The following is a 57,671-nucleotide window of genomic DNA, read 5'->3' as shown; positions in this document are numbered from 1 at the left end:
GCGGCTGCTGTTGCTGGACGAGCCGACGAACAACCTCGACCTGCCGAGTCTCGCCCACCTCACGCAGGCGCTCCGCAGCTACCGCGGCGCGCTGATCGTGGTCAGCCACGACCGGCAGTTCCTCCACGACATCGGCGTCACCCGGTGGCTGGAACTGACCGACGAGGCCCTTCGGGCTTGTGCGCCTTTTCGGTAGCCCCGGCTACCAGAAAGGCGCACGGGCGGAGCCTAAAGCGTGATCGCGTCGAGGCGGGTCTTGATGAAATCCGCCGACGTGACGGGCCCGAGCCCGGCGACGGTTCCGATCGGCGGTTCCAGAGGTGTCACCTGCGCGTCGTGGTTGAGTTCGTAGAAGTAGATGAGCGACACCAGGTCTTCTTCGGGGGCGTCGGCCTGCGGCGGCAGCACGCGGTGCCGGCCCGACGGCCAGCGCTTGCCGCTCCAGTACTCGAGGAGGTCGCCGATGTTGACGGTGACAGCGTCGGGGTCGTAGGGCGCGTCCTCCCAGCCGCCTTCGTCGGTGTACACCTGGAGTCCGCCTGCGCCGGGTTCCCGGTCCAGGACGGTGACGGTGCCGAAGTCGGTGTGCGGCCCGATGCGGAACTGGCCCGGCTCAGGCTCCCCCACCGACGACATCGGCGGGTAGTGGTTGATGTTGCACGTCCACGTCGGGCGGTCCGCCAGCCCGTCGAAGGGGTTGACGGGCAGCGCGAGTGCCGCCGAGAACAGGGCGAGGAGGTCGTCCGAGAGCCGGCGCATCGCCTCGGTGTAGGTGGTGAGAAGGGCGCGCAGTTCCACCACTTCGGCGGGCCACACGTTGGGCTTGAACCACACGTCGTCGACGAGGGGATCCCCGGTGCACGTCTCGGCCCCGACGGCGAACGTCTCCTTGAGGTCCGGGGGCGTCTCGGTGCCCTCGGCATAGCCGTTGGCCTCCATCCCGGGCCCGATCCAGCCGCGTTCGCCCACGATCGCCGAGTACCGCGCCTTCACCTCTTCGGGAAGTGCGAAGAACCGGCGCGCGGCAGTCCGTACGTCCGCGGCCAGTTCGCGCGTCACCCCGTGGCCGCGGACGAGGAGGAAACCGGCGCGCTGCAGTCCCTCGTCGACGTCCCGGGCGACGGCCGCGGCGGAGGGTCCGCCCGCCCGCCAGAGTGCGATGTCGACGGTGGCGATCGGGGTCATTCGGCTACTCCAATGTCTTCGTTCCAGAGTTCGGGCTGGTTCTCGATGAATTCGGTCATGAGGTCGATGCAGTGTTGATCGCGCAGGACGGTCACGTCCACGCCGTTCTCGCGGAGCCATTCGTGGCCGCCGGTGAACGTGACGCTCTCCCCCACGACGATCGCGCCGATGTTGAACTGCCGGACCAGACCGCTGCAGTACCAGCACGGTGACAGGGTCGTCACCATGATCGTCGAGCGGTAGTCGCGCTGGCGCCCGGCGGCCCGGAACGCGTCCGTCTCACCGTGGACGGACGGATCGGCGTGCTGGACCCGTCGGTTGCGGCCGCTGCCCAGCAGGGTTCCGTCGCCGGCGAAGAGCGCGGCCCCTATCGGTATCCCGCCCTCGCGTTTGCCGAGTTCGGCTTCGGCGATCGCCACGGTCAGCAGTTCCTCGGGGTCGAGGGCCATCCGCGCAGAGTTCACAGAGATCGACATGCCTCTACCTTGCGTCTCGGACGGCGCGACCACAACGGACACACTGTGGTAACGAACGGGCCTTAACCTGTACAGACTGTCCGCCTCCCGAGGAGGGTTCGACGATGTCGTTGACCGTGCGCGAGTTGCTCCGGAACCAGTTCTTCAGCGCGAACCCGCAGGTTCTGGCCGGGAAGTCGCAGCTCGGCCGCACGGTGCGCTGGGTACATTCCAGTGAAATCTACGAGATCAGCCCGCTGCTGTCCGGGGACGAGTTGCTGCTGACCACCGGGCTGGGTCTGTCCGGTGTGGATCCCGGCACCCGCAGGCACTATCTCCGCGAGGTCGGGGAACGCAATGTGGCGGCCGTGGCGATCGAGTTGGGCCGGACGTTCGACGCCGTTCCGGGCGACATGATCGAGGAGGCGGCCGCCCTGGACCTGCCGCTGATCGCGCTACGGACAGTGGTCCCGTTCATCGAACTCTGCCAGAACGCCAATACGGAGATCATCTCCCGGGAGGTGTCGGCCCTGCGGACCCAGAACGAACTGTCCCGCGTCCTGGAGGCCGAACTGATGGCAGGCAACGGGGTGGCCCGGTTGCTCGAGCGCGTCAGCGAGGCGAGCGGCTGCCCACTGATCGTCACCAGCGGCAGCGGGGCGCTGGTCGCGGCGCACGGCGTCGACGACGACCGCGCGGCCTGGGCAGCAGCCGACGCCGGAACCGTCACGGCTACCATCCATTCGCGGGACGGCGCGTGGGGGACGTTGACGGCCGGGCCGGGTTCCACGATGAACTCGCCCGTGTTGCGTGCGCTACTCGAACGGTCGACGGCGTCGCTCGGGCTTGCACTCACCTACTCGGGCAGCCTCGCGGGACGTCCGCAGCGCGCCGCAGCCGCGCTGGTGTCGGATTTGCTGGACCGCAACGACGTTCGGCAGATCGACCTCACCGTGCGGTCCGCCGCGGCGGGGTTCCATCCCGCGCCGGGCAACCGGGTGGTCGCGGTCGCCATCGATTCGCCGGGTTCGCGCATCGCGACCCGGTTGCTGGATTCGGCCGCCAAACTGCTCGGGCAGCCGTGCCTGCGTGCGGAGGTGCACGCGAGCACGTTCGGCCTGATCGCGGTCCCCGCACCCGTGGTCGACCCGGTGGGGACTGCCGTCGACTGCTTTCAGGAATCTTTGGCGTCCAACATCACCGACGGGGTGACGGTGGTGGTCGGCGATCCGTGCGACTTCGCTCCCGGAGACGTCGGCACCGCGCTGCACACCGCCCGCTCGGGACTGCGCCTCGCGATGTCTGCCCGGCGGTCGTGGCTGTCGGGCCAGGTAGTGACGACGACGCGGGAACTCGCCCCGGAACTCGCGCTCGATCGGCTGCCTCCCGACGTCAGGGAGCGGATGGTCGCGACAACCATTGCGCCGCTGGTGGAGTGGGATCGATCCCATTCGAGCGACCTGGTCCGTACCCTGGAGGTGCACCTTCGGCACGGGTGCAGCGCCACCAGTTCGGCGTCGGCGCTGCATCTCGGCCGGCAATCGCTGTACCAGCGACTCGAGCGTATCCGGACCCTCCTCGGATACGACCCGGGTTCGCCGTCGATGTACGGTTCGCTGCTACTTGCCCTGTGCGCCAACAGGTTGGCCACGTGAGATCTTCGCACCGTTGATCGCGAGGTACAGCGCTCCGGCCAGCACGAAGCCGACGAAGAACGTGATGTCGCCGAGTTCGGGTACCGCGCGCACCACGTAGCCGACGAACTTCTCCTGATTGGAGAACAACAGAACAGAGCCGACGAGGGCGATCACGAACGCGGTCAGACCACCCCAGTTGCTGTACTCGCGGTTGTACAGGAGGTTGTCGATCCGCTGTCCGCGGCGCAGATACTGGTCGGCGAACATGATGCCCAGCCACGGTCCGATCCAGTAGGCGACGATGAGCAGGAAGGCCTCGTAGCTCGCGGCGGCGTCGGCGAGCGCCCACCACGCCACGAGGAATCCGACGACTCCGAACATCATGGTGACCACCGCCCGCTGCGTCTTCAGCGGCAACCTCAGCCCGATGGTCACGAAGGCCATCGACCCGGAATACACGTTGAGGGCATTGGCGGCGACCGCCCCGAGTGCAATGGCGAGCAACGTCAGATTCGCCAGTGCCGAGGGCAGATTCGCGGTGAACGCGTCGGTCGGGTTGTCGGAGGACGGTGCGCCGATCGTCACGGAGGCGGCGCCGACGACCGACAGTGCGACACACGAGACGAACAGCCCGGCCGAGGCGAACAGCCCGGTGCGGACCCTCGACACGGTGGCCGGCAGATACCGGGTGTAGTCGGCGGCGTACGGCGTCCACCCGGCCGCGTAGCCGAACGCCGTTCCGACGGTGAGGAGGAACCCGCCCATTCCGCCGACACCACCCTCGACCGCGGGCGCGCCCGGGTTCGACTTCGCGAGTATTACCACCGCGGTGATCGCGAAGATCACGGCCAGCACAGGGAACGCGTAACGCTCGAACGCCTGGACCAGGTTGTGCCCGAAGAACGCGAACACGGTCTGGACGACGACGATCACGAGCAGTGAGGGCAGGGGCGCCAGACCGGTCAGCGTGTTGAGTGCGAACGCGCCGCTGACGCTGTTGGTGGCGAACCAGCCGACGCCGCACATGATCGACATGAACGCCGACGGAAGGGCGTTGCCCCAATACCCGAAGCCGAGGCGTCCGAGCACCATCTGCGGAACGCCGTGCAGGGGACCGCGCGCGGACAGAACGTAATGCGCGGCAGCCCCGAGACCCGTCCCGAGGACGAGCCCGAGCGTCGCCTGCCAGAACGTCATCCCGAACACCGACACGGACAGGACGCCGATGAAGATCGTGGCGAACTCGAGGTTCGGCGACATCCACGTCCAGAAGAGTTGGCGTGGAGTTCCGTGGCGGACCTCGTGCGGAATGAACTCGTTTCCGCCCGGTTCGACGGCCAGGACGCGGTCGCCGTACTCGCGTTCGGCAGCGGTCGCATCGCTGGTGGTGCCCTCGGTAATTGCCATAGAAGCACTGTGTTCGCCCAGGCCGGCGCCGACAACCGACAATGTGTCCGTCAAACGTGCGCTCGGGGCGGACAGATCGACGGGACGCAGTCGCCCCGGGTCTTGCGTTGGAGTGCACTCCAGGTCGTACTGTTCAGTCATGGCCACCCAGTTGGAGCAGTCGCCCGGAGCGTTCGCGAGCATCTCGGAGGTCTCGGCCATCACTGGCCTCACGCAGGACACCCTTCGCTGGTATGAGCGCGAGGGGATGATTCCCAGGATCGCGCGGGGTTCGGACCGTCGTCGCCGCTACAGCGAGCGGGACGTGCGGCTCATCGAACTGCTGGTGAAACTGCGGACCACGGGCATGCCGACCAGTGACATGCAGCGTTTCGCGGTGCTGCTGACCGGGGGCGCCGAGACCCACGAGCGGCGGTTGGCGCTGCTGCTCGCGCATCGCGAACGCATCCTCGCCCAGCAGGCGAGGCTCGACGACGCCCTGGCGGCACTCGACACCAAGGTGGATCACTACCGTGCCCTCATCGCAGGGACCGACGAAGACCCTGCCCGACAACGACGAGGAGAAGCATGACCGACATCGGTACGACAACCCTGGGTGACGCGCTCACCGTCTCCGACATGGGTTTCGGAGGAATGGCTCTCACACCCGTCTACGGCGGGGTGGAACCGGGGAAGGCGCTCTCGACACTGCATCACGCGGTGGATCTCGGAGTGAGTTTCCTCGACACCGCCGACGTGTACGGGGCCGGCGACAACGAGCGGTTGATCGCGCAGTTACTGAGGGACCGGCGCGAGGAAGTCACGCTGGCAACCAAGTTCGGGATTGTGGGGGATCCGAGGAAGCGGAGCGAGGGCGGCGCCTCGACCCGCGGCGACCGCGCCTACGTCCACGAGGCGGTGGACGCCAGCCTGCGCCGACTCGGCATCGGCACGATCGACCTCTACTACCTGCACCGCCCCGACCCGTCGGTTCCGATCGAGGACACCGTCGGTGCGATGGCCGAACTGGTGGCGGCGGGCAAGGTGCGACACCTCGGACTGTCGGAGGTGACGGCCGGGGAGCTGGCGTCCGCGCACGCGGTGCATCCCATCACGGCAGTCCAGTCGGAGTGGAGCATCTGGAGCCGCGACGTCGAGGCGCGGGTCGTGCCGGCGGCGGCCGCACTGGGTGTCGGGTTCGTCCCCTACTCGCCGCTCGGCCGGGGGTTCCTCACCGGGACCGTCACCGGCGTCGACACCTTGGCGCCCAACGACTTCCGCCGGACCCTCCCCCGGTTCGCGGCGGGCACGCTGCAGCGGAATCTCGGCGTGGTGGACGCGGTGAATTCGGTCGCAGGCGACCTGGGTGCCACGCCCGCACAGGTTGCGCTGGCGTGGCTCTACGCGCAAGGCCGCGCGTTCGGACTTCCGGTCGTACCCATCCCCGGAACCCGCAGTGCGGAACGGGTGACGGAGAACGCCGGTGCTCTCGGTATCGAACTCGATGCGGCGCAGCTGGCGGTGCTGAACTCGGCCGGGGAGCATGTGGAGGGTGCGCGTTCGGAGGATCTGCAGTGGGTGTCGGAGGGCCGCGACTTCTGAGTGATGCAGACTGGGCGGGTGCAGCACGCTACCAATCCCGTCGACGGTGTCCGGATCGCGCACAAGACCGTCGGCGACGGTGAGCCGCTCGTTCTCCTTCACGGCACGGCGCTCTCCCACGCGATCTGGCGCGGATTCGGCTACGTCGCCGCGCTGCGTGACCGGTACCGGCTGATCCTGGTCGATCTGCGGGGCCACGGGCGCAGCGACAAGCCGCACGACGAGGACGCGTACGCGATGGATCTGGTCAGCGGCGACGTCCTGGCGGTCCTCGACCACCTGGACCTTCCCAGCGCACATGTTCTCGGGTACTCGCTCGGCGGCCGGGTCGCGCTGGCGTTGGCGGTCGGGGCGCCCGAACGACTGGAGAGCCTGATCGTCGGCGGCGGCAGCAGCCGACCGCAGGCCGGCGCGTTCGACCGCCTGTTCTTCCCGGGCTGCATCGACGTCCTCGAGCGGGACGGCATGGACGCGTTCCTGGGGCAGTGGAATGCCCGGCGCGCGTGGCCGATCGACGCCGGCACCCGGGCGGCGTTCATAGCGAACGACGCGAAGGCACTCGCCGCGTACATGCGGCGTTCCGGTGTGGAGCCGGGTGTGGACGACGACGTCCTGCGCGGGATCGCCGTCCCCACCCTGCTGTTCGTCGGTTCGAACGACTCCGAGCGGATCGGCGACACCCAGCGGGTGGCGGCACTGATTCCCGGTGCGTCGCTGACGGTCCTGCCCGGGTTCGACCACTCGACGACGGTGGCCGCGAGCACCGAGGTGCTCGCGGCCGTCGAGCCGTTCCTCGCCTCGGTGTGACCCCTACATCCATTCGACCAGCTGGATGATCACCCCGTTGGGGTCGCTCATCTGGAAGTAGCGTTCGCCCCAGGGCTCGGTTTCGATGGGCGTCACGATCGGGACGCCCTCCGCCTGCAGTCGCTCGTATTCACCGTCGATACCGTCGACGACGAGCGCGATCAGCAACCCCTGGCCGGCGTCACCGGCGATCCGCGCTGGCTTGAACGTCTCCAGTCCGGTCTTCAGGAAGACCAGATTGAAGCCGACGTCCGCGCGCTTCAGTGACACGAAGCCCTCTGCGGCCATCTCCTCGACGAAGCCCAGGTGGGACTTGGCGAACTCGGCCGACGCACTGGGGTCTGCGACGTTCAGCGACAGTGCGCTCGCGGTGACCTTCACGGTGGTGTCCTTTCGTTGACGACACCCCACTAACGTACACCGTACGACATTTGTTCCCGAGGGCACGTCATCACATCGCCAGCAGACCCTTCGCGATGTGCGTCACCTGGATCTCGTTGCTGCCTGCGTAGATCATCAGCGACTTCGCGTCGCGCGCGAGTTGCTCGACCCGGTACTCGGCCATGTAGCCGTTGCCGCCGAACAACTGCACCGCCTCCATCGCCACCTCCGTAGCCGCCCGCGAGGAGTAGAGCTTCATCGCCGACGCCTCCGCGAGGCTCACCTGATCGCCCGCCGCGGTGCGCTCGATGGCGTTGAAGACCATGTTCTGCACGTTGATGCGGGCGATTTCCATCTCCGCGAGCTTGAGCTGGATGAGCTGGAACTGGGCGATCTCCTTACCCCACAACTTTCGGGACTTGGCGTAGTCGACGCACAGCCGGTGACACTCGTTGATGATGCCCAGCGACAGCGACGCGATGCCGATCCGTTCGGCCGCGAAACTCTCCTTCGCGCTCGACTTGCCGTCGGACTTGCCGCCGTCCTCGGTCTCGCCGAGCAGACGGTCGCGGGTGAGGCGCACGTTGTCGAAGAACAGTTCCCCGGTGGGTGAGGAGTTCATGCCCATCTTCTTGAACGGCGCACCCTGGGTGAGCCCCTCCATGCCCGCGTCGAGGACGAACGCGAGAACCTTCCGGTCCCGGCGGTCGACGGACGAGTCTCCCTCGTCGAGCTTCGCGTAGACGATGATGACGTCGGCGTAGGGGCCGTTGGTGATGAACGTCTTCTGCCCGTTGAGGATGTAGTCGTCGCCGTCGCGGCGCACGTACGACTTCATGCCGCCGAACGCGTCCGAGCCGGAGTCGGGCTCGGTGATGGCCCAGGCTCCGACCTTCTCGAACGTGACCAGTCCGGGTAGCCAGCGCTCCTTCTGCGCCAGCGTCCCGCGACTGCGGATGGTGCCCGCCGCCAGCCCGAGGCTGACCCCGAGCGAGGCGACGAGTCCGAGGCTGACGCCGGCCAGTTCGGCGTTCATGATGACGCCCATGCTGCCCGCACCGCCGAGGCCGCCGGACTTCTCCTCCTTCGCGCCGGACGCGGCGTCCCGACTTCGCTCGCGGTCCAGCGACTTCGTCAGCGCGTCACGAGCCATCTCGTCCAGGCCGAAGGTGGCGAAGAGTTTGCGGATGATGTCGAACGGAGGCAGCTCGCCGGTCTCCAACTTGTCGACGTGCGGTCGAATCTCCTTGTCGATGAAGCCGCGGATCGCGTCGCGGAACATCAGGTCGGTATCTGACCACTCATACATGCCGGGCACTCCAGTCACTGAGAGACAAACGGTTGCCGCAAATATAGAACACGTTCCTATTCTTGGACAGGTGTGCCGGACGGCGCACCCGTTCGGAACGGCACCGGAGCCCCTTCGGCCAGCACCACGTACGCGCGACGCCACGGGTCCGTCCCGACGAGCGTCCACTCGTGCCCGCTCCCGGCGGTGTCCTCGGCCAGCAGGACGTCGCCCTCACGGAGGCGGAACTGCTCACCGTTGCGGGTCCGGAAGTCGAGGGTGCCGCTGAGGGTCAGCACGAGTTGCCGCACCGGCGCGGTGTGCCAGTCGAAGGATCCGCCCGAAGTCGTCTCCTCGAAGCTGACGTGGGTCACGTCCACACCCGCGGTGCAGAGATCGCCGTTCCGCCCCGGGTCCATGGCGAGGAAACCCAACTCGACGTGGGATGCATCGTCCGCCCCGGTCCACAGCCGCACACATCGAATCATGCCGAGCCACCTTTCGTTTCACCGATCCCGAGCCACTTCGACCTCAGCCGGTCGAGGGTGCCGTCCGCGGCCAGGGTGCGCTGCGCCGACTCGATGCCTTCGCGCAGCGCGTGATCACCCGTGCGGACGGCGACGGCGATCTCCTCGCGGGAGATTCCCCGTTCGACCACTTCCACGTGCGGGCGGTCCCGGACGAGCCAGGTGAGGACCGGCGCGAGTTTCATGACGGCATCGCACCCGCCCGAGGACAGGTCGTCGAGGGCTTGGCCGATCCGGTCGTAGGCGTACACCCGGATCGCACCCGCGCGGCCCTCCGCGACCAGCCTCTCCACGATCGGCTGACTGGTGTTGCCGTGCTGGACACCGACGGTCAGACCACCCAGATCGTCCACCCCGCGCACTCCGGGATGCCGCGACGTGTCGACGGCGAGGGACTGACCCGACACGAGGTACGGAGCGCAGAAATCCGCGCGCCCCCGCCGCTCCGGCGTCACGGTGGTTCCCGAGGCGATGCAGTCGAATTCACCGTCCGTCAGCGCGTCGAAAATGCCGTTGAAGTCGGTGCCCCGGTACGGGACGAGCGACCATTCGACGCCGAGCACCTGCGCGACCGCCCGCGTGAACTCGACATCGAAACCCGCCGGAGCCCCACCGTCCCGGAATTCGAACGGCGGGTCGGGCAACGCCGAACCCACCCGCAGTACCCGCGCTGCCGCCGTCATGCCATCCCTCTCCGCCGTGACGAGTACCTACGAGCCGATCAGCCCCAACCGCTGTGCCAGCCAAGGCAATTCCTTCTCCAGTCCCGCAGACCACACCGCGAAGCTGTGCCCGCCCGGCACTTCCACGTACTGCACGTCCATGCCCGCGTCCTTCGCGGCCTGATAGACCTTCTGGGCACCCGGCTTGTATGCGTCGTCGTCACTGCCGATCACGAAGACCCCGGCCGAATCCGGGTACTGCTTCGACGCCATCAGATCGAGCGGGTTGACCCGCTTGAACGCCGCCTCGTCACCGCCGAATCCGTCGTCGAGGGTGCGCTGGTGATCGCCGAGCGTGGGTTCTTCCTGACCCGAGATGTCGAGGAACGTCGGGTACACGTCGGGATAGTTGGTGGCCATCTGGAGCGAACAGGTGCCGCCGTAGGAGAGGCCGCCGATCGCCCACGCCTTGGGGTCCGGGTTGACCTGCAGGTTCGACTTCACCCAGGACGGAACGTCCTTCGCCAGATACGTGGCCACGTTGCCCAGCTTCGAATCGACACACAGGGGGTTCGCGATCTGCGAGCCGGTGCCGTCCGCCACCACCACGATCGGGGCCAGTCCCCCGTGCTTCGCGGCGAACTCGTTCATCGTGGTGGCGAGCTTGCCTCCGGCGAACCAGTCCTCCGGCGAACCGGGCTGACCGGCCAGCATCACGAGCACCGGCAACAGGGGGCGTGGGTTGGCGAAGTAGGCGGGCGGGAGGTAGATCTCGGCGTCGCGGGCGGCGAAACCCGACGCCGTCCCGGGAACGCCCGCCGTCAGGACCCGCCCCTCGCTCGGCATTCCGGGCGGGGCGGTCCACGACGCGTCGAGAGGCGTTCCCGTCACCACGGTCTCGGTGGTGCTGCCGAGGTCGTTCATCTGAACCCGGTCGAACGGCTCCGCCCCGAATGCCGTGCCCACCGTGGGATAGGCATCGAACACCAGGTTGATCTGCGTCGCGGACGCGAGAAGGACGGCGAATACCGCGAGAACCGACACGACGGCGGCTTTCACCGTCCGGCCGGCGCGGATCCTCGGCACGAGCAGGACGATCGCGAAGAGCCCCAGACCGATCCACACGTAGATGGAAATCTCGATGGGATCTGGGAACGGCCGGAGCACCTTCTCGACCATCACGTACAGGACGACGGTGACCACCACCGACACGGCCAGGCAGATCGGAATCGCTTTCCTGGGGTACCAGGGTGCGCGGGCGGCGAGCAGCCACACGCCGCCGAGCACACCGATCACCGTGAGGATCCAGGGCAGAGGCCCTGAGATCACGCTGAGGTCGCTGAGCCATTCCACGTCACGAAGCCTAGAGCGCGAACCCGCACTACGTCGGCGACTCGGAACGACCGGTAAAATTGCGCGGGTGACATTCATCAAGGTGTGCGGTCTGCGAGACGTGGCCTCCGTCGATCTGGCCGTGCGACTCGGCGTCGACGCCGTGGGGTTCGTGTTCGCCGACAGCGTCCGCCGGATCTCCCCCGAGGACGCCGCGCCGCTGGTCCGCCGGGTCACCGGTCACACCGTCGCGGTGGGCGTGTTCAAGGGGAGTCCCGTGTCGGAGGTGATCGAGGTCGCCGCCACCGCAGGTCTCGGAACCGTTCAGATGCACGACCTGAAGTCCGCCGACGACGTGGCCCGGTTGCGGGAGGCGGGGCTCGGCGTGATCCGTGCCGTGGTCGCCGGTGACACGTCGGGCGATTTCGGCGCCGACCGCATCCTGGTCGACGGAGCGACCGCCGGGGCAGGCGTGCCCTGGGACTGGGCGAACCAGAGCCGACCCGACGGCGAGTGGATCCTGGCCGGCGGACTTCATCCGGGCAACGTGCGGGCTGCCGTCGACGCGACCGGCGCGTGGGGTGTCGACGTGTCGAGCGGTGTCGAATCCTCGCGTGGTGTGAAGGATGCGGCGCTGATCGAGCAGTTCGTCGCCGCCGTCCGATCCGGCGACTGAGTCAGCCCGGCATCCCGGCCACTGAATCTTCGACGTCCCACGACGCGAGCACCGTCCGGATACCCACGACCAGCGCGAGCGGCTGGTCGATCATCACGTGGTGTCCGGCGTCGGGGATCTCGACCACCACCGCAGTGGGCCCGAACCGGCGGCGCATGCCGTCCATCATGGTGTCGGTGACGATGCCGTTCTCGGCGCGGAAGTAGGCGATCCGGCAGCGTGGGTCGGATCCGCCCAGGTGATCGCTGCCGTGACGCGCGAAGAACGCGGAGTCGAACTTCCACGCCCAGCCGCCGTCCACCTCCTCCATCGAGTTCTCGGCGACGTGCCGCAGGACCGCGGGCACCGCGGTGTCCTGCGGCGGGACGAACCGGAACCGCTCGAGCGCCTCGGCCCTGGACGGGTAGACCTTCTTCGGACCGAAGGCACGCTGCTTCCGCGCTTCTTCCTCCTCCGGTGTGCGGGCGAGGACGGGCGAATCGATCAGCGCGACACCCGCCAGATCCTCGCCGAACAGCTGCGCGGCCACGTAGGACACCATGCCGCCCATGCTGTGCCCGACGAACACCGGCGCCCCCGAGATACCCGCCGGCTTCGCCACCGCCAGGGCTTCTTCCGCCCACTGCTCCAGGCCGTACTCCGCGCGCCGGTCGCTGTCGCCGTGCCCGGTGAGGTCGAGGGCGACGACGCGACGGTCCGTGGCCAGCATGGGTGCCACATGGTCCCACCACCGGCTGTGGGCGGCGCCGCCGTGAACGAGCACGATTCCCGGTGATCCCGACGGCCCCCACGCACGGTAGTGAACCTGTGCACCGGCGACGTCGACCCGGCCGGTGTCGACCGGCGACGCCAACGCCGTGGTGAACCAGCGGGGCGCGTCCGTCTGCACGTTGCTCATTCACCGAACATACCGACCACGTGTGGCCGTCCCCGACCGCCCTACAGAAGGTCGAGCATGGCTGTGACCGCGCGTTCGACCACCGGGAACCGGTCCGGGGCCAGATCGTGGCGGGCTCCCTCGAGTTCGACGAGCGTCGTCGGTGCGGGGATCAGTTCGACCGCCGACCGCATCTCGTCGGTGCTCGCGAACGGGTCCTTCGAACCGTGCACCACCACGGACGGGGTGCGGAGACCGGGCAGGTGCTCGGTGCGGAGCTTCTCCGGCTTGGCCGGCGGATGCAGCGGGTACGACAGCAACAACAGGGCGTCGACGAGACCCGGTCGCTCCGAAGCGAACATGGACGCCTGCCGCCCGCCGTACGAGTGCCCGCCGGCCCACACCGGCGCCGTCACCAGCTCCCGCATCACGGCCACCGCGGCCGCGATGCCGTCCCGGTCCTCCGCCGCCTTCGACGGATGCGGCGGACCCGACGCGCGGCGCTGACGGAACGGGAGATCGAACCGCAGCACGACGACCCCCCGCTCCACGAACCCGTCGGTCACGGCGCGCAACAGCTTTGTGTCGCAGTCACTTCCCGCTCCATGCGTCAGGACCAGCCCCGCCACCCCGTCACCCTCGGGGTGATGGAGATGTCCGCGCACACCGTCACGTTCCAGCAACTCGCTCATGCGGTTCACGGTAGTGGAATGTCGGCCTGCTCCGGCGCGTGCAACTCCGCCAGTTCTTCGCACGGCTGGTCCGCGAGTTCGTTGGCGCGTGGCACGACGCCCGTGCTCCAGTACCCGTGCAGCATGCCCGGGGAGATCCGGAGTCGAACCGGCACGCCGGCGGCCTCCAGCACAGCGGCGTACGCGGGGGCGTGATCTCGGAGGGGATCACATCGGCCCCGCACACGATGGCGGGTGCCACTGCCGTCAGGTCGCCCTCGATCGGTGAGACGCGGGGGTCGAGAGACAGGCTGCGGTCTGGGAGGTAGCCGGCCCCCATGTCCTCATTCGCCCGCACCCTCTGTCGTGCCGAAATCCGACGGTTGATTGCGATTGGCTCTCGGTCTGTTTGCCGGGTTTCGGTGCGGGGTACCTTAACAACACGACTGCTGGGAGTAGCCAATGGACACCATGACCATCATCTGGATCATCGTCGCGATCGTCGTCGTGCTCGCCGTCATCGCGCTGCTCGTTGCGGCATCACGCAAGCGCAACGAGCGCCGCCACCAGGAGGCCGACAGCATCCGCGCGAGGGCACAGGAGCAGACATCCGTCGTCGAGAAGCGTGAGGCGATCGCGGAGGAGACTGCGGCCGACGCCAGAAGGGCTCAAGCGGAAGCAGAGGCCAAGGCGGCCGAGGCCAAGAGACTGCAGGTCGACGCGCAAACGCACCAGAACACGGCGACCACGTCTCGGGACGACCTGAAGCACGAGTGGCAGCGGGCCGACGAGCTCGATCCCGACGTCAAGACGACGGACACTCCGCCGAACGACGCCAGAGCCACCGACGCTCGGACCACTGGAACGGGGCCGACGAACGCTCGCGCCACCGATGCCCGAACCACGGGTGCAAAGCCTGCCAACGGTCGGCCCACCGGCACGGACTCCACGAATACCCATGGAGCACACGCGAAGCCGACCGACACGTCGTCGACATAGCGTTCGAGGACATAGCGTTCGAGTACGACACGTGCATCGGCCTTGCGCCGGTGCCCACACGGGAGGTCGGAAATGCGTATCGGACGGCTCGTGACGCTCATCGTGATCATTTGGCTGATCATCGGCGCCGTTGCCGTGTGGCAGCGCGGTTACTTCAAGGACACGACGGCCGATTGCGCCAGCGCCGGAACGATCGCGGTCACCGTGATCGCCGGACCACTCAACTACGCGGGTGTGAACCCGAAGATCGATTGTGAAGTGCCGCAACCGAGTCAGTAGTTCCAGACCGTCAACCGAAAGAGGGAAGACCGTGATCGTTCTCGGGATCATCCTGCTCGTCATCGGCCTCGTCGCGGGGATTTCCATCCTCACGACGATTGGAATCATCCTTCTCGTCATCGGCCTCGTGCTGCTACTGCTGGGCACGACGGGCCGCGCGGTCGGCGGGCGGAAGTACTGGTATTGACGTCGGCGCTCATCCGTTCGACATAATCAATCATTGACATTATCAATGATTGATAGTTAGGTTCCTTTCGAGTATGCATGCGTGCGCCGCACGCGTGCCGTCGAAAGGAACCTCGCATGTCTTCGGTTGCACTGGAACGGACCATTTTCGACGCCGATCACGATGCGTTTCGGGAAACGGTGCGCCGGTTCGCCGAACGTGACGTCGCCCCGCATCTTCGCGACTGGGCCGACGCGGGACAGGTCGACCGGGACGTCTTCCGCCAGGCCGGCAAGCTCGGGCTCCTCGGGATCAATGTCGAGGAGCGATTCGCCGGCGGCGGAATCGACGACTTCCGTTTCAACGCCATCGTCATCGAAGAACTCTGCCGCGTCGGGGCCCCTGCCGTGGTGATGGGCCTGGCGGGCATCAACGACCTCGTCACCCCTTACCTCGTCTCGCTGGCGAACGAGGAGCAGAAGCATCGGTTCCTGACGCCCTTGTGCACCGGCGAGAAGATCGGTGCCATCGCCATGACGGAGCCCGGTGCGGGCAGCGACCTGGCCGCGATCTCCACGACCGCCCTCCCCGACGGGAACGATCTGGTCCTCAACGGCACCAAGATCTTCATCAGCAACGGAATGCTCGCCGACTTCGTGATAGTCGTAGCCAAGACGGATCCGGCAGCGGGCAAGAAGGGCGTGAGCCTGCTGGTGGTCGAGGACGGGACGGCCGGCTTCACCCGCAACGGGCCGCTGCACAAGGTCGGCCTGACCGCCCAGGACACCGCCGAGCTCGTATTCGACGACGTCCGCATCCCCCGCGAGAACGTCCTGGGTGAACTGAACGACGGCTTCGGCTACCTGGGAGACAATCTGCCCCAGGAGCGCCTCAGCGTGGCCGTCACGTCCATGGCGTCGATGCGACGCACGTTCGACCAGGCCCTGACGTACAGCTGCGATCGGACCGCGTTCGGCCAGAGGGTGGCCGACTTCCAGGCCAACCGCTTCTACCTCGCGGAACTCGCCACCGAGATCGAGATCGCGCAGTGCTTCACCGACCGCTGCATCCTCGACGCCGCACACGGCACCCTCGACGAGGTGACCGCGGCGATGGCCAAATGGTGGATCACCGAGCTGCAGCAGCGGGTCGTCCAGCGCGCGGTTCAACTGCACGGCGGCTACGGATACATGCGCGAGTACGACGTCGCCCAGGACTACCTCGACTGCCGCGGCGGGCCGATCTACGCCGGCACCACCGAGATCATGAAGGAAATCATCGGGCGCAAGCTCACGCGTGCCTGACGGGTCCGATTCAGCCGAAGCGTTGGCGATCTCTTCCATTGACAACTTCAATGATTAATGTTTAATTGTGATCCGCGCTACACGCGCGATCCGCTCTGTTGTCCCACGCTCGGCCAAGGAGTATCGATGACGGTCACCGCCACCGCCGGCACCATGTCGGCCACCCAACGCAAGAAGGAAGTTCGCAGGGTGATCCTGTCGAGCTACCTGGGCAGCACCATCGAGTTTTACGACTTCCTGCTCTACGCCACCGCAGCGTCCCTCGTCTTCGGTCCGGTGTTCTTCGCCGATCTGGACCCTCTGGCCGCGAGCATCGCATCGATGGGAACGTTCGCCGCCGGCTACGTCGCGCGCCCCCTGGGCGGAATCGTCTTCGGTCACTTCGGGGACACCGTCGGCCGCAAGGCCATGCTGCTGATCTCGATGACCGTCATGGGCATCGCGTCGTTCGCGATCGGGCTCATTCCGCCGCCGGAGATGATCGGGTCTTGGGCCGCGGTGATCCTCGTACTGCTCCGCGTCTGCCAGGGACTCGCCGTCGGCGGCGAATGGGGTGGCGCAGCGCTGATGTCGCTCGAGCACGCCGAATCCGGCAAGCGCGGATTCGCAGCGGCGTTCACCAACGCGGGCGCCCCCACCGGCGCGCTGCTCGGCACGCTCGCGCTGGCGGCCGTGTCGCTTCTCCCCGACGAGCAGTTCCTGACGTGGGGCTGGCGCATCCCGTTCCTGATCTCGGCATTCATGCTGGCTCTCGGCCTGTTCATCCGGTCCAAGGTGTCGGAGAGCCCGCTGTTCACGGCGGCACTGAAGGAATCCGCGAAGAAGGAGACCACCCCACCCATCGTCACCATCCTGAAGCGGCCCCGCGCGGTCGTCGTGGCGTCGATGAGCTGCATCGCGAGCTTCGGAATGCAGACTGCATTCACCACGTTCGCCATCACCTACGCCGTGTCGAGCGGCGCCCCGCGGTCCGACGCGCTGCTGGCGTTCTCCTTCTGCCAGTTCTGTGCGATCTTCCTGGTCCTCGGATCTGCGCGACTGTCCGACCGGATCGGCCGCCGCCCGGTCATGCTCGCGGGACTCGGCGCGATGATCCTCAGCGTCTACCCACTGTTCCTGCTGCTCAGCACGGGACAGTTCCCGTTCGTCGCGCTCGCCTTCGTCGGCTACACCCTCTGCCACTCGGCCACCTACGGTCCGATGGCCGCGTTCATCTCCGAGCAGTTCGGCACCCGGGCGCGCTACACCGGAGCGTCGCTCGGATACCAGCTGGCCACCCTCATCGGCGCGGGATTCACCCCCGTCATCCTGGCGTCGCTGTTCGCCTCGTCCGGCAAGTCGATCCTCCCGGTCGGGTTGTTCATCATCGCACTGTGCGTGGTCAGCGCCGTCTTCCTCGTCGCGACGAAGGAGAGCAAGGACAACGACCTGAGCGCCGAGACCCCGTCGGCCTGACGCACCCATCCCGCCACAAGCTCGAGAGTAGCTTCGAAGAGAACGAGGAGTCACCATGGACAACGAAGGCATCGGCTCGTGGCTCGAGCGCCGCATCACCATGACGCCGAAGAACGAGGCGCTCGTCTTCGACGGACGGGCCGTCACGTACGAGGAGATGGCCCTGCGGACCCGCCGACTCGCCCACGGCCTGCGCGCCCTCGGCGTCGAGAAGGGTGACTGCGTCGGCTTCTTCGGTTTCAACGACCCCGCGGCGCTCGAGGTGATGTTCGCGGCCGGGCTGCTCGGTGCCACGTATCTCCCGCTCAACGCACGCCTCACCGCCGAGGAAGCTCGCTACGTGCTCGTCGATTCACGCTGCACCACAGTGATATTCGGCGATCAGCAGGCCGACGTCGCGCAGAAGCTGGCGAAGTCGGACACCCCGGTCACCACCTGGATCGGCCTGGGCAACTCGTGGTCCACCCACACGTACGAGGGCGTGCGCGCCGGGCAGCCGGACACCCGCATCGACGAGCAGGTGGGCCTCGACGACCTGTCCGTGCTGATGTACTCGTCGGGCACCACCGGAGCACCGAAGGGTGTCATGCTCAGCCACGGCAACATGCTGTGGAACGCGCTGAACCAGCTTCTCGCCCAGGACATGACGTCGAAGGAACGCACGCTGTCGGTGGCGCCGCTGTTCCACATCGGCGGGATCGGCGGCGCCGTCACACCGACACTGCTCAACGGCGGCACCGTGGTGCTGCTGCGCAAGTTCGATGCCGGCGTCGTCCTCGACACGATCGAGAAGGAACGCATCACCACGTTCTTCGCGGTCCCCACGATGATCCAGGAACTCTGGCACCACCCCCGGTTCGCGGACGCCGACGTGTCCAGTCTGCGGGCCATCTGCGTCGCCGGGGCTCCGCTACCCGAAGCGTTGATCTCCCCGTGGCAGGACCGGGACGTCGCGATCACGCAGGCGTACGGCCTGACGGAGACCGCGCCGTCGGTGACCATGCTGTCGAGCGCGGACGTGCGCACCAAGATCGGGTCCGCCGGCAAACGGACGTTCTTCACCGACGTCGACGTCGTGCGTCCGGACGGGTCGAGCGCCGAACCGCACGAGATCGGCGAGATCGTCGCCAAGGGCCCGAACGTGATGCTCGGCTACCTGAATCAGCCCGAGGCGACCGCCCGCACGATCGTCGACGGCTGGCTGCACACCGGCGACGCCGGCTACTTCGACGACGAAGGTTTCCTCTTCATCTGCGACCGCTACAAGGACATGTACATCTCGGGCGGCGAGAACGTCTACCCCGCCGAGGTCGAGGCGGCACTGCTGAGACTGGAGGGCATCCGGGAGGCGGCGGTGATCGGCGTCCCCCACGAGAAGTGGGGTGAGACCGGTATGGCCTTCGTCGTCGCCGCCGACGGCACGACCCTCGACGAGGAGACGGTGCGCGTCCGGCTGCGAGAAAAGCTCGCGGGCTTCAAGATTCCCACGTTCATCCAGATCGCGGAGGCACTCCCCCGCACCGCCACCGGCAAGATCCGCAAACCTGACCTGCGCAAGCTTGCCGCTTCGCAGCCTGTGAGTACTTCTTAACCGCGGGCGGTTAACAAGTACTCACGAGCGTGCTTGCATTATGGAATGAAGCACATCGGGATCGTGTTGTTCGACGGCGTCGAGGAGTTGGACGCCGTCGGGCCGTGGGAGGTGCTGTCCGCGTGGACGCGCATGTACCCGGACGACGGATACACCGTGTCCTGCCTCTCCGCGTCGGGCGGGAGTGTGCAGTGCGCCAAGGGCCTCGCCCTGGGCGCTCATCATTCCCACGCCGACGCGCCGCCCCTCGACGTGCTGCTCCATCCCGGCGGTCAGGGCACGCGGCCACAACTGCTCGACGACGCCCATCTCGACTGGGTGCGCCGCCAGCGCGCCGTCGTTCCGTTGATGACCAGCGTGTGCACGGGTTCCCTGGTCTACGCGAAAGCCGGCCTGCTGAAAGACAGGCCGGCTACGACGCATTGGGCGTCGTTGGCGTTGCTGGCGGAGATCGATCCGACCATCGACGTGCGCCCGGACGATCGATTCGTCGACGACGGCGACGTGATCACGTCGGCCGGTGTCTCCGCGGGTATCGACATGGCACTGCACCTCGTCGCCCGCTTCGCCGGAGCGGAGCGGGCGCGCGAGGTGCGCCGCTATATCCAGTACGACCCTCGCCCCCTGTGAGTACTTGTTAACCACCCGCGGTTAATAAGTACTCACGGGCGCGTCAGCGCACCACGGAGAGCGACACGCGGCTGGGGTAACGCTCCCCCGTGTGCACGGTCTGGTGGGCGACCACGAATTCCGAGGATTCGTAGGCAGATTCGCCGGTGTTCAGGTTGCGGTCCCAGCGGGGATGGTTGCTGGACGTCACGTGGACCCGGATCCGCTCGCCGGGCTGGAAGGTGACGGCCGTGGACCACAGGTCGATCGCGTACTCGTACACCTCCCCGGGCACGAGCGGGCTCGGTTCGGCGGACGTGTACGTCCCGGGCGTCCGGTAGGAGTCGCGGTAGCGGGCCCGCACCATGCCGTCGGTGAGCGTGATCGACGTGCCGTCCGCGGTCACCCGGCACAGTCGCACGACGAAATCGGTGTCGACCGCACTGGATGACGCGAACAGTGTCGCGGACACCCGGCCGATCACCGTCAACGGCTCGGTGAGTGCCTCACCGGTGAACACGAGGACGTCGTCGCGGGATTCGACGCGGCTCTGTTCCAGTGCGCCGGCCGCGAACGTTCCCGGCATCATCGTCGCCCCACCGACCGTCGGCACCGGATCCGCCGGGTCGTAGTCGTAGTCGACGCACCCGTCGGTCCGCTCCGCTTCCGCGACGAGGGTTCCGCCGGGAGCCAGGAAGAATTCGGCGGTGCGCGCGGGTTCCGGGAAGCGGTCGTACGTCCGCCACCGGTTCTCGCCCATCACGAAGATCCGGACCCGGGGCATGGCGGGTTCCTCGTCGCCGAGCACCGACGCGTACCACTGCGCGTGAACCGACGACAGGTCCTGCCCCGAGTCGAGCACCGCCTGGTTCGCGGGACTGCCGAACACCACCGAGCCACCGAGCCCGGAGAAGTTGGTGTGACTCCACGGGCCCACGATCAGGTACGGCGCGGGGGCCGCACCGGAATCACTGTGCGCCAGTTGGCCGAAGTACTGGTCGAGGGTGCTGTTCACGAAGATGTCGTACCACCCCCCGATGTGCAGCGAGGGGAGGTCGACGGCCCGGTCGCTCGCGCTGTCCCACAGGTCGCGGGTGGGGTGATCGATCGGGAATCCCAGCGATTCGACGATCGGCGACGCGAAGAACGCCGGGGCGTCCACGGCCATGTCGCGGACGGGCAGGATGTCCAAGAACGTGTCCTCGGACATCGCCCGGTCGATCCGCGCCCACGACGCCCACTCACGTTCCGCGCGGACGGGATCGGTCCGGGACAGTTTCGCGATCTCGGCCGGTCCGGCCGAGTAGTGCCCCCACCCGAGCCGGGCACCGAATTCCACCGCGCCGCCGCGCACGAGTCCACCGGACCGCGCGTTGCCGCCTGCGGAGATGCCCGGGGCGATGCCGCGCAGGGCCGGCGGCTTCTCCTGGGCTGCACGCCACTGGGTTTCGGCGAAGTACGACCGCCCCCACATGCCCACGGCGCCGGTCGAATACGGCAGTTCGGCGGCCCACTGCACCGTGTCGTAACCGTCCGGACCTTCGTTCTCGGACGGCACGAACTCGCCGTCCGAGCCGAATCTGCCGCGGACGTCCTGCATGATGACGACGAATCCGGTGGCCGCGACGGTAGCGGGGTTGAGGTAGCCCGAGTTCACGGACAGGTCGCGGCCGTACGGGGTGCGGGTGAGCAGAACCGGGAAGCGTCCGGATCCGTTCGGGCGGTACACGGTCGAGCGCAGAACCACCCCGTCCCGCATCGTCGCCTCGACGTCGTTCTCGATCAGTACATCGTGTTTCACAGGTTCGGTCACTTTCGACGGGAGTGCGGTCATTTGCCGAGGTCGGTGGTGCTGGTCCGGTAGGTTTCCCGGACCGTGAGCGTGGTGAGCGCGCTGACCAGGCAGCAGCACGCGGTGAACACGGCCACCGGAATCCAGCCGTTCGGTCCGGGCCGGACGAGTGCCGCGGCGATGGTGGGGGCGAATCCGGTGGCCACCAACGCCAGCTGCCCGGAGATCGCCATGCCCGAATACCGGATGCGCGTCTCGAACATCTCGGCGTACAGGGCGGGACCGACGGCGTTGATGAGCGAGTAGCCGGCCACCATCACGACGCATGCGGTGATCAGGATCAGGGCCGTCGAACGCTGGCTGACCGCCCAGAAGAATCCGGAGATGGCGACGGCGCAGACGAGATTGCCGGTGATGAAGATCGGCTTGCGTCCGATCCGGTCGGCGAGGATCCCCGCGGCGGGCTGGGCCACGAGCGCGAGTGCGGCGGTGAGCACGGTCGCGCCGACCATGACGGTCCGGGACACACCGGCCTCGTGGGTGCCCCACGACAGGGCGAAGGCGCTGAAGATGGTGGAGACCACCGCGAACAGGCCGCAACCCACGACCCGCAGCACGCTCGGCCAGTGGTCGCGGAAGATCACCTTCGCCGGCATTTCCTTGGGTTCGTCGGTCGACACGGCCTCCTCGAACACCTCGCTCTCGGGCAGCATCCGGCGGATGACGAGCCCGGCGAGTGCGACGAACATGCTGAGCAGGAACGGGATACGCCATCCCCAGCTGAGGAAGGCGTCCTCGGGCAGTCCGGAGAACACGAGGACGACCAGCGATGCCAGCAGCATTCCCGCGGCGGCACCGGTGTTCACCCAGCTCGCCGCAAGCGCCCGGCGATCGGCGGGTGCGTGTTCGAGCGCCAAGGACGCGGCTCCCGCCGACTCGCCCGCCGCCGACGCACCCTGGACGGCCCGGAGCAGCACCAGCAGGATCGGCGCCGCGACGCCGATCGCTCCGTACGTCGGCAGGCAGCCGATGAGCGACGTGGCCACGCCCATCATCACGAGCGTCACCACCAGCATCCGCTTACGGCCGAGGGTGTCCCCGAAGTGGCCGAAGACGAGGGCTGCGAGAGGCCGGACGACGTACCCGATCCCGATGGTCGCCATCGACACGATGGTCCCCCAGAATGAACCGAGATCCGGGAAGAACAGGGTGTTGAACGCCAGCGCGGAGAAGGAGGCGTAGATGAAGAAGTCGTAGTACTCGAGTGTGCTGCCCACGAAGGAGGCCAGGGCTGCCCGGCGCGCGTGGGGTGACCGGACGCTCGTGTCGGCGCGTACGTCGCGGCCGTCGAATGTGGAAGTCATGTGGTTCCTACCTGAATGTGAAGGGCATCCGGGAGTTCGGAGAGGCCTCGAGGCGGGTGCGGCACCGGGGATCGGAGTTGTCCAGGTCACATCCGCTGCCGCCGAGGGAGACTCTGCCAAAGAAACCGATCACCGTCCAAGAGCAGTATCGGCACCGATTGATAAGCGATCGTTATTGCTCGTCGGGGGCGGCGTCCGACGACGGCAGCACGTCGGCGGCGAGGTCGAGAACCGTCTGCACGACGGGCGATACGGGACGGTCCGACCAGGCCAGCGCGGCCCGGACTTCGTATCGGCCGGCGTCGAGGGGAACGAGCACCACCCGATTGGGATACGTCTGGACGTCACCCGGCACGAGCGCCACACCGACCCCGGCCGCGACGAGGGCGGTCAGCACGATGCCGTCGGTGGTCTCCTGCACGATGTTCGGCGTGAACCCGACATCCCGGCACGCGGCGAGCAGATCGCGGCGGAGCGTGGATCCGGTGGCGGCGGGATTCGCGACGAACGTTTCGTCGCGCAGTTCGGCGAGGTCGATCGACTCCCGTGCGGCGAGTGGGTGATCGCTCGGGAGCAGCGCACTGAGGTACTCCACCGAGATCTGCCGCGTGAGCACATGGGGGTGGGACACCGCGTCCGAGACGATCCCGAGGTCGAGTTGCCCCTCCCAGATTTCGTCGAGGATCTGCCCACTGACCGTCGCCCCCTCGAGGACGAGATCGATCAGCGGGTACCGACGGCGCACCGACCGTGCCAGAGAAGACAATTCGGTCTGCCCGTAGGCGCCGCTGAACCCGACCCGGACGCGACCCTCGACCGCCGGATCCGCGATCACCGCGGCATCGACGGCGCGGTCGATTCCGGCGAGCGCGTCCTTGCACGGCTGCAGGAAGCGCTCCCCCGCCGCGGTGAGCCGGACCGATCGCGTGGTGCGGTCGAACAGTTTCACGCCGAGGCGCTTCTCGAGTTGCTGCACTTGCTGACTCACGGCCGGTTGCGCGATGTGCAGCACCTCGGCCGCCCGGCCGTAGTTGAGTTCCTCGGCGACCGCGACGAACGACTTCATCCAGCGGATCTCCACGGCCCCTCAGTCCACCACGAACACCGTGAGACGCACCTCGCCGGGGAGGCGTTCGCCGGTGCCGACGAGGATCCGCGAGCGCAGCCACGACCACCGGCCCTCGGCGGCGGTGAGCCGTGGGGTGCAGCGGAAGTAGATGCGCTCGGGCGGCACGGCCTCGCCGTCGACCAGTCGGGCGATGTCTTCGGCGGTACCCGAGCGCAGCCCGAAGTTGGTGACGTAGATACGGTCGCCGTCGTCGGTCTCGATGGCGTACTTGGCCTCGAGTTCGGTGAGCGTGGACGAGCTGAGCAGCTGGAAGTCCGCCCCGACCGGCAGCACGGTGCCCCGCAGCTCGGGGCCCTCGACCCGGCCACCGAGGATGGGGATGATGCGACGTGTTCCCTCGGGCGTGGATCCGATCTCCACCGGCTCGGCAACCTCCACGACGAACGTGGCGAGGAACGACATCCCGGGCGGGGCCGGGGCGAGGAGCTCGGTCATCGCGCCCTACTCGACGAAGGCGGGAAAGGCGATGCTCTGCAACGTGTCCCGCATCTGGTTCACCACCGTGTCGGGGATGCCCTCGAAGTAGCGTCCGTGGGCCGCGTCGACACGTGCCTTGGCGTCGTCGCGGAGCCGGCGTCCCTCGTCGGTGGCCGCGATCAGTTTGTTGCGGCGATCCGAGGGGTCGAGGGTGCGCACGACGAGTCCGCGTTCCTCGAGTTCGTCGACCAGGCCCACGATCTGACTGGGGTCGAGACCCATGGTGGCGGCCACCCCGCGCTGGTTGACGCCCTCGGCCTGCTCACACGCGAGGACCAGGACCGAGTAGGAACGCACCCGCAGCCCGGTGGGAACGAGGGCCTTGTTGACCGCGCCCAGCACCATTCCGCCGACGCGCGAGAGCAGGAACCCGATGTCGTCCGATAACGCCTGCGACTCTGCCATGCGACGACCCCCTTCTGATGATTGTCGGTAGAGTAGCAGATCTTAATCATTGACATTCTCAATCATCAATGATTACGTGTGATCCAGCGAACACGACCTTAGGAGAATCACGACATGGACCTCAGCAACAAAGTCGCCGTAGTCACCGGCAGCGGACAGGGCCTCGGACTGGCCTACGCCAAGGACCTGGTGCGGCACGGCGCCGCGGTCGTGATCAACGACGTCAACCAGGCCACCGCCGACGCCGCCGTCGCCGAGATCACCGCCGCGGGCGGCCGGGCCGTCGCCGTCGTCGCCCCGGTCGGCAGCACCGAAACCGCCCAGAAGCTGGTCGCCGGCGCGGTCGACGCGTTCGGACGCCTCGACGTCATGGTCACCAATGCCGGCATCCTTCGCGACAAGGTGCTGTGGAAGATGACCGACGACGACTTCGACGCCGTCATCAACGTGCACCTGCGCGGCACCTTCACCTGCGTCCGCGAAGCCGTCCTGAAGTTCCGCGAACAGGGCGACGGTGGTCGCATCATCTGCATCGGCTCCCCCGCCGGCCAGCGCGGCAACTTCGGGCAGACCAACTACTCGGGCGCCAAGTCCGGCATCGTCGGCATGGTCCGCACCTGGGCGATGGAACTACAGCGCGCGGGCATCACCGCCAACGCCGTCTGCCCCGTCGCCGCGACCGCGATGACCGAGACCGTCCCGTTCCTCGCCCCCTACATCGAGGGCATGAAGAACGGCGAGCCGCTCCCCGACATCATCCGCCGCGAGGTGGGCCTGGGCACCCCCGAGGACGCCGCAGGCATCATCTCGTTCCTCGCGTCCGACGCGGCAGCCGAGATCACCGGCCAGGCCTTCGCCGTCGGCGGCGACCGCCTCGCGCTGTGGTCGCACCCCGACCTGACCGCGGTCGAGTACCACGACGGCGGCTGGTCGGCCGACGACATCGCGGCTCAGTGGAACGGCACGTTCGGCGACACCGTCCAGTCCGTCGGCGAGGAGTTCCCCGAGGAGCTGATGGCGAAATGAGCCGCTACGAGTACGGCATCGACTTCGACAAGATCGACGCCATCGACATCCACACCCACGTCGAGATCGACGGCTGCGGGCACCGGTCCCTCGACGACGAACTGATGGCCGCCTCGGAGAAGTACTTCAAGTCCGGCGAGGAACGCACCCCGTCCATCGACGCGATCGCCGACCACTACCGCTCCCGCAACATGGCCGCGGTCGTGTTCACCGTCGACGCGGCCTCGGCCAGCGGACACCCCGCCAACTCGGTCGAGGAGATCGCCGAGGGCGCCGCCCGCCACAACGACGTCCTGATCCCGTTCGGATCCGTCGACCCCTGGCAGGGCAAGGCCGCCGTGCGGCGCGTGCACCGGCTCGTCGACGACTACGGTGTGAAGGGGTTCAAGTTCCACCCCAGCATGCAGGGCTTCGAACCCAACGACCGGCAGTTCTACCCGCTCTACGAGGCCATCACCGAGGCCGGGGTCCCCGCCCTGTTCCACACCGGTCAGACCGGGATCGGCGCCGGACTGCCCGGCGGCCACGGCATCAAACTGCGCTACTCCGACCCGATGCTGCTCGACGACGTCGCCGCCGACTTCCCCGACCTCACCGTGATCATGGCCCACCCGTCGGTGCCGTGGGTCGACTCGCAGATCTCCATCGCCACCCACAAGGCCAACGTCTTCATCGACCTGTCCGGGTGGTCACCGAAGTACTTCCCGCCGCAGCTGGTCAAGGCCGCCAACAGCATGCTCCGCGGCAAGGTGCTGTTCGGCTCCGACTTCCCCGTCATCCAGGTCGACCGCTGGATGAAGGACTTCGAGAACCTCGACATCAAACCCGAGGTCACGCCCCTGATCTTCAAGCAGAACGCGCTGCGCGTTCTCGGCATCAAACACTGACCCTGCCCCACCGAACCACCAGGAGACTTAGCGTGACCACCGCAACCACCACCCGCGTCGCCACCCTGGCAGACCTCGCCGCGCTCGAGGGCCAGTCGCTGGGCACCAGCTCGTGGATCGACATCCCCCAGCAGCGGATCAACACGTTCGCCGACGCCACCGACGATCACCAGTGGATTCACGTCGACCCCGAGCGCGCGACGGCGGAGAGCCCGTTCGGCGGGCCCATCGCCCACGGCTACCTCACGTTGTCGCTGATCATCCCCATGTGGGACGAGGTACTGACCGTCGACAGCGTCACCATGGCCGTCAATTACGGTCTCAACAAGGTCCGATTCACCAACCCCGTGCCCGCGGAAGGACGCGTCCGCCTCAACGCGACGCTGCAGTCCGTCGAGGCACTGCCCAAGGGCGGCGTCCAGGTGACAGTCGCCGGGCAGATCGAACTCGAGGGCAGCGAGCGTCCCGCGGTAGTCGTCGAGGCCGTGTACCGCTTCTTCGAGTGACCCACCCGTGAGTACTTGTCAACCGCCCGCGGTTGACAAGTACTCACAGGCGTTACTCGGGAGCCTGATCGTCGGGCTCGAGCTGTTCCGCCTGCTTCCGCTCGGACGCGTTTCCCGCGATTCCCTTCGCCTCACGCTCGGCCACCAGCCGGTCTTCCATGTCGTCGACGAGGTCTGCGATCCGCTGGTGCTCGGGGAGGTGCTGATCGTGTCGATCCGAATTCGCCTTCATCACGCTCCTTCCGCTGTGTGCGAACGTGCCGCAAATCCTGCGACTTCCGGACGCACAATTCGAACTGTACGCCGCGGGCCCGGCCGAAGCGGGCATTCGCGGCGGCACGAACTGGACGCCCGTCTTTCACGCTCTTCTCGCCGTCGGCGAAAGCTGTTGCCGAACACCGCCTTACGAGCGCTCAGTACTCCAATGTCGCACTGCGCAACCTCATTTCGCCTTCGATGCGGGCCCTCCACCGCTGCCGGCAGGCGATGAATTCGATGCACAATCGACACCGTCTTGCGAGTACCTGCAGCCGGCACCTCGTACTCTGGACCGGGTACCACCCGAAGGAGGACCGATATGCCAGCAGTCACCACACCTCACGTCTATGTTCATCGTGCCGGCGATCGGCTGAAAACCAAGATTTCCTGGTTGGATTCGAAACATTCGTTCTCCTTCGGCCAGCACTACGACCCCGACAACACGCACCACGGGCTGCTCCTCGTGAACAACGACGACACCGTGCTCCCCGGTCAGGGATTCGACACGCATCCGCACAAGGACATGGAGATCGTCACGTGGGTGCTGCGCGGCTCGCTCGTGCATCAGGATTCGATCGGCCACTCCGGCATCATCTATCCCGGCCTTGCGCAACGCATGAGCGCAGGCAAGGGCATCATGCATTCAGAAAAGAACGACAGCTGGCGCCTCGAGGGTGACCAGCACCACGAGCCGGTGCATTTCGTCCAGATGTGGGTGGTACCCGACGAAGCCGGCCTCACTCCGAGTTACGAACAACTCGAGATCGAGGACGAGATCCTCGAGGGCGGGCTGGTGCCTGTTGCGTCCGGAATGCCGGAATACAAGGACAATTCGGCGATCCGGATCAACAACAAGCACGCGGCCCTTCATGTCGCGCGACTCTTCCCCGGCGCACCGGTGACACTTCCCGAGGCGCCGTTCCTCCACGTCTTCGTCGCCCGGGGCACCGCCGAGATGGAGGGCGTCGGCACCCTGTACGAGGGCGACGCCGTCCGGCTGAGCGCCTCCGGTGGCCAGCAGGTCTCCTCGCACTCCGGCGCCGAGGTCCTCGTCTGGGAGATGCACGCCCGCCTCGGCGGCTGAGTTTCCGGCAAGTTCACAGCCGGACGGCACGCTGCGTGCAGGTTCGTGCGCCACGACGACGAGCGCCGAGCTCGCACTGCGGCTGCAGGACCTCACGAACGACGGCACCTACCTGCGCGGCGCCCAGACCACGGACGCGTACGGCATCGCCCAGTTCACCACGGTCTTCCCCGGCTGGTACATCAGCCGGACCACCTACATCCACCTCGAGGTGCACATCGACAAGAAGACGGTGCTCACCACCCAGCTGTTCTTCGACGAGGCCCTGCTCGACGACGTGTACGCGACCGCGCCGTACTCCGACCACACCGGACGCGAGAACAACGTGAACAACTCCACCGACAGCATCTACGACGACGCCGGCCTGCTGACCGTCGCCGAGCAGTTTGTTTCGCCCTGAGCGCAGTGGTGGACCTCCCGGCGCGGAACGGTGTAAGGATGGAACGCATGACCACGGCTCAGCGCTCCGGCATCGACCTCACTCACCTCGACAACGACACCCGCGCCCAGGACGACCTGTTCGTCCACGTGAACGGCAAGTGGATCGACGACTACGAGATTCCCGCGGACCGGGCGATCGACGGCGCGTTCCGCACGCTGTACGACAAGGCCGAGGTCGACGTCCAGACCATCATCGAGGAGGCGGCGGACTCCGGCGCGGCGCCGGGGACCGACGCGCAGCGCATCGGCGACCTGTACGGCAGCTTCATGGACGCGGACGTCGTCGAGGCCGCGGGGCTCGCACCGATCGCCGGTGAGCTCGCCGACGTGGCCTCGGCCGCCGACCTCTCCGCGCTCGCCGCCGTCATCGGCCGCCAGCAGCGCACCGGGGTCGGCGGAGCCGTCGGTCACTACGTCGACACGGACGCGAAGAACTCCGAGCGCTACCTCGTCCACTTCAGTCAGTCGGGCATCGGCCTGCCCGACGAGTCGTACTACCGCCAGGACGACTACGCGGAGATCCGCGCGGCGTACGTGAAGCACATCGCGAAGATGTTCGCCCTCGCCGGCGTCGGCTACGACGCGCAGCGCGTGTTCGACCTGGAAACCAAGATCGCGGCCGGTCATTGGGACGTCGTGAAGCGTCGCGACGCCGAGCTGAGCTACAACCTGCTCACCCTCGACCAGCTGCCCGCCGGGTTTGACTGGTCGGCGTGGATCGGCGCACTCGGCGGCACGTCCGAGCAGTTCGACGAGATCGTGGTCCGCCAGCCCGACTTCCTCACCACCCTGACCGAGCTGTGGACGTCCGAGGACCTCGACGACTGGAAGGCGTGGGCGACGTGGAACGTCATCCGCTCCCGCGCCCCGTACCTCACGCAGGCCCTGGTCGACGAGAACTTCGCGTTCTACGGAAAGACGCTGACCGGCGCCGAGGAGATCCGTGAGCGCTGGAAGCGCGGCGTGTCCCTGGTGCAGGATCTGCTGGGCGAGGCCGTCGGCAAGCTCTACGTCGAACGCCACTTCCCGGCCGACGCGAAGGCCCGCATGCAGGAACTCGTCGCCAACCTGCAGGAGGCGTACCGGCGCAACATCTCCGACCTGGACTGGATGAGCCCCGAAACGCGGCAGGCGGCGCTGCGCAAGCTGGAGAAGTTCACGCCCAAGATCGGCTACCCCGACAAGTGGCGCGACTACTCGGCCGTCACCATCTCCCGCGACGACCTGGTCGGCAACTACCGCAGCGGCTACGCGGCGGAGTACGACCGCGACCTCGCGAAGCTCGGTGGCCCCGTCGACCGCGACGAGTGGTTCATGACACCGCAGACGGTCAACGCCTACTACAACCCGGGCATGAACGAAATCGTCTTTCCCGCAGCCATTCTGCAGCCGCCGTTCTTCGACGCCGCAGCCGACGACGCCGCCAACTACGGCGGAATCGGTGCCGTCATCGGTCACGAGATCGGCCACGGCTTCGACGATCAGGGCGCCAAGTACGACGGCGACGGCAACATGGTCGACTGGTGGACCGACGACGACCGGACCGAGTTCGGCAAGCGCACGAAGGCGCTGATCGAGCAGTACAACGAGTTCGAGCCGAAGGCGCTGCCCGGCCACACCGTGAACGGTGAGTTCACCATCGGTGAGAACATCGGCGACCTCGGTGGCCTGTCCATCGCCATCGCGGCGTACCGGATCGCCACGGAAGGGGCCGAGCCCGAGGTTCTCGACGGCCTCACCGGTCTCCAGCGGGTGTTCTTCGGCTGGGCGCAGGTGTGGCGCACCAAGGCCCGGGACGCCGAGGCGCTCCGCCGGCTGGCCGTCGACCCGCACTCGCCGCCGGAGTTCCGCTGCAACGGCGTGGTCCGCAACCTCGACACGTTCCACGACGCGTTCGACGTCCAGCCGGGTGACGCCCTGTATCTGGATCCGCAGGAGCGCGTCAAGATCTGGTAGCGACTACCGCAGACGGTCACCCGTCGCCGCGGAGAAGAAGTACACCTCGCCGGGTTTCGGCTGCAGGTGCACCCTCTCCCCCGCGGCGACGGTGCGCGTGCGGTCCACCCGCACCACCACCTTCCCGGATGTGCCGGACGCGTACACGAAGGACTCCGCCCCGAGTTCCTCGAGCAGGTCGGTTTCGACCGTGTACGAGTCCTTGCGCCACGACCCCACCAGCGTCCACGACTCCGGGCGCACCCCGACGATCACGGAACCGTCCCCGATCGCCGAGCGCGGCACGGGAATACGCAGGTCACCCAGTTCGGCGACGCCGTCGCGGATCGGGGTGTCCATGAGGTTCATCCCGGGCGAGCCGATGAACCCGGCGACGAACGTGTTGACCGGGTTGTCGTAGAGATCGCGGGGCCGGGCGACCTGCTGGAGGCGCCCGCCCTGCATCACCGCAACCCGGTCACCCATCGTCATGGCCTCCACCTGGTCGTGCGTGACGTACACGGTGGTCGTACCGAGCCTGCGCTGCAGGCCCGCGATCTGCGAGCGGGTGCTCACCCGCAGCTTGGCGTCGAGGTTGCTCAGCGGTTCGTCCATGCAGAACACCTTCGGGTGCCGCACGATCGCCCGGCCCATCGCGACCCGTTGACGTTGCCCGCCGGACAGTTTCGCCGGTTTGCGATCCAGCAGGGGTTCGAGTTCGAGCATCCGCGCCGCTTCCAGCACCCGGGCGGTGCGTTCCACCTTCCCGACGCCGGCGTTGCGGAGCGCGAAACCCATGTTGTCGGCGACGGTCATGTTCGGGTAGAGCGCGTAACTCTGGAACACCATGGCCACGTCCCGCGCCCGGGGTGGCAGCGCGGTGACGTCGGTGCCGCCGATCTCGATGCGGCCCGCCTCGACGGCTTCGAGGCCGGCCAGCATCCGCAGGCTGGTCGACTTACCGCACCCGGACGGACCCACCAGGACGAGGAACTCGCCGTCCGCGATGTCGAGGTCCAGCCGATCGACCGCGGGTCGATCGGCTCCGGAATAGCGGTGGGTGACGCCTGCGAACTGCACGTGGGCCATGGATGTTCCTTCTCCTCCTACTGGGGCAGCTTGGGGGTGATCTGGCGGTCGATGATCTGCTGGAGTTGCGTCCCGACGCCGGCGAACGTCGTCGCCACGTCCGCGTTCTGCAGCGCGATCTGTTCGAGTCCGGTGCCGATGATCTGGTCGCCGCCGGGCACGAACACACGGGCGTAGTCCTGCGACCCGGTCTTCGCGAGCTGGTCGACGGCGGTGCGCGCGTTGGGGTTCGCGTCGAGGTATGCCTTCATGCCCGGGTCCTCGACAGCGGACTTGCGGACGGGCATGTACCCGACGTTCTGGGAGAAGTACGCGGTGTTCTCACCGTTCGTCACGAAGTCGATGAACGTCAGCGCGTTCTTCTTGCGCTCGTCGGAGATCCGCGCCGGAATCGCGAGGCCCGCGCCGCCGGTCGGGCAGCCCGGGGCGCCCGACGCGGGGAGGAACGCGGTGCCGAAGTCGAACGCGGCCGACTTGGTGATTCCCGACAGGTCACCGGTCGAGGCGATGGTCGACGCGAGGATGCCCGCACCGAACTCGTTGGCGATGTCGCTCGACACCGCCGCGTACTTCTTCGTGTGGATCATGTCCTTCAGGAACGTCCCCGCGGCGAGCGTTGTCTCGTCGCCGAACTTCAGGTCCCACTGGTCCGAGTACGCCCCGCCGAACGTCCAGACCGGTCCCTCGAACGTCCAGCCCAGGTAGTTCTTGGCGTCACCCCAGCCGTGGGCCAGCTTGCCGCCGCCCATCACCCGCTGCAGTTCGGGACCCCACTCGTCGAACTCCTGCCAGGTGGCGGGCCCGCGATCGGGCAGGCCGGCCTGCGCCCACACCTGCTTGTTGTAGTAGAACAGCGGCGTCGACCGCGCATACGGGAGGGCGTAGTGCGTGCCCTCGAACAGGTAGTCGGCGAGCAGCGAGTCGACGTAGTCGGAGGAGTCGACGCCGACCGTGCCGAACAGTCCGTCGAGCGGTTCGATGGCACCGGTCAGCGCGTAGTTGAACCACCAGACGTCCGACAGGACCACGACGTCGGGCAGTTCGCCGCCCGACAGGGCCGCGTTGAACTTCTGCGACACCTCCTCGTAGTTCTTTCCGCCGTCGACGAGGTTCACGGTGAGGTCGGGGTGTTTCGCCTGGAACCGGTTGATCAGTTCACGTTCGACGTCCTGCGATTTGCCGGGGTGGTTGGACCAGAACGTGATGGTGTTCGCGTCACCGGCCGCACCGGACGCCGCCGACGAGCCCGACCCCGACCCGGCGCAGGCCGTCAGCGCGGCACCGGCGGCCACCGCGCCCGCCAGCCCGAGGAATCCTCGACGGTTCATCCGATTCATGTCTCTCCTCGTTCTCCGCTATCCCTTGACCGCACCCGATGTGAGGCCCTTGATCATGTGCCGTTGCAGCACAAGGAAAACCGCGAGAATCGGCAGCATCGTGAGTACCGTTCCCGCCATGACCGGGCCCCAGTTGGTGAGCCCGTCGTTGTTCTGGAGTTGGGTCAGCCCGATCGGCAGCGGCGCGACGGAGGCGTCGTCGGCCATCAGGAACGGCCACAGGTATTCGTTCCACTCGGTGACGACGGTGATGATCGCGAACGCCACCATGGTGGGGCCCGACACCGGCAGGACCACCCGCCACAGCAGCCGGAAGTGGCCTGCGCCGTCCATCCGGGCGGCCTCGATGATCTCGGTGGGTATCGACAGGAAGTGGTTGCGCATCAGGAACGTTCCGAACGCGACCCCGGCGAGCGGAACGATGATGCCGTGAAAGCTGTTCCGCCAGCCCCATTCGGCGACGAGTGCGTAGTTGGAGATGACCGTAATCTGGTTGGGCACCATCAACGCGGCGATGATGCCGAGGAACACGAGGTTCTTGCCCGGGAACCGCAGGAACACCAGCCCGTAGGCGCTGAACACGCCGAGCGCGAACTTCACGACGGCCAGCACCCCGGTGATGATCACCGAGTTCCGCAGGAACGTCCAGAACGGCACCGAGGTGGTGGCCTCGGAGTAGTTCTCGGGATGAAAGGTGCCGGGCCACCAGGTCACCGGCAGGGTGTAAACGTCCGGACGATCCTTGAAGGACGTCATCACGATCCAGTACAGCGGCAGGGCCACCATGACCAGCACCGCCACCATCGCGGCGTACCCCAGAGCCGTCACGAGCGCCTCCCGGCGTCGATGGTCACGGGCCGCGTCTGCTGTCACCGGCACCTCCGTGCTGCGCTGATCGCGCACGGTGTCCGCGATCACCGGACCTCACCGCGATCCATGATCCGCACCTGATAGACGGTGATCCCGAGCAGGACCAGGAACATGATCGTGGCCACGGTGGCGCCGTAGCCGGCACGGAAGTTGCGGAACGACTCGTTGTAGACCTGGTAGACCATCGTGGTGGTTCCGGTACCGAGTGGACCGCCCCGGGTCATCACGTTGATGATGTCGAACACCTGAAGGGAGCCCAGCATCACCGTGATCGAGAGGAAGTAGGTGGTCGGACGCAACTGCGGGAGGACGACCCGGCGGAACGTCGTCCACCGGCCCGCCCCGTCGATCTCCGCGGCCTCGGTCAACTCGCGCCGCGTACCCTGCAGTGCCGCAAGGTAGATCACGAACGTGTAGCCAAGGTTCTTCCACATGTAGGTGACCGTCACCATGAACAGCGCCCAGTGCGGATCCTGATAGAAGTCGGGGACGGAGTCGACCCCGGCACGGTGCAGAAGATCCTGGATCAACCCGAAACGGGGATCGAACACGAACTGGAACGCCACGCCGATCGCGGCACCCGAGATGACGAACGGCGCGAAGATCGCCGAGCGGACGAGGTTGCGGCCGTGCAGGTTACGGTCCAGCAGCACGGCGAGCGCGAGACCGGCGACCATCGATCCGACCACGGTCGCGACAGTGAACACGACGGTGTTCCCGACGATCTGCCAGGTGTCGGGCCTGCTCCACCATTCGCGGTAGTTGTCCCAGCCGACGAACGTGGCGACGGGGTCGGCGATGTTCCAGTCGAAGAACGACAGCCGGATGTTGTCGACCAGGGGCCGGTAGGTGAACAGAACGAGCAGAACCAGATTGGGACCCACCAGCGCTGCGAACAGCGCGTAGTCCCGCCACGGACGCCCGAGCAATCCCTGCTTTCCCGGCGACGGCAGGGTTCGTTCCGGACTCGATCTCACTGCGGCAGTCTGACGACCGTGTACGAATAGCCGGTAAATTGCCGTAGCCCGCACATTGAACTGTGCGGGCTACGGGGACAACTGGTCAGATCAGGGTCAGCGGTTCCAGTCGCCGAGACCGTCGGAGCCGCTCAGCACGCCGCCTGCGGTGTTCTGCACGACCACGGCGTCGCCCTTCTTCGAGTTCTCGTAGAACCACTTGGCGTCGTCGGTGCTCACGTTGAGGCAGCCGTGGCTGACGTTGGTGTTGCCCTGGGCGTCCACCGACCACGGTGCGGCGTGGACGAAGATGCCGCTGTACGACATGCGGGTGGCGTACTCGACGTACGTGCGGTACCCCTCGGCCGAATCGACCGGGACACCGTACGTGGACGAGTCCATGTACATGTCACGGAACTTGTCGCCGATGATGTAGGTGCCGTTCGGCGTCTCGTGATCGGTCTTACCCATCGACGTCGGCATGGTCTTGACCACTTCGCCGTTCCGGGTGACGGTGATCTGCTTGGTGTTGTCGTCCGCGGTCGCCACCAGGGCGTCGCCGATGGTGAACGTGGAGTGCGAATCGCCGGCGTCCACGGTGACCTCGGTGTTCGCGGGCCAGAACTCGGTGGGCTTCCACCGCACCTGGCTGTCGTTGATCCAGTAGAAACCGCCCTCGACCGGCTGGCTGGTGGTGACCTTGATGGCACGCTCGGCGGCGGCGCGGTCGCCGATCGCCTCGTTGAAGCGGATGATCACCGGTTGCGCGACACCCACGACCTCGCCCGCACCCGGGTTGAGGGACGGGGCCGAGAAGTTCGCGGGCGCGGGTGCCGGTTCAGGAAGCGGTAGCTGCGGCGCGCCGGGCAGACCGGGCAGGGTGGGAAGACTCGGAACCTCCGGTCCACCGGGAAAGAGCGGTGCGGCCTGTGCGGCCCCGACCAGCGCCGTTCCGGACACGACGGCCCCGGTCAGTGCGACAGCGACGCGCGAAGACCAGTGCTTGTTCCTGGAAAAACCGATTCCTGACTTGCCCATATGACCACTCTCGTTCGACGACGTGTGCAACGCGCGTCCCCGACGGACCTACCAATCGCGCACTGCCATTAACACACATCATCCGGCCGCGAGCAATTTGCCCGCAATCGTTGCCGCTCCGCGGCCTGCGGGGCGTGGGTGTCACCGAGTGGTCAAGAAGCGCTCACGATCAGGTATCGGCGCGGGCGGCGGCGAGCATGCTCTCGATGGTGATCAGCTTGGTGCGCGTCCGACCGGCAGCCTTGCCCCCGGCACGTTCGGTCTTGTCGATGCGCTGCCAGCCCTGGTAGTCGACGGCGTCGGGCGCACGCTCGGCGATCAGGCGGTCGAGAGCCTCACGTTCGGTGGGCGCGTCGAGGCGACCGGCGGAGAAATCGTCGATCAGCATCTTGACCGTCTCCGCGGAGCAGTACTTGTTGGTGCCGATCACGCCCGTCGGCCCGCGCTTGATCCAGCCCGCCACGTACACGCCGGGCACGGGTGTGCCGGTCTCCGGATCGATCACCCGGCCGTTCTCGTTGGGTATGACGCCGCGCCGGTCGTCGAAGGGGATGCCGGCCACGGGTTGACCGCGGTAACCGATCGAGCGCAGCACCAGGCCCGTGTCCAGTGTCGAGGTGACGTCGGACGGTTTGGCGCTGAGCCGTCCGGACGCGTCCGCGACCATCTCGTTCTTCGCGATGCGCACCGATTCGACGGCGTCGGTGCCGAGAATCTCCACGGGCGACGTCAGGAACCGCAATACGATCCGCTTCTTCGCCGGATCGGCGGTGCGCCGGGCGAACTCCTCGACCTGCCGCACCTTGTGGCGCTGCGACGGCTCGGCCTCGTCGCCGTCGACGAACGCGCGGCTTGCCGGGTCGAGGACCGCTTCGTCCGGGTCGACCACGATGTCCACGTCCGGCATCAGCCCGAGCGCGAGGAGTTCGGGGTTGGTGTAGGCGGCCTGAGCGGGGCCACGGCGGCCGAGAATGACGACCTCGCGGATGTTGCTCGCCCGCAGCGCCTCGAGGGCGTGGTCCGCGAGGTCCGTCTTGGCCAGGATCTCCGGATCGGTGACGAGGATGCGGGCCACGTCGAGTGCCACGTTGCCGTTGCCGACGATGACGGCCCGCTCCCCCGACAGGTCGAACGTGTGGTCGGCGTAGTCGGGGTGACCGTTGTACCAGGCCACGAACTCGGTGGCGGCGTGGCTGCCGACGAGATCCTCGCCGGGAATGCCCAGCGTGCGGTCGCCTGCCGCGCCGACCGCGTAGATGACGGCGTGGTGGTGTGCGAGCAGTTCCTCGTGGCTCACGTCCCGGCCCACTTCCACGTTGAAGTGGCAGTGCACCGTGCGCTTGCCGACGACCGAACGGAACTGGTCCGTGACGCCCTTGGTGCCCGGATGGTCCGGCGCGACCCCGGCGCGCACCAGCCCGTACGGGGTAGGAAGCCGGTCGAAGATGTCGACCTCGACGCGCGGTTTCGCGGTCAGTTCCATCGCGGCGTAGCAGGCGGCCGGACCCGACCCGACGATCGCGACGTGGAGCGTGCCGAGGGCTGCGTCGATCTGCGGCAGCGCGAGCGGCTCGGGCCAGTCGGGGCCGATGGGGTGCTTGGTGTAGTACTGCGCGTTGATGTCGAGGTACGGCTCGTCGACCTCGTCGAGGTCGTTCTCCGCGTAGATGGCCTCCACCGGGCACTCCTCGACGCAGGCCCCGCAGTCGATGCAGGTGTCCGGGTCGATGTACAGCATTTCCGTGGTAGCGAACGGCTTCTCGTCCGGTGTGGGATGGATGCAGTTGACCGGACAGACATCGACGCACGATGCGTCGTTGCAGCACGGCTGCGTGATCACATAAGTCACGGTTCTCCCCTACCTGAGTACGCGCAGTCCGACGTCGGGATGTGACACCAGACTATAACGTGTTCCAATTTTGCGCGAGAACCGTCCGCTGTGTCAGACCGCGTCGCCCGGCTCCACACGGAATCCGACCTTGACCGTGACCTGGTAGTGCGCGATCGCGCCGTTCTCGACGTGGCCCCGGGTCTCGACGACCTCGAACCACTCGACGTTGCGCACGGTCTCGTTGGTCCGCGCGATGGCGTTCTCGATGGCCGCATCGGTGCTGTCGCTCGACGAACCGACGACCTCGACAACTCGGTACACGTGATCACTCATCAGGATTCCTTTCGTGGTTACTTGCCGTTCCGGACGATCGCCTGCGCCTCGACACCGAGCCTGGCCAGACGAAGATCACCGAGAGCCGTGAGGGAACTGCCGAGCCGATTGGTGACGAAGCCGAGGGACAGTCCGCTGTCGAGGTCCGCGTAGGCGCCGGACCCGCCGACACCGTAGTGCCCGATCGCGTTCCGTGGTTGTTCCCGGGACGCGAGGATCGGCCGGTGGTAGCCGAGGGACCACTGCGGCCGGATACCGAGAACGTAGTCCCGGTCGTAGGTCTGCACCTGCGACATCTGCGCGATGGTGGACTTGCGCAGGAACCGGTGTCCGTCCAGCCTGCCGCCGTTGGCGATGGCGCCGTACATGCGCGCGAGCGCCCGCGCGCTGAACACGCCGTTCCAGCCGGGCATCACCGCGTCGTGCACCGCGGGGTTCCGGACCAGCACGTCGAATCCCCGGGGCATCGCCGCCTCGGCGAGTCCGCGGGTGGGGCCGACGAGCGAGAGCACGTTCGACGTGAGCTCCCAGTTGAGTCCGGCCGGGTTGATGTGCGGAAACAGCTTCGCGATCCGCGGACGGTGCTGTCCGGGAACCTGATACCAGAAGTCGTCGACGCCGAGCGGGCCTGCGATTTCATCCTGCACGACCTGGACGAACGGCTTTCCGGTGACGCGTGCGATCAGTTCGGCCACCAGCCACCCGTAGGTGACGGCGTGATACCCGGGGCCGCGCAGCCTGCGCGGATCCGCCGGGGTGGCCGCGAGAGCCCCGACGACGGCGTCGTAGTCGAGGAGATCGAGCGGGCTCCGCATCAGACCCCGGACCTTGTGCAGTCCGGCCCGGTGGGTGAGGAGTTCGCGGACCGTGATGTCGTCCTTGCCTGCCGCGCCGAACTCGGGCCAGTAGCGCGCGACGGGCGCGTCGTAGTCGATCAGCCGGCGTTCGGCGAGCCGGTGGACGACCGTGCTGGCCACGCCCTTTCCCGTGGAGAACGACAGGGCGACGGTGTCGCGGTCCCAGCGGCGGTCGCGGTCGGCCCAGCCCGCCCAGATGTCGAGGACTTTCTCACCCCGGAAGTACGCGGTGAGCGCCCCGCCGCCGTGCTGAGGTTGCCGGTACATCGCGAAGAACCGGTCGGCGAGCGGCAGGAACCGCGGATCGACGTGCAGCTCCGTCCGTGGCACGGACGCGGGCCGGGGAACTCGAACGCTGGTCGTCATCGACCACCTCCGATCTCGCTGCCGTATTTCCTACGGCAGTTGCGTCAGCCCATTGTGACTACCGTCACCATACGACGCGGACCGGGGTGCCGTTCAGGGAAGCCGCCACACTGTTATGCCGTCACTCAGACACGCTTGACCTGCAAGGAAATTGATCGCGAGCGACGGTCCAGCGGCGCACACCACGCCCTTGGCCGGATCCGCGACGAGCGCCTGCCCGCCCGGACCGCTCAGCACCAGGGCGGGACCGGCACTGTCGACCGTTCCGATGGCGACGCTCTCGGGCCCGACCGCCACGGCGGCGACGGCGCCACGACGTGCCTCGGCCGCACCCACACCGCCGCCCAGCCCCGCGCCGAGCGCCGCGCCCGCGTGGGCTGCGTCGGCGAAACCGACACCGTCCGTGCCGAACGCCGCCGAATTGCTGCTCGTATCGGCATTGGCACCGCACGCGGTGCGGTCGACGATCGTGGTGTCGCCCCGGCCGGGTGGTGACACACAGGAGAGGGAGACGGCCGACGCGGTGGCCGGCGCGATCATCAGGGCCCCGAGTGCCGTCGCGACGACACCGAGGGCGAGTCCGGCAGTACCGACTGTCGTACGTTCCATGGCGACCTCACATTGTTCCCGACCCGACCGTCCCGAGCCTACGTGAGCGCCGGCTATTTGCGGTCTCGGTCCCGACTCGGTTGTACCCGCTTGGGTTCCCCCGGCATCTTGGGGTAATTGGGTGGGTACGGCAGATCGCCGAGACCGTTCGCTGCGTCCCGTTCGGCCATCTCCAGCAGCACGTCCAGCGATTGCGCCACGTCGCCCATGGTCGCCATGGGATCGCCGCGCTTCTCGAGCAGCGCGGGCACGGTCGCGATGGTGAAGTCGTCGGGGTCGACGTCGACGAGTTCCTCCCAGGTGACCGGCGTCGACACGGTCGCGATCGGCGTCTTGCGGGCCGAGTAGGCGGACGCGATGGTCTTGTCCCTGGCGTTCTGGTTGAAGTCGAGGAAGATGCGTTCGCCGCGTTCCTCCTTCCACCAGGACGTGGTGGCCCGGTCGCCGCTGCGCCGCTCGATCTCCCGTGCGAGGGCGATGCCCGCGCGCCGCACCTCGATGAAATCCCAGCGCGGCTCGATGCGGAGATACACGTGCAGCCCGCGGCCCCCCGACGTCTTGGGGTAGCCGACGAGACCGAGTTCGTCCAGCAGCGGCCGGAGCACGTCCAGCGCGACCGCCCGGGCGTCGTCGAATCCGGTCCCCGGCTGCGGGTCCAGGTCGATGCGCAGTTCGTCGGGGTGATCGACGTCGGGGCACCGGACCGCCCACGGGTGGAACGTGATGTTGCCGAGGTTCGCCGCCCACACGATGTTCGCGGCGCTGCGCACGCAGAGCACGTCGGCCTTGCGGCCGGAGGGGAACGTGACCTCGCACGAGTCGACGTGATCGGGGCGCTTCGCGGGAACCCGCTTCTGGTAGATCTCCTCGCCCTCGATCCCGTCCGGGAACCGTTGCAGATGCGTCGGCCGATCGAACAGGGCGGTCAGCAGCGCACCGTTCAGCGCCACGGTCCGGTAGTACTCCACCAGGTGCCGTTTCGTGCCGCCCTCGGCACCGAGTTTCGGGTAGTAGATCTTGTCGGGATTCGACAGCCGCACGGCGATGCCGTCGACGTCGAGTTCTTCGGCAGGACTCGCCATCTAGGAACCTCCGGCCAGGACGTCGGCAAGGTCGTATCGCACCGGGACCTCCAATTGTTGGAACGTGCACTCGTCGGGCGTCCGGTCCGGGCGCCAGCGCAGGAACCGCGCGGCGTGCCGGAACCGGGCACCCTCCATCTGGTCGTACGCCACCTCGACGACGCGTTCGGGGCGCAGCGGCACCCAGGTTCGGTCGTTACCCGACTGCCACCGCGTCGGCGCCCCGTCCGCGACGACGTCGTCTCCGACGCGCAGCTCGTCGAGTTCGGCGAGCAGTTCGATCCGCCGCGCCGCCGTGAACGCCGACGCGCCGCCGACCATCGCCATCTGGTCGCCGTCGTACAGTCCGAGCAGCATCGACCCGATCCCCGGCTGACTCTTGTGCGGCCGGTAGCCGATGACGACGCAGTCGGCGGTGCGGGCGTGCTTCACCTTCACCATTTCCCGCTTGTTCGGCAGGTACGGGCCCACCAGCTTCTTCGCCACCACCCCGTCGAGGCCGGCCCCCTCGAACGCCTCGAACCACTCGATGGCCGTCGCACTGGATTCGGTGGCCGCGGTGACGTGGCAGCTGGGTCCACCGCCGATGGTGTCGACGAGCTGCGCGCGACGTACGGAGAAGTCCTCCCGGCTGAGGTCGCGGTCGCCCAGCGCGAGCAGATCGAACGCGACGAACTGGGCCGGCGTCTTCTCCGACAGCATCGCCACCCGGCTCTCGGCCGGATGAATGCGCTCCGACAACGACTCCCAGTCGAGCCGGGTGTGGCCGTCGATGCTGCGCGGGACGACGAGTTCGCCGTCCACCACGCACCGCTCGGGCAGTTCGTCCTTCACCGCCCGGACTAGTTCGGGAAAGTACCTGGCCAGATCCTTTCCGCCGCGGGACCCGAGCACCACCTCGTCGCCGTCGCGGAAGACGAGTGTGCGGAAACCGTCCCATTTCGGTTCGTAGGACCAGGCGAGCCCGGACTCCGGTTGCGCCGGAACGGACGACGCAGCCTTCGCGAGCATCGGCTGTAACGGAGGCATCACGGGGAGATCCACCCGTCCATACTGTCACCACGATTGGCAAATCGAACAGCGATGTAATCAAATAATGCGCGACACGGCAATCGCGGTGGACACGATCGAGGTGGCAACGGTCATCTCGGAGGAACGGGTGGCGGACGGTCACCTGACGGAGGGGTCAGACATGACAGGGTTAGTTCGGCGGGTGTGTACCGCAGTCGTCGCATTGTCGGCGACGGCAGTTCTGGTGGCCGGGTGCGGTTCGGACACGACGCCCACCGCGGTGCCGGAGTCGGGTGCCTCCGCGGCCACCTCGTCCAGCGAATCGACCACCGTGATCGACGGGCAGGAAGGCGAGGACGCCGGCGGCGACGTCGACTTCGAGGTCGCGATCGGTGAATGCGTGAAGCTCGGCGGCACCGTCTCCGACGCCGAGATCGACAAGGCGGTGTGCGGCAGCGCCGATTCGAACTACAAGGTGATCGCCAAGGCCGCGAAGAACAGCCAGTGCATCAGCGACGCCGACTCGTACTACTACGAAACCCTCGGCGGCATCGAGCAGGGCGCGATCTGCCTCGACGTCGACTGGGTCGTCGGCGGTTGCATGGACGTCGGCGGCGAGGATCCCGCGCGCATCGACTGCGGCGACACCGCGGCCGTCGACGGCGTCAAGGTGACGGAGATCGTGCAGGGCGCAACGTCCGTGGACTCGTGCAGCACGTCGTCCAACGGATACGAATACCCCGAGCGCAAGTTCGTCGTCTGCGTCGACGAACTCTGACAGCAGGCGCCGGCCGGCTGCGGGCACTGCCCGCAGCCGGCCTCGCTCACAACCAGCCGCGGCGTTTGAAGATCGTGTACAGCCCGGCGCAGGTGAGCATCATCAGAGACAGGGCGAACGGATACCCACCGACCCAGTGCAGTTCGGGCATGTGGTCGAAGTTCATGCCGTAGACCGTCCCGATCAGGGTGGGCGCGAACAGGATCGCCGCCCACGCCGACACCTTCTTGATCTCCTCGTTCTGCGCATAGCTGGCCTGGGTCAGGTTGCGCATCTCCTCGTTCTGCTCCTGCGACACCAGGGTGGCGTTGACGGTGAGGATGTTCCCGAGCAGCTGACGGAAGCCGTCGGCCCGCTCCACGACGACCGTCGCGTGGTCGGTGACGTCACGCAGATAACGCTGCAGCTCCTCGTCGGTGTTGTACTTCTCGAATCCCGCCGACAACCCGCGCAGCATCCCGAGCAGCGGCCTTGTGGCCCTCTGGAATTCGATGACCTCGCGGGTGAGTTCGTAGATGCGCCGCGACACGCCCGGCGCTCCGCTGAACACCTCGGTCTCGATCTCGTCGATGTCGTTCTGCAGTCCGGCGACCACCGGCGCGTACCCGTCGACCACGGCGTCGAGGATGGCGTAGAGAACCGCCTCGGGTCCGAGGCGGAGCAGGTCCGGGTTGCTCTCCATCCGCCGGCGGACCGCCGACAGGTCGGGGGATTCGCTGTGCCGGACGGTGAGCACGAACGTCGGACCGCAGAAGACGTGCAGCTCACCGAATTCGACGCGCTCGGTTTCGTCGCAGTAGCGCGCGGCGCGCAGGACCACGAACAGCGTCTTGCCGTACCGCTCCAGCTTGGGCCGCTGGTGGGCGACGATCGCGTCTTCGACAGCCAGCTCATGCAGGTCGAATTGCTTTGCTGCCGCATACAACTGGGCGTCGTTCGGCCGGTACATCCCGATCCACGCCATCGACGACGCGTCGGGCAGGCTCGCGAGTGCCTCCGACAGCGTGGCCGGGGTGGCCGTCTTCCGGCCGTCGCGGTAGACGGCGCTGTTGACCACAGTTTCCTCCGCAGGCGTCGGTTCGACGGGCCGGCGGGTCACCGCGTGACCGGCGTCGGCGTCGGACAGACCGGCGGAGCGGCTGGGGAGGAGGGAACGGATCGGACGCAGCTGAGGCATGACACGGGGCTTTCGAGGGAAAGTGGGCAGCGCGGAACGGCGCTGAGGAACACGGACCGTGAAACCGCGCACCTACCGGTGGAACGGTTTCAGTTGGTACTCGGAGGTTGGCTTCTCATCGGATGCCACACCTCCTTGCTCTCTCGAAAAGGCAGTTCACGACCTCGGCGAACTGCAGACCGGGGGACACGATACCCCCGCCGACCGGCCACGACAACCTGGGATCCCCGCCGTGTCGGTCCCGGATCCGGCGCCTGCCGCGGCAGATACTGGGCGGGCAACGAATCACCACCGAGAGGCCCTCATGACCAGCTGGTCGGACAGACCGATCTGCGCGTTCGACCTGGAGACGACGGGACCCGACCCCACCGACGCCCGCATCGTCTCCGCGTGCATCGCCGTCGTCGACGCTCACCACTTCGAGTCGCGAACCTGGCTGCTCGACCCGGAGGTTCCCATCCCGCAGGGCGCCTCGGACGTGCACGGAATCTCCACGGAGTACGCCCGGGCTCACGGACAGGACTACGCCACCGGGTACGGCGAGATCCGCGAGGCTCTGCACGACGCGTGGACCCGCGACCATGCCGTCGTCGCGTTCAACGCCTCCTACGACCTGACCGTCATGCACACCGAGGGTCTGCGCCTCGGGCTGACCGAACTCGTCACCGGCATCGTGGTCGACCCGTACGTCATCGACCGCGAGATGGATCGGTACCGGAAGGGCAGGCGCACTCTCGGCGCGGTGTGCGAGCACTACGGCATCGCGCTGGAGGACGCCCACGAGGCCGAGGCCGACGCGATCGCCGCCGCACACCTCGCCCGGACGCTCGCGCAGGAGTACCCGAATCTGCGGGCTCTGGACATCATGAGCCATCAGGCCGGCTGGCACGCGGAACGGCAACGCGACTTCGCCGACTACCTCGTCCGGCAGGGCCGGGACGCATCGGATGTCAACGGTGAGTGGCCGATTCGCGGTCTCGCACAGTTCCGCATCGCCTGATCCGATTCACGGCCGTTCGGCGAGCGCGCGCGACAGGACCGGCCCGATGACGGCGAGGGACTGCGGCTCGATCATCTCGTTGTGCCCGCAGTCCACGGGCCGCTCGTCGATCCGGCCGGTCACGAGCGGCCGCCACTCGTCCGCCGACCGCGCACGGGTCGCGCCGTTCCCGTCGCGGCTGGCGGGGAAGATGAGCAGGTCCCCGTCGTAGACCCGCGGCACGAAGTGGTGGGCGAGCCACCGCGAATTCTCGTATCCCGCGGTGATCCGTTCGAGGTCGTGCCCGCGCACTCCGGTCTCGGTCCCGAACGACTCGTCGATCAACCGGGCCGCGTGCTCGTAGGTCATCTCACCGTCGCCCTCGGTCTGGAGTCCCAGCCCGCGCAGGAGGTCCCGGATCTCCAGCCTGCCGACCAGCGGGTCCTCGCCGCCCACGGGGTAGCTGTCCATGACGGCGAGTGTCGCTACCTCTTCGCCGGCCCTCTGCAGTTCGACGGCCATGGCGTGCGCGATGACCCCGCCGAGGGACCAGCCGAGCAGGTCGTACGGTCCGGTGGGCTGGATGGCCTGCATCTCCTCGACGTATCGGTGGGCCAGTTGCTCGATCGTCCGGTAGTCGCCGTCACCGCTGATCGTGGGCAGCTGCAGTCCGTATGCCGGCCGGTCGGGAGGGAGATACTGCACCAGACCTGCGTACCCCCAGGACAGACCGATGCCCGGATGCACGCAGAACAGCGGTCGCCCGCTTCCCTGCGCACGCAGCGGAATCACCACGGCGAGTGCCTCTTCCATACCGGCGCTCCGGTGTGGAAGGTCGAGGCGGCGGGCGATTCCCGCCGGTGTCGGGTCGAGGAACATCCACTGCAGCGGAACCCTCCGATCCAACGCCGCCTGCAGTGCGCTGACGATCCTGGTGGCGAGGAGCGAATTTCCACCGAGATCGAAGAAGCTGTCCGCGGTGCCCACCCGGTCCACTCCGAGTACCTCCGCGAAGGCGTCCACGACGATGCGCTCGTTGTCCGTGGCCGGTGCCCGGAACGCCGCACCGGCCGAGCCGAATTCCGGGGCGGGCAACGCCTTCCGGTCGAGCTTGCCCACCGGGGTCGTCGGAATCCGATCGAGAACGACCACCGCGGACGGCACCATGTGGGTGGGCAGGCGCTCGGACGCGTAGGTGCGCAGCCCCGCGGGCTCCACCTCCTGCCCGTCCTGAACCCGCACGTACGAGGCGAGCACGGTGTCACCGGACGGGCCGGTGTGGCCGATGGTGGCGGCGAAGGCAACCGCCGGGTGCCGGGCGAGCACGGCGTCGATCTCCCCGAGTTCGATGCGGAAACCACGGACCTTCACCTGGAAGTCGCTGCGGCCGATGTACTCGAGTGCGCTTGCCGTCTTCCGCCAGCGCACCACGTCGCCGGTCCGGTACATCCGGGTGCCCGGTTCCCCGAAATTGCAGGCGACGAATCGTTCCGCGGTGAGCGCCGACCGGTTGTGGTACCCGCGTGCCATACCCGGTCCGGCGATGTACAACTCGCCCGGTACGCCGACCGGGACCGGCTGCAGTCTCTCGTCGAGGACCAGGAACGCGAAACCCCGTGCGGGAGACCCGATGTTCACGCCCTCACCGGGTCGCATCGCGGCGCTGACGCTCGCCTGAATCGTGGTCTCCGTGGGCCCGTATCCGCTGTGCAGGCTCCGCCCCGGCGCCCACCGCGCCACCACTTCCGGCGGGCACGCCTCGCCCACCAGATCCAGGACCCGGAGCGAATCGAGTCCGTCGTTGTCGAGGGCCGCCAGCGCGGTCGGCGTGATGGTCGCATGGGTCACCTGCTCGCGACGGAACAGATCCGCCAGGTCGCTGCCCCCGATGACGGCAGGCGGCACGATCACGACGCGCGCCGACGCACTGAACGCCATCATCAGCTCGAACACCGACGCGTCGAAGCTCGGGGACGCCAACTGCGAGACCCGGGACTCGTGCGTGACCTGGAACCATTCGTGGGTCTCCGCGGTGAAATCGGCCATGCCCCGGTGGGTGACGGTCACGCCCTTCGGTCTTCCGGTCGACCCCGACGTGTAGATGAGATAGGCCGGGTGGGCGAGGTGCAGCGGCCTCGTCCGCTCCTCGTCGGTGATCGGTGCCGGCGACACGTCCGCCGCCTGCGCGGCGAAGTCCTCGTCGTCGAGGACCAGCCACGGAACGGTGTCGGGCAGGGTGCTCCGGCGACTCCTCACGGTGAGGCCGAGCGCGGCCCGGCAATCGGTGAGCATGTATTCGATACGGTCGCGCGGGTAGGTGGGGTCGACGGGTACGAGCGCCGCGCCCGCCTTGGTGATCGACCAGATCGAGATCACCGACTCGATCGACCGGGGCATGCCGACAGCCACGAACGTCTCCGGTCCCACCCCTCGGTCGCGGAGAACCCGGGCCACCCGGTTGGACCACTCGTCGAGTTGGCGGTAGGTCACGCGCCGGTCCTCGAGGGACAGGGCCACCGAGTCCGGGTCGAGCGCGGCGGCGGCCGTCAGCAGGTCGGGCCACAGCTCGGGGCGCACCTCCGGCGCGCCGCGGGCAGGGACCATCGCCCGCAGCTCCGCCTCGTCGAGGAGGGGGAGGTCGCCGATCGGCCGGTCGGGGTTCACGGTGACGGCGTCGAGGATCCGCACGAAGCGGTCGGCGAAGCCACGGACCGTGTCGGGGTCGAAGAGATCGGTGGCGAAGTCGACGGCGCCGTTCATCCCCGCGGGCGCACCGTTCGCGTCGAACTCTTCCGCCAGGAGGAATTCGAGATCCACCTTGACCACGGCGAGCCCGGGATCGATTCCACGGACTTCCAGTCCCGGCAGTGTCAGGGCCGGTCGCTCGTTGTTCTGGAATTCCAGCGACACCTGGACGAGCGGCGCATACGCCGTCGATCGGGTCGGCCCGACCGCCTCCACCACCCGCTCGAACGGAACGTCGGCATGCGCGAAGGCGCCGAGGTCGACGTCGCGACAGTGCGCGGCAAGGGCGGTGAACGACTCGGCCGCATCCACCTGCGTGCGCAGGGCGAGCGTGCCCACGAACATGCCCACCAGATCGTCGAGTGCGGGCTCTCCCCGGCCGGCGATCGGGGTGCCGACGGCGACGTCCGGAGTTCCACCGAGGCGGCTGAGCAACACCGCGAGGGCGGCGTGCACGGTCATGAATTCGGTGGAGCCGAGCCGTCGCGACAACTCCCGGATGCGACGGTGAAGGTCGCTGTCGACGGAGAAGTGGATGCGCTCGCCGCGGAAGGACTGCTGGGACGGCCGATCCCGATCGGTGGGGAGTTCCAGGAGATCGGGGGCGCCGGCCAGCGCGATCGTCCAGTAGTCGAGTTGCCGCGATATCAGCGACCGGGGGTCGTCGTCCGAACCCAGCGATTCCCGTTGCCACAGGGCGTAATCGGCGTACTGCACCGGCAGGGGCGCCCAGTCGGGCGCGCCGCCGGAGACGCGGGCGCCGTACGCCGTCATCACGTCGCGCACCAGCGGGACCATCGAGAACCCGTCTGCCGAGATGTGGTGCACCACCACGGCGAGTACGTGCTCGGTAGCGTTCAGTGAATACAGCCCGACCCGCAGCGGAAGCCTCACGGTGACATCGAAACCCGCCGAGACGAGCCGGGTCACTTCCTCCCGCAGCTGCTCGTCCGAGACGGTGACGGGGATCAGCGCGGGCACCGCACCCGCAGCGGGCAGGATCTGCTGAACCGGCCAGTCGCCGCGGACCGGGAACATCGTGCGCAGCGACTCGTGCCGGGCGACGACATCGGTGAGCGCCGAATTCAGTGCTCCCACATCGAGGTCCCCGCTGAGTGTCACCACGATCGGGATGTTGTAGGCGGCCGAGGTGGTGTCGAGCTGGTTGACGAACCACATTCGCTGCTGCGCGAACGACAGCGGAATGTCCTCGGGCCGGGTGCGGGCCGCGAGCACCGGTCGTCCGGACGGCTCTGCACCGGCGTGCTCGATCCGTGCCGCCAGCGCGGCGACCGTGGGCGCCTCGAACAGATCACGCACCCCGCACTCGGTGCCGAGCAGCGCTCGCAGCCGCGCCATCACCCGGGTGGCGCTCAGGGAGTTTCCGCCGATGTCGAAGAAGCCGGCGTCGGCGCCGACACGCCCCAGCCCGAGTACGTCCGCGAAGACTCCGGCCACCGTTTCCTCGATCGGACCGATCGGCACCCGGTCGTGCCCCGTCCCGGAGAGCAGGTCGGGCTCGGGCAGTGCCGTGCGGTCCAGCTTGCCGACCGCCGTCAGTGGAATGCGATCCAGAACGGTGATCGAGGTGGGCACCATGTGGGACGGCAGGCGGTCCGCCAGGTGCCGGGTGAGTACCGCCGTGTCGAGGGAGCGACCCGACGTCGGAACGACGTACGACACCAGCAGGGTGTCTCCCGCAGGACCGCGATGCGCGAGAGTGGCGGCGAATCCGACGTCCGGTTCCGACATGAGGGTGGAGTCGATCTCGCCGAGTTCGATGCGGAAACCGCGCACCTTCACCTGGAAGTCGGTGCGGCCCACGTACTCGATGCTGTGGTCTGCCGTCCACCGCACGATGTCACCGGTGCGATACATCCTCTCCCCGGGACGGACGGGGTCGGCGACGAACCGCTCGGCGGTGAGTGCCGGTCGGCGGTGGTAGCCGCGGGCCAGACCGGCCCCGGCGAGATACAACTCGCCCGGAACCCCCACGGGGACCGGTTGCAGCCGGGAGTCGAGCACCAGTTCCGTCACCCCGCGGATCGGCCCGCCGATGGTGATCGGGTGCCCGGGGACCATCGGCTCGCTGATGTTGGACATGATCGTCGTCTCGGTCGGCCCGTACGCGTTGTACAGCCGGCGGCCCGGCGCCCAACGGGCGACGAGTTCGGGCGGGCAGGCCTCGCCGCCGAACACCAGGTCCGTGAGCTGCGCCAGCCCGACCGGATCGAGTGACGCCAACGCAGCGGTGGTGATGAAGGCGTGGGTCACGCTCCGGTCGGCCAGAAGCCGCGCGAGTTCGTCGCCGCCGAACACGGTGGGCGGCGCGATCACCATCGTCGCGCCGGCACCGAAGGCCTGCAGGTACTCGAACACCGACCCGTCGAAACTCGGTGTGGAGAAGTGCAGAGTCCGGGACTGCGGTGTCGCACCGAAACGTTCGAGCTGGTCGAGAGCGAAGTTGTCCAGTCCGCGATGGGTGACCACCACACCCTTGGGCACACCCGTGGACCCCGACGTGTACACGGCGTACACGGCGGTGTCCAGCGTGATCGGACCGTTCCGGTCGACATCGGTCACGGCTGCCGCCGGGCGCTCGGCGCACTCGGCCGCGAAGCCGGGTTCGTCCAGGCCCAGCCAGTGTGCGGTGCCCGGGAGCCGGTCTCGGTGTTCGGTCGTGGTCACGCCGAGAGTGACTCCGGAATCGACGAGCATGTGCGTGATGCGCTCGTCGGGGTAGTTCGGATCGATCGGCACGAACGCCGCACCGGTCTTCGCCACCGCCCACACCGACAGCACTGAGTCGAGGGACCGCGGTATCCCGATGGCCACGAACGTCTCCGGGCCCGCCCCCCGCGCGATGAGTGCGCGCGCCAGGCGATTCGACCGCTCGTCCAGGTCGCCGTAGCTCACGTCGCCGTCCTCGGAGGACAGTGCGATCGCCCCCGGATCGAGCGCGGCCCCCTCTTCGAGGATCTGCGGCAGCGTGCGGGTCGACCCGCCCGGACCGCCGCGGACCGGCACCAGATCGGCGCGCTCCCGGTCGGTCAGCAGCGACAGCGCGGCCAGCGGCTGGTCCGGACGAGCGCACGCGTCGAGCACTCGCAGCACGCGTCCGGCGATGTCGTCGATGGTGTCCGCGTCGAAGACGTCCGGGAGGTACTCGAACTTCAGGCGCAGACGAGCGTCGGCGGATGCCACGAGACTCAACGGATAGTGGGCCGCATCTCGCGCGTCCACTCCGGCGACGCGCATTCCGGCGATGTCGGTCTCGGTGGAGAGCCCGGCGCGGTCGACGGGGTACGACTCGAACACCGTCAACGTGTCGAATCCGACCTCCGGTCCGGCGGCACTCTGGATTTCGGCCAGCCCGAGGTGGTGGTGATCCAGCAACGCCGCCTGCTCGGCCTGCACCCGTTCCAGCAGGGCGCCCACCGTGTCGTCGGGGCGCAGCCTCACCCGGACGGGCAGTGTGTTGATGAACAGTCCGACCATCGTCTCGATGCCGGTCAACTCGGGGGGCCGCCCCGAGACGGTGGCGCCGAACAGCACGTCGTCTCGGGCGGTCAACGTACCCAGCACAATCCCCCAGGAGACCTGAACGAGCGTGTTGACGGTCAGTCCCCGCGAACGCGCGACGTCGCGCAGGCGGGTGGTGTGGTCCTCGTCCAGGTCGAAGACGAACTCGTCGGACATCGTGGACAACCGCCGTCCCCGGTCCGAGTGGGCCAGCAACGTCGGTCCGTCCACCCCGGCGAGGGCCCGAGCCCACACCTCACGGGAGGCGCCCTGATCTCGGCGGCTCATCCACCCCAGGTAGTCGCGGTACCCGCGAACGCGGGGCAGCGGCGACGGGTCCCCGTCGGTGGCGTACAGCGTCAGCAACTCCCGGACCAGCAGCGGCATCGACCAGCCGTCGAGGAGGATGTGGTGGTTCGTCGACACCAGCCGGTAGCGGTTCGGCGCGGTAGCGATCAACAGGAACCGGATCAGCGGGGCACGCGTCAGGTCGAACGGGCGACCCCGGTCCTCGGCCAGTAGTCGCGCGACCTCGGACGCCGCAGCGTCCTCGTCGAGAGCCGTGAGATCGACCTCGCGCCAGGGCGCCTCCACCCTTCGACGGATCACCTGAACTGCGTTGCCGTCGGCGTCGTGCCGGAAGCAGGCGCGCAGATTGGCGTGCCGGTCCAGCAGGGCGTCGGCCGCGCGGCGCAGTCGATGCGGATCCACGGCGCCCTCGAGTTCGAGGCTCACCTGCACCAGGTAGGCGTCGAGGGAGTCGTCGGCGAGTTCGGAGTGGAAGAGCATGCCGGACTGCAGGGGCGACAGCGGCCACACGTCCGTCAGGTCCGGACAGATGTGTTCGAGGTCCTCGATCGCATCCTGTCGAAGTTCGACGAGATCGAGATCCGACGGCGTGAACCCACCGCCACCCGACTCCGTATGCGTGCCGAGAGCAGCGAGCGCCTGCAGCCATAGCTGCGCGAGTTCCTCGACCTCCTCGTGGGTGAGGACGCCCGGAGGGTAGGTCCACGTGGAGTTCAGCTGGGGGCCGTCGCCCGAGTCGACGGTCATCGCGTTGACGTCGACGACGGCCGCGACGGGCACCGCCGACTTCTCGCGCAGTCCGGGTTCCTCGACCGGCACCCACCCCTCGTCGGTCTCCGTGGCGGTCCGGCCCATTCTGCCGAGGTAGTTGAAGCTGACCTGAGGCGTCGGCAGCGGTGAAAGAACGTGCGCCGTCTCGTCGTTCAGGTACCGGAGTAGTCCGAAACCGATGCCGTGGTCGGGAACGGCGAGGAGTTGCTCCTTCACGGACTTGAGCGCGACCCCCGCGGACGGGCCCGCGGCGAACGCGTCGTCGAGGTCCACCCCGCTCAGATCGAGTCGCACCGGGAAGAGGGTGGTGAACCAGCCGATCGTGCGCGCGAGATCCGCGCCCGGCACCACGTGCTCCTCTCGACCGTGTCCCTCGAGACCCACCAGCGCGCCGGGGAGTTCGATCCCGCGGCGTCGCCGCCAACTCGTCAGCGCCATGGTCAGTGCCGTCAGCAGCGCATCTCCCACACCGGCGTGGAAGGCCCGCGGCACGGTTGTCAGGAGGGTCTCGGTCAACGGGGCAGAAACTCGTACCGCGAAGTGCGCGGCGGTCGCAGCGGTGTCCGACACGGTCACCGGGCGCGACCCCAGCAGCGGGTCGGGCGCGTTCAGCATTCCCCGCCACAGTTCGACCTCGGCGGTGCGCTGGGGTTCACGCGCGGCGTCGGCGAGTGCGTGTGCCCACCGGCGCATCGACGTTCCCGGTGGCTCGAGCGCCGGTTCCGCGCCGGACTGCAGTTGCGCGCACACCGCGGCGAGGTCGGGGATCAGGATCCGCCAGGACACACCGTCCATCGCCAGATGATGGACGACGATCAACACGCGACTCGGATGGTCGCCGCCGTCCAGCCAGACCGCCTGCAGCATCACGCCCGACTCCGGGTCGAGCCGATCGAGGGCACTGTCGAGTTCGGCGCCGACATCGTCCACCCGGCCCCGGCGGAGAACGCTCGCCGCCCGCACCGATCCTTCGGCCTGCACCTCCATCGACCAGCCCTCTTCGGTGCGGGACGTGCGGTACAACCGCGCCCGCAACAGGTCGTGCCGATCCAGCACGGCCTGCAGCGCCGCCGTCAGGGTGTCGTCGTCCACCGAGGCGGGCAGCGTGAACAGAGCGGACTGCGAGTAGCGGCGGAAATCCCCACCCCGGGCGAGCATCCACCGCACGATCGGAGTCAGCGGAATCTCGCCGATCCCGGCCCCGGGCAGCTCGTCGAGAACCACCGTCCCGTCATCCGTTCCGGCCGCCGCGGCCAGCCCGGCAACGGTTTTGCGCTCGAACACCTCGCGCGGCGAGATCAGTATCCCGGCGGCCTTGGCGCGGGTGACCAGCTGGATGGACATGATCGAATCCCCGCCGAGGGCGAAGAACGAGTCGTCGACCCCCACCGAGTCGAGGCCGAGGACCTCCGCGAACAGCTCCACGAGGGTCCGTTCCGTCTCGGTGACCGGACCGCGGCCCACGGTCACTCGCTGTCCGAAGTCCGGTTCGGGCAGAGCTTTCCGATCGAGTTTGCCGTTCACCGTCCGCGGCATCTCGTCGAGAACCACCACGGCGGCCGGCACCATATGCGACGCCAATCGCTCGGCGGCCGTATCGATGATCGCCGCCGGGTCGATCGCGACACCGGTCTCCGGCACCACGTACCCCACCAACCGGTCCCCGCGTGCCGTCACCGCAGACTGCGCCACCCCCTCGCACGCGAGCAGCGCCGACTCCACCTCACCGAGTTCGATCCGGTAGCCCTTGACCTGCACCTGGAGGTCGTTGCGGCCGAGGTATTCCAGCTGTCCGTGCCCGTTCCACCTGCCCAGGTCGCCGGACCGGTACATCCGGGCCCCGGGAGTGAAGGGGTCGGCGACGAATCGGCCGGACGTGAGGGCCTGCCGGCCGAGATAGCCACGTGCGACCTGCGCCCCGGAGACGTACATCTCCCCGACCACGCCCGGCGGCACCGGATGCAGTCGTCCGTCGAGCACGTACACGTGCAGTCCGGGCAGTCCCCGGCCGATCACGGAGGCGGGCTCCTCCTCGACGACGTCCCGGGCGATCGGTAGGTGGCTGACGTGCACGGTGGTTTCCGTGATGCCGTACATGTTGACCAGGACCGGCGCGGTGTCGCCCCGGCGTGCGTACCAGCGCCGCAACTGGCCGAACTCGAGGGCCTCCCCGCCGAAGATGACGTACCGCAGCGACAGGCCGGGACCACCGGCGAGACGATCGGCCTCCGCCAATTGGTAGAAGGCGGTGGGGGTTTGATTCACGACCGTGACTGCTTCGTCGCGCAGGAGTTCGAGGAACCTCGCGGGTGAGCGCGCCGTGAAGTAGTCCACCAGCACCAGCCGGCCGCCGTGCGCGAGCGCCCCCCACATTTCCCACACCGAGAAGTCGAACGCGGCGGAATGGAACATGGTCCACACGTCGGCCGGTCCGAATCCGAACAGCGTCTGGGTGTTCGCCAGCAACGTGATCACGTTGCGGTGCGAGACCTGCACGCCCTTCGGCTGCCCGGTGGAACCGGACGTGTAGATCACGTACGCCACCGAGTCCAGGTGCAGCGGAGCACGGCGGTCGGTGTCGGTCACCGGCAGCGACGACAACCGCTGCAGCGCGGTCACTGTCTCGGGATCGTCCACCACAACCACCGGAACCCCGGCGCCGCGGAAAGTCTCGGCGTCCGCGGTCGTGGTGAGCACGCACTTCGGCCGGGCGTCGCCGAGCAGGAAGGCCAACCGCTCGGCAGGAGAGGCCACGTCCACCGGAAGGTACCCGGCACCCGACTTCACCACCGCCAGCAGTGCCACGACGAGGTCGATCGACCGCGTCATCCCCACCGCCACCAGGTTTTCCGCGGCTGCCCCCTGTTCCACCAGCAGTCTCGCGAGCCGGTTGGCCCGGTCGTCGAGCTCGCGGTACGTCACCGAAGCGTCGTCGCAGCGCACCGCGACGGCATCGCCCGCGGATGCCACCATGCGATCGAACGCATCCACGAGCGACAGCGGTGGGACATCGGTCCCCGGCCGATGCGCGGCGGTGAGCAGGAGCTCGCGTTCGGGCGCGTGGAGGATGTCGACGTCCCCGACGGGTGCGGTCGGGTCGGTGGTCACGGCCACGATCACCCGCACGAAGCGCTCCGCGACACTCTCCACCGACGCGCGATCGAACACATCGGTCGCGTAGCGGAGGCCGGCGCTGATCCCGGCAGGCACGCCCTGCTCGTCGACCCGCTCCACCAGGCTCAGCTGCAGATCGAACTTCGCGACGTCCAGATCGACGTCGAGCGACCGGGCGGTCAACCCGGGCAGTTCCAGGTGGGTGCGGGTGGCGTTCTGGAATTCGAGCAACACCTGGAACAGGGGCGAGTGCGCGGTCGACCGCTCGGGTGCGAGTTCGTCCACCAGCCGCTCGAAGGGAAGGTCTGCGTGCTCGAACGCGCGGAGGTCCACCGACCGCACGGCGGTGAGCACGTCGGCGAACGACGATCCCGGCGCCACCGGTGTGCGGAGCACCAGCGTGTTGACGAACATCCCCACGACGTCGTCGAGTGCCGCGTGGCCCCGGCCCGCGACCGCGGTTCCCACCACCACGTCGTCCGATCCCGACACCCTCTCCAGCAGCACGGCCAGCGTGGCGTGCACCACCATGAACAGCGTCGAATTGTGCTGTCGTGCAAGATCGGCCAGAGCTTCGTGGACGGATGGCGGGATGTCGAACGGGACGACGGCCCCGAGGAAGGACCGGTGGACGGGTCGGGGCCGGTCCAGGGGCAGTGGCAGCACGTCCGGGATGCCCGACAATGTCCGGACCCAGTACCCGAGCTGACCGGACATCACCGAATCGGGCTGGTCTTCGGTGCCCAGTACCTGTCGCTGCCACAGGCTGTAGTCGGCGTACTGCACGGGCAGCGGCGCCCAGCCGGGTGCCTGCTGCTGTGCGCGGGCGGTGTAGGCGAGCATCAGGTCGCGCGCCAGGGGCGCCATCGAGAAGCCGTCGGCCGCGATGTGGTGCACGACGAGGGCGAGGACGTGCCGCTCGGGAGTGAGTGTCCACAGCCTCACCCGGATCGGAAGGTCCTCGGTGACGTCGAATCCCACGCCGAAGAATGCGGTGAGCGAGTCGTGAAGGGCTCCTTCGGCAACCGGGACCGGATCGAGGTCGGGGGTCGCGAGCGTGGAGTCGACGATCACCTGCCGGGGGCCGTCGGCGGAACCGGGAAACACGGTCCGCAGCGACTCGTGGCGTTCCATGACGTCGCCGAGTGCCGCTTGTAGCGCAGCCAGGTCCACCACGCCGTCCAACTGCAGGGCGACCGGGATGTTGTAGGCCGGTGAGGAGGTGTCGAACTGGTTGACGAACCACATCCGCTGTTGCGCGACGGAAAGGGGAATCCGCTCGGGCCGCGCCGTCGCGGTGAGTGCCGGGGAGCCGGAACTCGTCCTCACGTCCGAGTCGATCCGGACGGCCAGATCGGACACCACGGGTGCGTCGAACAGCGCCGCGACACCCAGAGTCGTGTCCAGTGCGCTGTTGATGCGTCCCACCACCCGGGTGGCACTGAGCGAGTCTCCCCCGAGGTCGAAGAAGCTGTCGTCGGCCCCGACGCGGTCGACATCGAGGACGGCGGCGAAGGCGGTGGCGATCGCTTCCTCCGCGGGTGTGGTGGGGGCGCGGTATCCGACGGTGCGCGTGCCGAATTCCGGTTTCGGCAGCGCTTTCCGGTCGAGTTTGCCGTTCACCGTCACCGGCAACTCCGCCAGCACCACCACCACCGACGGCACCATGAACCCCGGCAACGCCACCGCAGCCCACTCCCGCAC

50 protein-coding genes and 1 pseudogene (1 of these 51 running past the window's edge) are annotated in these 57,671 nt (G+C 67.8%); 21 read left to right on the top strand and 30 right to left on the bottom strand.

Features of this window, described 5'->3' with window-relative positions; genetic code table 11:
• Nucleotides 1-196 carry the end of an ABC-F family ATP-binding cassette domain-containing protein gene (locus tag G9373_RS19120; protein WP_167116180.1) on the top strand. Its footprint begins 1,403 nt before the window's first position, so the window shows 196 of its 1,599 coding nt (coding positions 1,404-1,599); the start codon falls outside the window, past its left edge; the stop codon is at nucleotides 194-196.
• A gap of 32 nt (nucleotides 197-228) precedes the next feature.
• On the opposite strand, the gene G9373_RS19115 is transcribed toward G9373_RS19120, so the two are convergent.
• A complete protein-coding gene (locus G9373_RS19115) occupies nucleotides 229-1,185 on the bottom strand; it encodes a 2-oxoglutarate and iron-dependent oxygenase domain-containing protein (RefSeq protein WP_005569195.1) in 957 nt (318 codons plus the stop codon).
• Nucleotides 1,182-1,661: a nucleoside deaminase gene (locus tag G9373_RS19110; RefSeq protein ID WP_052024015.1), complete on the bottom strand. Its 480-nt coding sequence runs from the start codon at nucleotides 1,659-1,661 to the stop codon at nucleotides 1,182-1,184. Before G9373_RS19110 ends, G9373_RS19115 begins: the two co-directional genes overlap by 4 nt.
• A 104-nt stretch (nucleotides 1,662-1,765) precedes the next feature.
• On the opposite strand from G9373_RS19110, the gene G9373_RS19105 reads away from it, so the two are divergent.
• Nucleotides 1,766-3,295 carry a PucR family transcriptional regulator gene (locus G9373_RS19105; protein WP_167116175.1) on the top strand — a complete coding sequence of 510 codons (1,530 nt, stop codon included), beginning with the start codon at nucleotides 1,766-1,768 and terminating at the stop codon, nucleotides 3,293-3,295.
• Here G9373_RS19105 and G9373_RS19100 read toward each other — a convergent pair.
• A complete protein-coding gene (locus tag G9373_RS19100) occupies nucleotides 3,260-4,684 on the bottom strand; it encodes a cytosine permease (RefSeq protein WP_005569189.1) in 1,425 nt (474 codons plus the stop codon). The genes G9373_RS19105 and G9373_RS19100 overlap by 36 nt on opposite strands.
• A gap of 139 nt (nucleotides 4,685-4,823) precedes the next feature.
• Here G9373_RS19100 and G9373_RS19095 point away from each other — a divergent pair, with 139 nt between their 5' ends.
• From G9373_RS19095 to G9373_RS19085, 3 genes are read left to right on the top strand one after another with little or no spacing between them, the layout of a single operon-like run.
• A complete protein-coding gene (locus tag G9373_RS19095) occupies nucleotides 4,824-5,255 on the top strand; it encodes a MerR family transcriptional regulator (protein WP_005569188.1) in 432 nt (143 codons plus the stop codon).
• Entirely contained in the window at nucleotides 5,252-6,265 is a 1,014-nt protein-coding gene (locus G9373_RS19090; RefSeq protein WP_054247417.1) for an aldo/keto reductase, read from the top strand. The genes G9373_RS19095 and G9373_RS19090 overlap by 4 nt, the downstream gene beginning before the upstream one ends.
• A complete protein-coding gene (locus G9373_RS19085) occupies nucleotides 6,266-7,072 on the top strand; it encodes an alpha/beta fold hydrolase (protein WP_005571435.1) in 807 nt (268 codons plus the stop codon). It begins immediately after the preceding gene.
• A gap of 3 nt (nucleotides 7,073-7,075) precedes the next feature.
• On the opposite strand, the gene G9373_RS19080 is transcribed toward G9373_RS19085, so the two are convergent.
• From G9373_RS19080 to G9373_RS19060, 5 genes are all read right to left on the bottom strand, one after another.
• Nucleotides 7,076-7,453 (bottom strand): VOC family protein, encoded by a 378-nt coding sequence (locus G9373_RS19080; protein ID WP_005263638.1) that lies wholly within the window; start codon nucleotides 7,451-7,453, stop codon nucleotides 7,076-7,078.
• 70 nt (nucleotides 7,454-7,523) lie between these two features.
• Nucleotides 7,524-8,762 (bottom strand): acyl-CoA dehydrogenase family protein, encoded by a 1,239-nt coding sequence (locus G9373_RS19075; protein ID WP_054247416.1) that lies wholly within the window; start codon nucleotides 8,760-8,762, stop codon nucleotides 7,524-7,526.
• Nucleotides 8,763-8,818: 56 nt separating this feature from the next.
• Nucleotides 8,819-9,229, bottom strand: coding sequence for a hypothetical protein (locus G9373_RS19070; RefSeq protein ID WP_005571431.1), 411 nt, complete (start codon nucleotides 9,227-9,229; stop codon nucleotides 8,819-8,821).
• A complete protein-coding gene (locus G9373_RS19065) occupies nucleotides 9,226-9,951 on the bottom strand; it encodes an ABC transporter substrate-binding protein (RefSeq protein WP_005571429.1) in 726 nt (241 codons plus the stop codon). The genes G9373_RS19070 and G9373_RS19065 overlap by 4 nt, the downstream gene beginning before the upstream one ends.
• A gap of 27 nt (nucleotides 9,952-9,978) precedes the next feature.
• The gene (locus G9373_RS19060) at nucleotides 9,979-11,283 is read right to left on the bottom strand and encodes an alpha/beta hydrolase-fold protein (RefSeq protein ID WP_005571427.1); all 1,305 of its coding nucleotides are present in this window, start codon (nucleotides 11,281-11,283) and stop codon (nucleotides 9,979-9,981) included.
• 67 nt (nucleotides 11,284-11,350) lie between these two features.
• Here G9373_RS19060 and G9373_RS19055 point away from each other — a divergent pair, with 67 nt between their 5' ends.
• Nucleotides 11,351-11,938, top strand: coding sequence for a phosphoribosylanthranilate isomerase (locus G9373_RS19055; RefSeq protein WP_005571426.1), 588 nt, complete (start codon nucleotides 11,351-11,353; stop codon nucleotides 11,936-11,938).
• A 1-nt stretch (nucleotide 11,939) separates the two neighbouring features.
• On the opposite strand, the gene G9373_RS19050 is transcribed toward G9373_RS19055, so the two are convergent.
• The 3 genes from G9373_RS19050 to G9373_RS46535 are packed head-to-tail and all read right to left on the bottom strand — an operon-like array spanning nucleotide 11,940 to nucleotide 13,662.
• Complete coding sequence (locus tag G9373_RS19050) at nucleotides 11,940-12,836, bottom strand: alpha/beta hydrolase (protein WP_005571425.1); 897 nt, start codon at nucleotides 12,834-12,836, stop codon at nucleotides 11,940-11,942.
• A 41-nt stretch (nucleotides 12,837-12,877) separates the two neighbouring features.
• Nucleotides 12,878-13,516 carry an alpha/beta fold hydrolase gene (locus tag G9373_RS19045; protein WP_005571424.1) on the bottom strand — a complete coding sequence of 213 codons (639 nt, stop codon included), beginning with the start codon at nucleotides 13,514-13,516 and terminating at the stop codon, nucleotides 12,878-12,880.
• Nucleotides 13,513-13,662, bottom strand: a complete 150-nt coding sequence (locus G9373_RS46535; RefSeq protein ID WP_242323326.1) for a hypothetical protein — start codon at nucleotides 13,660-13,662, stop codon at nucleotides 13,513-13,515. The genes G9373_RS19045 and G9373_RS46535 overlap by 4 nt, the downstream gene beginning before the upstream one ends.
• Before the next feature lie 286 nt (nucleotides 13,663-13,948).
• Here G9373_RS46535 and G9373_RS19035 point away from each other — a divergent pair, with 286 nt between their 5' ends.
• The 7 genes from G9373_RS19035 to G9373_RS19005 all read left to right on the top strand — a co-directional run bounded on the left by G9373_RS19035 (nucleotide 13,949) and on the right by G9373_RS19005 (nucleotide 19,910).
• Nucleotides 13,949-14,485: a hypothetical protein gene (locus G9373_RS19035; protein ID WP_167116172.1), complete on the top strand. Its 537-nt coding sequence runs from the start codon at nucleotides 13,949-13,951 to the stop codon at nucleotides 14,483-14,485.
• A 72-nt stretch (nucleotides 14,486-14,557) separates the two neighbouring features.
• Nucleotides 14,558-14,764: a hypothetical protein gene (locus G9373_RS19030; RefSeq protein WP_005571421.1), complete on the top strand. Its 207-nt coding sequence runs from the start codon at nucleotides 14,558-14,560 to the stop codon at nucleotides 14,762-14,764.
• Nucleotides 14,765-14,795: 31 nt separating this feature from the next.
• Entirely contained in the window at nucleotides 14,796-14,951 is a 156-nt protein-coding gene (locus tag G9373_RS19025; protein ID WP_005263616.1) for a DUF6131 family protein, read from the top strand.
• A gap of 116 nt (nucleotides 14,952-15,067) precedes the next feature.
• Nucleotides 15,068-16,234, top strand: a complete 1,167-nt coding sequence (gene couH / locus G9373_RS19020) for a dihydro-p-hydroxycinnamoy-CoA dehydrogenase (RefSeq protein ID WP_005571420.1) — start codon at nucleotides 15,068-15,070, stop codon at nucleotides 16,232-16,234.
• A 126-nt stretch (nucleotides 16,235-16,360) separates the two neighbouring features.
• On the top strand, nucleotides 16,361-17,689 hold the full coding sequence (couT, locus tag G9373_RS19015) for a p-hydroxycinnamate MFS transporter (RefSeq protein WP_007299241.1): 1,329 nt from the start codon (nucleotides 16,361-16,363) through the stop codon (nucleotides 17,687-17,689).
• 55 nt (nucleotides 17,690-17,744) lie between these two features.
• On the top strand, nucleotides 17,745-19,280 hold the full coding sequence (couL, locus tag G9373_RS19010; RefSeq protein WP_054247412.1) for a p-hydroxycinnamoyl-CoA synthetase: 1,536 nt from the start codon (nucleotides 17,745-17,747) through the stop codon (nucleotides 19,278-19,280).
• A gap of 45 nt (nucleotides 19,281-19,325) precedes the next feature.
• Nucleotides 19,326-19,910: a DJ-1/PfpI family protein gene (locus G9373_RS19005; RefSeq protein ID WP_120659622.1), complete on the top strand. Its 585-nt coding sequence runs from the start codon at nucleotides 19,326-19,328 to the stop codon at nucleotides 19,908-19,910.
• Between the two features lie 43 nt (nucleotides 19,911-19,953).
• Here G9373_RS19005 and G9373_RS19000 read toward each other — a convergent pair whose 3' ends face one another.
• From G9373_RS19000 to couR, 5 genes are all read right to left on the bottom strand, one after another.
• Nucleotides 19,954-21,723, bottom strand: a complete 1,770-nt coding sequence (locus G9373_RS19000) for a CocE/NonD family hydrolase (protein ID WP_167116169.1) — start codon at nucleotides 21,721-21,723, stop codon at nucleotides 19,954-19,956.
• A complete protein-coding gene (locus tag G9373_RS18995) occupies nucleotides 21,720-23,045 on the bottom strand; it encodes an MFS transporter (protein ID WP_167116166.1) in 1,326 nt (441 codons plus the stop codon). Before G9373_RS18995 ends, G9373_RS19000 begins: the two co-directional genes overlap by 4 nt.
• A 172-nt stretch (nucleotides 23,046-23,217) precedes the next feature.
• Complete coding sequence (locus G9373_RS18990) at nucleotides 23,218-24,126, bottom strand: LysR family transcriptional regulator (protein ID WP_005571413.1); 909 nt, start codon at nucleotides 24,124-24,126, stop codon at nucleotides 23,218-23,220.
• A 6-nt stretch (nucleotides 24,127-24,132) separates the two neighbouring features.
• Nucleotides 24,133-24,609 (bottom strand): DUF3237 domain-containing protein, encoded by a 477-nt coding sequence (locus G9373_RS18985; RefSeq protein ID WP_005571411.1) that lies wholly within the window; start codon nucleotides 24,607-24,609, stop codon nucleotides 24,133-24,135.
• Between the two features lie 6 nt (nucleotides 24,610-24,615).
• Nucleotides 24,616-25,056, bottom strand: a complete 441-nt coding sequence (couR, locus tag G9373_RS18980) for a MarR family transcriptional repressor CouR (RefSeq protein WP_005263606.1) — start codon at nucleotides 25,054-25,056, stop codon at nucleotides 24,616-24,618.
• A 114-nt stretch (nucleotides 25,057-25,170) separates the two neighbouring features.
• On the opposite strand from couR, the gene couN reads away from it, so the two are divergent.
• The 3 genes from couN to couM are packed head-to-tail and all read left to right on the top strand — an operon-like array spanning nucleotide 25,171 to nucleotide 27,475.
• On the top strand, nucleotides 25,171-26,082 hold the full coding sequence (couN, locus tag G9373_RS18975) for a 4-hydroxyphenyl-beta-hydroxyacyl-CoA dehydrogenase (RefSeq protein WP_120659625.1): 912 nt from the start codon (nucleotides 25,171-25,173) through the stop codon (nucleotides 26,080-26,082).
• The gene (gene couO, locus G9373_RS18970; RefSeq protein ID WP_120659626.1) at nucleotides 26,079-26,969 is read left to right on the top strand and encodes a 4-hydroxyphenyl-beta-ketoacyl-CoA hydrolase; all 891 of its coding nucleotides are present in this window, start codon (nucleotides 26,079-26,081) and stop codon (nucleotides 26,967-26,969) included. The genes couN and couO overlap by 4 nt, the downstream gene beginning before the upstream one ends.
• 32 nt (nucleotides 26,970-27,001) lie before the next feature.
• Nucleotides 27,002-27,475: a p-hydroxycinnamoyl-CoA hydratase gene (gene couM / locus G9373_RS18965; RefSeq protein WP_005566784.1), complete on the top strand. Its 474-nt coding sequence runs from the start codon at nucleotides 27,002-27,004 to the stop codon at nucleotides 27,473-27,475.
• A gap of 52 nt (nucleotides 27,476-27,527) precedes the next feature.
• On the opposite strand, the gene G9373_RS18960 is transcribed toward couM, so the two are convergent.
• Complete coding sequence (locus tag G9373_RS18960) at nucleotides 27,528-27,707, bottom strand: hypothetical protein (RefSeq protein WP_005253084.1); 180 nt, start codon at nucleotides 27,705-27,707, stop codon at nucleotides 27,528-27,530.
• A gap of 345 nt (nucleotides 27,708-28,052) precedes the next feature.
• Between G9373_RS18960 and G9373_RS18955 the strand changes: the two genes are divergently transcribed.
• The 3 genes and pseudogenes from G9373_RS18955 (at nucleotide 28,053) to G9373_RS18945 (ending at nucleotide 31,214) form a co-directional block, all read left to right on the top strand.
• Nucleotides 28,053-28,817 (top strand): pirin-like bicupin family protein, encoded by a 765-nt coding sequence (locus G9373_RS18955; protein ID WP_054248839.1) that lies wholly within the window; start codon nucleotides 28,053-28,055, stop codon nucleotides 28,815-28,817.
• Between the two features lie 94 nt (nucleotides 28,818-28,911).
• Nucleotides 28,912-29,217, top strand: a pseudogene (locus G9373_RS45925) (protocatechuate dioxygenase); the annotation flags it as partial.
• Nucleotides 29,218-29,264: 47 nt separating this feature from the next.
• Entirely contained in the window at nucleotides 29,265-31,214 is a 1,950-nt protein-coding gene (locus G9373_RS18945) for a M13 family metallopeptidase (RefSeq protein WP_005566790.1), read from the top strand.
• A gap of 3 nt (nucleotides 31,215-31,217) precedes the next feature.
• Here the strand turns inward: G9373_RS18945 and ugpC are convergent, their stop codons facing one another.
• The 11 genes from ugpC to G9373_RS18890 all read right to left on the bottom strand — a co-directional run bounded on the left by ugpC (nucleotide 31,218) and on the right by G9373_RS18890 (nucleotide 42,605).
• Nucleotides 31,218-32,282 carry a sn-glycerol-3-phosphate ABC transporter ATP-binding protein UgpC gene (ugpC, locus tag G9373_RS18940; RefSeq protein WP_167116163.1) on the bottom strand — a complete coding sequence of 355 codons (1,065 nt, stop codon included), beginning with the start codon at nucleotides 32,280-32,282 and terminating at the stop codon, nucleotides 31,218-31,220.
• Between the two features lie 17 nt (nucleotides 32,283-32,299).
• On the bottom strand, nucleotides 32,300-33,619 hold the full coding sequence (locus G9373_RS18935; RefSeq protein WP_167116160.1) for an ABC transporter substrate-binding protein: 1,320 nt from the start codon (nucleotides 33,617-33,619) through the stop codon (nucleotides 32,300-32,302).
• 18 nt (nucleotides 33,620-33,637) lie between these two features.
• Nucleotides 33,638-34,537, bottom strand: coding sequence for a carbohydrate ABC transporter permease (locus tag G9373_RS18930; RefSeq protein ID WP_054248867.1), 900 nt, complete (start codon nucleotides 34,535-34,537; stop codon nucleotides 33,638-33,640).
• The gene (locus tag G9373_RS18925) at nucleotides 34,534-35,442 is read right to left on the bottom strand and encodes a sugar ABC transporter permease (RefSeq protein ID WP_169695351.1); all 909 of its coding nucleotides are present in this window, start codon (nucleotides 35,440-35,442) and stop codon (nucleotides 34,534-34,536) included. Before G9373_RS18925 ends, G9373_RS18930 begins: the two co-directional genes overlap by 4 nt.
• Nucleotides 35,443-35,562: 120 nt before the next feature.
• Nucleotides 35,563-36,483 (bottom strand): Ig-like domain-containing protein, encoded by a 921-nt coding sequence (locus G9373_RS18920; RefSeq protein WP_005253076.1) that lies wholly within the window; start codon nucleotides 36,481-36,483, stop codon nucleotides 35,563-35,565.
• A 169-nt stretch (nucleotides 36,484-36,652) separates the two neighbouring features.
• Nucleotides 36,653-38,332 carry an FAD-dependent oxidoreductase gene (locus G9373_RS18915; protein ID WP_043789887.1) on the bottom strand — a complete coding sequence of 560 codons (1,680 nt, stop codon included), beginning with the start codon at nucleotides 38,330-38,332 and terminating at the stop codon, nucleotides 36,653-36,655.
• A gap of 93 nt (nucleotides 38,333-38,425) precedes the next feature.
• Nucleotides 38,426-38,647: a dodecin gene (locus tag G9373_RS18910; RefSeq protein WP_005253074.1), complete on the bottom strand. Its 222-nt coding sequence runs from the start codon at nucleotides 38,645-38,647 to the stop codon at nucleotides 38,426-38,428.
• A 17-nt stretch (nucleotides 38,648-38,664) separates the two neighbouring features.
• Nucleotides 38,665-39,870 (bottom strand): serine hydrolase domain-containing protein, encoded by a 1,206-nt coding sequence (locus G9373_RS18905; protein WP_005253073.1) that lies wholly within the window; start codon nucleotides 39,868-39,870, stop codon nucleotides 38,665-38,667.
• A 93-nt stretch (nucleotides 39,871-39,963) separates the two neighbouring features.
• On the bottom strand, nucleotides 39,964-40,479 hold the full coding sequence (locus G9373_RS18900) for a DUF6764 family protein (RefSeq protein WP_133986178.1): 516 nt from the start codon (nucleotides 40,477-40,479) through the stop codon (nucleotides 39,964-39,966).
• A gap of 53 nt (nucleotides 40,480-40,532) precedes the next feature.
• Nucleotides 40,533-41,561, bottom strand: a complete 1,029-nt coding sequence (locus G9373_RS18895; RefSeq protein WP_005561963.1) for a DNA polymerase domain-containing protein — start codon at nucleotides 41,559-41,561, stop codon at nucleotides 40,533-40,535.
• Entirely contained in the window at nucleotides 41,562-42,605 is a 1,044-nt protein-coding gene (locus G9373_RS18890; protein WP_133986177.1) for an ATP-dependent DNA ligase, read from the bottom strand.
• Between the two features lie 52 nt (nucleotides 42,606-42,657).
• Between G9373_RS18890 and G9373_RS18885 the strand changes: the two genes are divergently transcribed.
• Nucleotides 42,658-43,350: a hypothetical protein gene (locus tag G9373_RS18885; protein WP_005561959.1), complete on the top strand. Its 693-nt coding sequence runs from the start codon at nucleotides 42,658-42,660 to the stop codon at nucleotides 43,348-43,350.
• A 46-nt stretch (nucleotides 43,351-43,396) separates the two neighbouring features.
• On the opposite strand, the gene G9373_RS18880 is transcribed toward G9373_RS18885, so the two are convergent.
• The gene (locus tag G9373_RS18880) at nucleotides 43,397-44,527 is read right to left on the bottom strand and encodes a magnesium and cobalt transport protein CorA (protein WP_005253068.1); all 1,131 of its coding nucleotides are present in this window, start codon (nucleotides 44,525-44,527) and stop codon (nucleotides 43,397-43,399) included.
• A gap of 304 nt (nucleotides 44,528-44,831) precedes the next feature.
• Here G9373_RS18880 and G9373_RS18875 point away from each other — a divergent pair, with 304 nt between their 5' ends.
• Nucleotides 44,832-45,527 carry a 3'-5' exonuclease gene (locus G9373_RS18875; RefSeq protein ID WP_133986176.1) on the top strand — a complete coding sequence of 232 codons (696 nt, stop codon included), beginning with the start codon at nucleotides 44,832-44,834 and terminating at the stop codon, nucleotides 45,525-45,527.
• A 6-nt stretch (nucleotides 45,528-45,533) separates the two neighbouring features.
• Here G9373_RS18875 and G9373_RS18870 read toward each other — a convergent pair whose 3' ends face one another.
• Complete coding sequence (locus G9373_RS18870; RefSeq protein ID WP_346842835.1) at nucleotides 45,534-57,653, bottom strand: amino acid adenylation domain-containing protein; 12,120 nt, start codon at nucleotides 57,651-57,653, stop codon at nucleotides 45,534-45,536.
• Between the last annotated feature and the right edge of the window lie 18 nt (nucleotides 57,654-57,671).

The sequence above is a fragment of the Rhodococcus sp. A14 genome (assembly GCF_011603105.1).
Taxonomy (GTDB): domain Bacteria; phylum Actinomycetota; class Actinomycetes; order Mycobacteriales; family Mycobacteriaceae; genus Rhodococcus_F; species Rhodococcus_F opacus.
The sequence above is the reverse complement of the archived record's forward strand: the minus strand, read 5'-3'. Positions and strand labels throughout refer to the sequence as shown.

Bases quoted from the DNA above. Each gene is read 5' to 3' on its own strand.
- G9373_RS19115 (WP_005569195.1), bottom strand. From the start codon at position 1,185: ATGACCCCGATCGCCACCGTCGACATCGCACTCTGGCGGGCGGGCGGA.
- G9373_RS19110 (WP_052024015.1), bottom strand. From the start codon at position 1,661: ATGTCGATCTCTGTGAACTCTGCGCGGATGGCCCTCGACCCCGAGGAA.
- G9373_RS19105 (WP_167116175.1), top strand. From the start codon at position 1,766: ATGTCGTTGACCGTGCGCGAGTTGCTCCGGAACCAGTTCTTCAGCGCG.
- G9373_RS19100 (WP_005569189.1), bottom strand. From the start codon at position 4,684: ATGGCAATTACCGAGGGCACCACCAGCGATGCGACCGCTGCCGAACGC.
- G9373_RS19095 (WP_005569188.1), top strand. From the start codon at position 4,824: ATGGCCACCCAGTTGGAGCAGTCGCCCGGAGCGTTCGCGAGCATCTCG.
- G9373_RS19090 (WP_054247417.1), top strand. From the start codon at position 5,252: ATGACCGACATCGGTACGACAACCCTGGGTGACGCGCTCACCGTCTCC.
- G9373_RS19075 (WP_054247416.1), bottom strand. From the start codon at position 8,762: ATGTATGAGTGGTCAGATACCGACCTGATGTTCCGCGACGCGATCCGC.
- G9373_RS19070 (WP_005571431.1), bottom strand. From the start codon at position 9,229: ATGATTCGATGTGTGCGGCTGTGGACCGGGGCGGACGATGCATCCCAC.
- G9373_RS19065 (WP_005571429.1), bottom strand. From the start codon at position 9,951: ATGACGGCGGCAGCGCGGGTACTGCGGGTGGGTTCGGCGTTGCCCGAC.
- G9373_RS19050 (WP_005571425.1), bottom strand. From the start codon at position 12,836: ATGAGCAACGTGCAGACGGACGCGCCCCGCTGGTTCACCACGGCGTTG.
- G9373_RS19035 (WP_167116172.1), top strand. From the start codon at position 13,949: ATGGACACCATGACCATCATCTGGATCATCGTCGCGATCGTCGTCGTG.
- G9373_RS19030 (WP_005571421.1), top strand. From the start codon at position 14,558: ATGCGTATCGGACGGCTCGTGACGCTCATCGTGATCATTTGGCTGATC.
- couH (WP_005571420.1), top strand. From the start codon at position 15,068: ATGTCTTCGGTTGCACTGGAACGGACCATTTTCGACGCCGATCACGAT.
- couT (WP_007299241.1), top strand. From the start codon at position 16,361: ATGACGGTCACCGCCACCGCCGGCACCATGTCGGCCACCCAACGCAAG.
- couL (WP_054247412.1), top strand. From the start codon at position 17,745: ATGGACAACGAAGGCATCGGCTCGTGGCTCGAGCGCCGCATCACCATG.
- G9373_RS19005 (WP_120659622.1), top strand. From the start codon at position 19,326: ATGAAGCACATCGGGATCGTGTTGTTCGACGGCGTCGAGGAGTTGGAC.
- G9373_RS19000 (WP_167116169.1), bottom strand. From the start codon at position 21,723: ATGACCGCACTCCCGTCGAAAGTGACCGAACCTGTGAAACACGATGTA.
- G9373_RS18995 (WP_167116166.1), bottom strand. From the start codon at position 23,045: ATGACTTCCACATTCGACGGCCGCGACGTACGCGCCGACACGAGCGTC.
- G9373_RS18985 (WP_005571411.1), bottom strand. From the start codon at position 24,609: ATGACCGAGCTCCTCGCCCCGGCCCCGCCCGGGATGTCGTTCCTCGCC.
- couR (WP_005263606.1), bottom strand. From the start codon at position 25,056: ATGGCAGAGTCGCAGGCGTTATCGGACGACATCGGGTTCCTGCTCTCG.
- couN (WP_120659625.1), top strand. From the start codon at position 25,171: ATGGACCTCAGCAACAAAGTCGCCGTAGTCACCGGCAGCGGACAGGGC.
- couO (WP_120659626.1), top strand. From the start codon at position 26,079: ATGAGCCGCTACGAGTACGGCATCGACTTCGACAAGATCGACGCCATC.
- G9373_RS18960 (WP_005253084.1), bottom strand. From the start codon at position 27,707: ATGAAGGCGAATTCGGATCGACACGATCAGCACCTCCCCGAGCACCAG.
- G9373_RS18955 (WP_054248839.1), top strand. From the start codon at position 28,053: ATGCCAGCAGTCACCACACCTCACGTCTATGTTCATCGTGCCGGCGAT.
- G9373_RS18945 (WP_005566790.1), top strand. From the start codon at position 29,265: ATGACCACGGCTCAGCGCTCCGGCATCGACCTCACTCACCTCGACAAC.
- ugpC (WP_167116163.1), bottom strand. From the start codon at position 32,282: ATGGCCCACGTGCAGTTCGCAGGCGTCACCCACCGCTATTCCGGAGCC.
- G9373_RS18935 (WP_167116160.1), bottom strand. From the start codon at position 33,619: ATGAATCGGATGAACCGTCGAGGATTCCTCGGGCTGGCGGGCGCGGTG.
- G9373_RS18920 (WP_005253076.1), bottom strand. From the start codon at position 36,483: ATGGGCAAGTCAGGAATCGGTTTTTCCAGGAACAAGCACTGGTCTTCG.
- G9373_RS18910 (WP_005253074.1), bottom strand. From the start codon at position 38,647: ATGAGTGATCACGTGTACCGAGTTGTCGAGGTCGTCGGTTCGTCGAGC.
- G9373_RS18905 (WP_005253073.1), bottom strand. From the start codon at position 39,870: ATGACGACCAGCGTTCGAGTTCCCCGGCCCGCGTCCGTGCCACGGACG.
- G9373_RS18900 (WP_133986178.1), bottom strand. From the start codon at position 40,479: ATGGAACGTACGACAGTCGGTACTGCCGGACTCGCCCTCGGTGTCGTC.
- G9373_RS18895 (WP_005561963.1), bottom strand. From the start codon at position 41,561: ATGGCGAGTCCTGCCGAAGAACTCGACGTCGACGGCATCGCCGTGCGG.
- G9373_RS18885 (WP_005561959.1), top strand. From the start codon at position 42,658: ATGCGCGACACGGCAATCGCGGTGGACACGATCGAGGTGGCAACGGTC.
- G9373_RS18880 (WP_005253068.1), bottom strand. From the start codon at position 44,527: ATGCCTCAGCTGCGTCCGATCCGTTCCCTCCTCCCCAGCCGCTCCGCC.
- G9373_RS18875 (WP_133986176.1), top strand. From the start codon at position 44,832: ATGACCAGCTGGTCGGACAGACCGATCTGCGCGTTCGACCTGGAGACG.